Annotated in this window: 51 protein-coding genes (1 of these 51 running past the window's edge); 15 read left to right on the forward strand and 36 right to left on the reverse strand. The window is 70.3% G+C overall.

Annotation, left to right across the window (positions count from 1 at the left end; genetic code table 11):
- Positions 1–238: 238 nt before the first annotated feature.
- The 3 genes from FB561_RS34100 to FB561_RS34110 form a co-directional block, all read right to left on the reverse strand.
- Positions 239–691: an SRPBCC family protein gene (locus FB561_RS34100; RefSeq protein ID WP_145814212.1), complete on the reverse strand. Its 453-nt coding sequence runs from the start codon at positions 689–691 to the stop codon at positions 239–241.
- A gap of 182 nt (positions 692–873) precedes the next feature.
- Positions 874–1,341, reverse strand: a complete 468-nt coding sequence (locus tag FB561_RS34105; protein ID WP_145814213.1) for a CinA family protein — start codon at positions 1,339–1,341, stop codon at positions 874–876.
- Positions 1,342–1,397: 56 nt separating this feature from the next.
- Entirely contained in the window at positions 1,398–1,955 is a 558-nt protein-coding gene (locus FB561_RS34110) for a hemerythrin domain-containing protein (protein ID WP_145814214.1), read from the reverse strand.
- Positions 1,956–2,139: 184 nt separating this feature from the next.
- On the opposite strand from FB561_RS34110, the gene FB561_RS34115 reads away from it, so the two are divergent.
- Together FB561_RS34115 and FB561_RS34120 are read left to right on the forward strand one after the other, a co-directional pair.
- Positions 2,140–2,784: a hypothetical protein gene (locus FB561_RS34115; RefSeq protein ID WP_145814215.1), complete on the forward strand. Its 645-nt coding sequence runs from the start codon at positions 2,140–2,142 to the stop codon at positions 2,782–2,784.
- Complete coding sequence (locus tag FB561_RS34120) at positions 2,781–3,038, forward strand: hypothetical protein (RefSeq protein WP_145814216.1); 258 nt, start codon at positions 2,781–2,783, stop codon at positions 3,036–3,038. Before FB561_RS34115 ends, FB561_RS34120 begins: the two co-directional genes overlap by 4 nt.
- 75 nt (positions 3,039–3,113) lie before the next feature.
- Here FB561_RS34120 and FB561_RS34125 read toward each other — a convergent pair whose 3' ends face one another.
- The 4 genes from FB561_RS34125 to FB561_RS34140 all read right to left on the reverse strand — a co-directional run bounded on the left by FB561_RS34125 (position 3,114) and on the right by FB561_RS34140 (position 7,062).
- Entirely contained in the window at positions 3,114–3,359 is a 246-nt protein-coding gene (locus tag FB561_RS34125; protein WP_145814217.1) for a DUF8129 domain-containing protein, read from the reverse strand.
- A gap of 142 nt (positions 3,360–3,501) precedes the next feature.
- Positions 3,502–3,831, reverse strand: a complete 330-nt coding sequence (locus tag FB561_RS34130; protein ID WP_170284928.1) for an STAS domain-containing protein — start codon at positions 3,829–3,831, stop codon at positions 3,502–3,504.
- Entirely contained in the window at positions 3,828–5,777 is a 1,950-nt protein-coding gene (locus FB561_RS34135; protein WP_145814219.1) for an ATP-binding SpoIIE family protein phosphatase, read from the reverse strand. The genes FB561_RS34130 and FB561_RS34135 overlap by 4 nt, the downstream gene beginning before the upstream one ends.
- A gap of 334 nt (positions 5,778–6,111) precedes the next feature.
- Positions 6,112–7,062, reverse strand: a complete 951-nt coding sequence (locus FB561_RS34140) for an AraC family transcriptional regulator (RefSeq protein ID WP_145814220.1) — start codon at positions 7,060–7,062, stop codon at positions 6,112–6,114.
- A 119-nt stretch (positions 7,063–7,181) separates the two neighbouring features.
- On the opposite strand from FB561_RS34140, the gene FB561_RS34145 reads away from it, so the two are divergent.
- Complete coding sequence (locus FB561_RS34145; RefSeq protein WP_145814221.1) at positions 7,182–7,934, forward strand: SDR family NAD(P)-dependent oxidoreductase; 753 nt, start codon at positions 7,182–7,184, stop codon at positions 7,932–7,934.
- A gap of 4 nt (positions 7,935–7,938) precedes the next feature.
- On the opposite strand, the gene FB561_RS34150 is transcribed toward FB561_RS34145, so the two are convergent.
- The 4 genes from FB561_RS34150 to FB561_RS34165 all read right to left on the reverse strand — a co-directional run bounded on the left by FB561_RS34150 (position 7,939) and on the right by FB561_RS34165 (position 12,005).
- Complete coding sequence (locus tag FB561_RS34150) at positions 7,939–8,676, reverse strand: carbohydrate ABC transporter permease (protein WP_170284929.1); 738 nt, start codon at positions 8,674–8,676, stop codon at positions 7,939–7,941.
- A 101-nt stretch (positions 8,677–8,777) separates the two neighbouring features.
- Entirely contained in the window at positions 8,778–9,626 is an 849-nt protein-coding gene (locus FB561_RS34155) for a carbohydrate ABC transporter permease (RefSeq protein WP_170284930.1), read from the reverse strand.
- A gap of 101 nt (positions 9,627–9,727) precedes the next feature.
- Positions 9,728–11,068, reverse strand: a complete 1,341-nt coding sequence (locus FB561_RS34160) for an ABC transporter substrate-binding protein (RefSeq protein WP_145814224.1) — start codon at positions 11,066–11,068, stop codon at positions 9,728–9,730.
- 133 nt (positions 11,069–11,201) lie between these two features.
- Positions 11,202–12,005 carry a helix-turn-helix transcriptional regulator gene (locus tag FB561_RS34165; protein WP_145814225.1) on the reverse strand — a complete coding sequence of 268 codons (804 nt, stop codon included), beginning with the start codon at positions 12,003–12,005 and terminating at the stop codon, positions 11,202–11,204.
- A gap of 56 nt (positions 12,006–12,061) precedes the next feature.
- Here FB561_RS34165 and FB561_RS34170 point away from each other — a divergent pair, with 56 nt between their 5' ends.
- Complete coding sequence (locus FB561_RS34170) at positions 12,062–13,687, forward strand: FAD-dependent oxidoreductase (protein WP_145814226.1); 1,626 nt, start codon at positions 12,062–12,064, stop codon at positions 13,685–13,687.
- Here FB561_RS34170 and FB561_RS34175 read toward each other — a convergent pair.
- On the reverse strand, positions 13,681–16,440 hold the full coding sequence (locus tag FB561_RS34175; RefSeq protein WP_145814227.1) for an ATP-binding protein: 2,760 nt from the start codon (positions 16,438–16,440) through the stop codon (positions 13,681–13,683). The genes FB561_RS34170 and FB561_RS34175 overlap by 7 nt on opposite strands.
- A 171-nt stretch (positions 16,441–16,611) precedes the next feature.
- Between FB561_RS34175 and FB561_RS34180 the strand changes: the two genes are divergently transcribed.
- From FB561_RS34180 to FB561_RS34190, 3 genes are all read left to right on the forward strand, one after another.
- Positions 16,612–16,968, forward strand: a complete 357-nt coding sequence (locus FB561_RS34180; protein WP_145814228.1) for a VOC family protein — start codon at positions 16,612–16,614, stop codon at positions 16,966–16,968.
- 63 nt (positions 16,969–17,031) lie between these two features.
- Positions 17,032–17,631 carry a VOC family protein gene (locus FB561_RS34185; RefSeq protein ID WP_145814229.1) on the forward strand — a complete coding sequence of 200 codons (600 nt, stop codon included), beginning with the start codon at positions 17,032–17,034 and terminating at the stop codon, positions 17,629–17,631.
- 46 nt (positions 17,632–17,677) lie between these two features.
- Positions 17,678–18,121, forward strand: a complete 444-nt coding sequence (locus FB561_RS34190; RefSeq protein ID WP_145814230.1) for an iron chaperone — start codon at positions 17,678–17,680, stop codon at positions 18,119–18,121.
- A gap of 173 nt (positions 18,122–18,294) precedes the next feature.
- Here the strand turns inward: FB561_RS34190 and FB561_RS34195 are convergent, their stop codons facing one another.
- The 5 genes from FB561_RS34195 to FB561_RS34210 all read right to left on the reverse strand — a co-directional run bounded on the left by FB561_RS34195 (position 18,295) and on the right by FB561_RS34210 (position 21,580).
- Complete coding sequence (locus tag FB561_RS34195; protein WP_145814231.1) at positions 18,295–18,702, reverse strand: hypothetical protein; 408 nt, start codon at positions 18,700–18,702, stop codon at positions 18,295–18,297.
- Positions 18,703–18,805: 103 nt separating this feature from the next.
- On the reverse strand, positions 18,806–18,931 hold the full coding sequence (locus FB561_RS39070; protein WP_272952592.1) for a hypothetical protein: 126 nt from the start codon (positions 18,929–18,931) through the stop codon (positions 18,806–18,808).
- Positions 18,932–18,948: 17 nt separating this feature from the next.
- Positions 18,949–19,575 carry a vitamin K epoxide reductase family protein gene (locus tag FB561_RS34200; RefSeq protein WP_145814232.1) on the reverse strand — a complete coding sequence of 209 codons (627 nt, stop codon included), beginning with the start codon at positions 19,573–19,575 and terminating at the stop codon, positions 18,949–18,951.
- Entirely contained in the window at positions 19,559–20,224 is a 666-nt protein-coding gene (locus tag FB561_RS34205; RefSeq protein WP_145814233.1) for a DsbA family protein, read from the reverse strand. Before FB561_RS34205 ends, FB561_RS34200 begins: the two co-directional genes overlap by 17 nt.
- A gap of 24 nt (positions 20,225–20,248) precedes the next feature.
- The gene (locus FB561_RS34210) at positions 20,249–21,580 is read right to left on the reverse strand and encodes a hypothetical protein (RefSeq protein WP_337692338.1); all 1,332 of its coding nucleotides are present in this window, start codon (positions 21,578–21,580) and stop codon (positions 20,249–20,251) included.
- Between the two features lie 266 nt (positions 21,581–21,846).
- Here FB561_RS34210 and FB561_RS34215 point away from each other — a divergent pair, with 266 nt between their 5' ends.
- Positions 21,847–23,100, forward strand: a complete 1,254-nt coding sequence (locus tag FB561_RS34215; RefSeq protein WP_145801888.1) for an IS110 family RNA-guided transposase — start codon at positions 21,847–21,849, stop codon at positions 23,098–23,100.
- 11 nt (positions 23,101–23,111) lie between these two features.
- On the opposite strand, the gene FB561_RS34220 is transcribed toward FB561_RS34215, so the two are convergent.
- Both FB561_RS34220 and FB561_RS34225 read right to left on the reverse strand, forming a co-directional pair.
- A complete protein-coding gene (locus FB561_RS34220; protein WP_145814234.1) occupies positions 23,112–23,582 on the reverse strand; it encodes a cupredoxin domain-containing protein in 471 nt (156 codons plus the stop codon).
- 129 nt (positions 23,583–23,711) lie between these two features.
- Positions 23,712–24,152, reverse strand: a complete 441-nt coding sequence (locus tag FB561_RS34225) for a hypothetical protein (RefSeq protein ID WP_145814235.1) — start codon at positions 24,150–24,152, stop codon at positions 23,712–23,714.
- A gap of 196 nt (positions 24,153–24,348) precedes the next feature.
- On the opposite strand from FB561_RS34225, the gene FB561_RS34230 reads away from it, so the two are divergent.
- Positions 24,349–24,684 carry a hypothetical protein gene (locus FB561_RS34230; protein WP_145814236.1) on the forward strand — a complete coding sequence of 112 codons (336 nt, stop codon included), beginning with the start codon at positions 24,349–24,351 and terminating at the stop codon, positions 24,682–24,684.
- A 198-nt stretch (positions 24,685–24,882) separates the two neighbouring features.
- Here FB561_RS34230 and FB561_RS34235 read toward each other — a convergent pair whose 3' ends face one another.
- The 4 genes from FB561_RS34235 to FB561_RS38880 all read right to left on the reverse strand — a co-directional run bounded on the left by FB561_RS34235 (position 24,883) and on the right by FB561_RS38880 (position 31,337).
- A complete protein-coding gene (locus FB561_RS34235; protein WP_145814237.1) occupies positions 24,883–27,003 on the reverse strand; it encodes a heavy metal translocating P-type ATPase in 2,121 nt (706 codons plus the stop codon).
- Positions 26,996–27,442, reverse strand: a complete 447-nt coding sequence (locus FB561_RS34240) for an ArsR/SmtB family transcription factor (protein WP_272952593.1) — start codon at positions 27,440–27,442, stop codon at positions 26,996–26,998. The genes FB561_RS34235 and FB561_RS34240 overlap by 8 nt, the downstream gene beginning before the upstream one ends.
- Positions 27,443–27,576: 134 nt before the next feature.
- Positions 27,577–29,637 (reverse strand): S8 family serine peptidase, encoded by a 2,061-nt coding sequence (locus FB561_RS34245; protein ID WP_420371366.1) that lies wholly within the window; start codon positions 29,635–29,637, stop codon positions 27,577–27,579.
- Entirely contained in the window at positions 29,550–31,337 is a 1,788-nt protein-coding gene (locus FB561_RS38880; RefSeq protein WP_145814239.1) for a S8 family serine peptidase, read from the reverse strand. Before FB561_RS38880 ends, FB561_RS34245 begins: the two co-directional genes overlap by 88 nt.
- Before the next feature lie 138 nt (positions 31,338–31,475).
- Here FB561_RS38880 and FB561_RS34255 point away from each other — a divergent pair, with 138 nt between their 5' ends.
- Positions 31,476–34,322, forward strand: a complete 2,847-nt coding sequence (locus FB561_RS34255) for an ATP-binding protein (RefSeq protein ID WP_145814240.1) — start codon at positions 31,476–31,478, stop codon at positions 34,320–34,322.
- Between the two features lie 4 nt (positions 34,323–34,326).
- Here the strand turns inward: FB561_RS34255 and FB561_RS34260 are convergent, their stop codons facing one another.
- The 3 genes from FB561_RS34260 to FB561_RS34270 all read right to left on the reverse strand — a co-directional run bounded on the left by FB561_RS34260 (position 34,327) and on the right by FB561_RS34270 (position 39,783).
- Entirely contained in the window at positions 34,327–35,541 is a 1,215-nt protein-coding gene (locus tag FB561_RS34260) for an acyl-CoA dehydrogenase family protein (RefSeq protein WP_145814241.1), read from the reverse strand.
- On the reverse strand, positions 35,541–36,860 hold the full coding sequence (locus tag FB561_RS34265; protein WP_145814242.1) for an acyl-CoA dehydrogenase family protein: 1,320 nt from the start codon (positions 36,858–36,860) through the stop codon (positions 35,541–35,543). Before FB561_RS34265 ends, FB561_RS34260 begins: the two co-directional genes overlap by 1 nt.
- A gap of 61 nt (positions 36,861–36,921) precedes the next feature.
- On the reverse strand, positions 36,922–39,783 hold the full coding sequence (locus tag FB561_RS34270; protein ID WP_145814243.1) for a helix-turn-helix transcriptional regulator: 2,862 nt from the start codon (positions 39,781–39,783) through the stop codon (positions 36,922–36,924).
- A 142-nt stretch (positions 39,784–39,925) separates the two neighbouring features.
- On the opposite strand from FB561_RS34270, the gene FB561_RS34275 reads away from it, so the two are divergent.
- Positions 39,926–40,252 carry a YciI family protein gene (locus FB561_RS34275; RefSeq protein WP_145814244.1) on the forward strand — a complete coding sequence of 109 codons (327 nt, stop codon included), beginning with the start codon at positions 39,926–39,928 and terminating at the stop codon, positions 40,250–40,252.
- A gap of 39 nt (positions 40,253–40,291) precedes the next feature.
- On the forward strand, positions 40,292–41,833 hold the full coding sequence (locus tag FB561_RS34280; RefSeq protein ID WP_145814245.1) for an MFS transporter: 1,542 nt from the start codon (positions 40,292–40,294) through the stop codon (positions 41,831–41,833).
- Between the two features lie 6 nt (positions 41,834–41,839).
- Here the strand turns inward: FB561_RS34280 and FB561_RS34285 are convergent, their stop codons facing one another.
- Together FB561_RS34285 and FB561_RS34290 are read right to left on the reverse strand one after the other, a co-directional pair.
- A complete protein-coding gene (locus tag FB561_RS34285; RefSeq protein ID WP_145814246.1) occupies positions 41,840–43,096 on the reverse strand; it encodes an RNA polymerase sigma factor in 1,257 nt (418 codons plus the stop codon).
- 70 nt (positions 43,097–43,166) lie between these two features.
- A complete protein-coding gene (locus tag FB561_RS34290; protein ID WP_145814247.1) occupies positions 43,167–43,763 on the reverse strand; it encodes a TetR/AcrR family transcriptional regulator in 597 nt (198 codons plus the stop codon).
- A 105-nt stretch (positions 43,764–43,868) separates the two neighbouring features.
- On the opposite strand from FB561_RS34290, the gene FB561_RS34295 reads away from it, so the two are divergent.
- Positions 43,869–45,629, forward strand: coding sequence for an ABC transporter ATP-binding protein (locus FB561_RS34295; protein WP_145814248.1), 1,761 nt, complete (start codon positions 43,869–43,871; stop codon positions 45,627–45,629).
- 16 nt (positions 45,630–45,645) lie between these two features.
- Here the strand turns inward: FB561_RS34295 and FB561_RS34300 are convergent, their stop codons facing one another.
- The 6 genes from FB561_RS34300 to FB561_RS34325 are packed head-to-tail and all read right to left on the reverse strand — an operon-like array spanning position 45,646 to position 53,519.
- A complete protein-coding gene (locus tag FB561_RS34300; RefSeq protein ID WP_145814249.1) occupies positions 45,646–47,232 on the reverse strand; it encodes a phytoene desaturase family protein in 1,587 nt (528 codons plus the stop codon).
- Between the two features lie 51 nt (positions 47,233–47,283).
- Complete coding sequence (locus tag FB561_RS34305; RefSeq protein WP_145814250.1) at positions 47,284–48,132, reverse strand: HpcH/HpaI aldolase/citrate lyase family protein; 849 nt, start codon at positions 48,130–48,132, stop codon at positions 47,284–47,286.
- The gene (locus FB561_RS34310) at positions 48,133–49,350 is read right to left on the reverse strand and encodes a CaiB/BaiF CoA transferase family protein (protein ID WP_145814251.1); all 1,218 of its coding nucleotides are present in this window, start codon (positions 49,348–49,350) and stop codon (positions 48,133–48,135) included.
- On the reverse strand, positions 49,347–51,338 hold the full coding sequence (locus FB561_RS34315; RefSeq protein WP_145814252.1) for an SUMF1/EgtB/PvdO family nonheme iron enzyme: 1,992 nt from the start codon (positions 51,336–51,338) through the stop codon (positions 49,347–49,349). The genes FB561_RS34310 and FB561_RS34315 overlap by 4 nt, the downstream gene beginning before the upstream one ends.
- Positions 51,335–52,231, reverse strand: coding sequence for a ribokinase (locus tag FB561_RS34320; RefSeq protein WP_145814253.1), 897 nt, complete (start codon positions 52,229–52,231; stop codon positions 51,335–51,337). The genes FB561_RS34315 and FB561_RS34320 overlap by 4 nt, the downstream gene beginning before the upstream one ends.
- Positions 52,224–53,519 carry an ADP-ribosylglycohydrolase family protein gene (locus FB561_RS34325; protein ID WP_145814254.1) on the reverse strand — a complete coding sequence of 432 codons (1,296 nt, stop codon included), beginning with the start codon at positions 53,517–53,519 and terminating at the stop codon, positions 52,224–52,226. The genes FB561_RS34320 and FB561_RS34325 overlap by 8 nt, the downstream gene beginning before the upstream one ends.
- Positions 53,520–53,596: 77 nt before the next feature.
- On the opposite strand from FB561_RS34325, the gene FB561_RS34330 reads away from it, so the two are divergent.
- Together FB561_RS34330 and FB561_RS34335 are read left to right on the forward strand one after the other, a co-directional pair.
- On the forward strand, positions 53,597–55,189 hold the full coding sequence (locus FB561_RS34330; RefSeq protein WP_145814255.1) for an alkaline phosphatase D family protein: 1,593 nt from the start codon (positions 53,597–53,599) through the stop codon (positions 55,187–55,189).
- Positions 55,190–55,204: 15 nt separating this feature from the next.
- Entirely contained in the window at positions 55,205–56,035 is an 831-nt protein-coding gene (locus tag FB561_RS34335) for a hypothetical protein (protein ID WP_145814256.1), read from the forward strand.
- Positions 56,036–56,056: 21 nt separating this feature from the next.
- Here the strand turns inward: FB561_RS34335 and FB561_RS34340 are convergent, their stop codons facing one another.
- Both FB561_RS34340 and FB561_RS34345 read right to left on the reverse strand, forming a co-directional pair.
- Positions 56,057–57,205: an ADP-ribosylglycohydrolase family protein gene (locus FB561_RS34340; RefSeq protein ID WP_145814257.1), complete on the reverse strand. Its 1,149-nt coding sequence runs from the start codon at positions 57,203–57,205 to the stop codon at positions 56,057–56,059.
- Positions 57,205–57,671, reverse strand: partial view of an ABC transporter substrate-binding protein gene (locus FB561_RS34345; RefSeq protein ID WP_145814258.1) — the 3' end only. 814 nt of this gene lie beyond the right edge of the window; only the last 467 of its 1,281 coding nucleotides appear in the window; the start codon falls outside the window, past its right edge — the gene reads right to left on this strand; it ends in the stop codon at positions 57,205–57,207. Before FB561_RS34345 ends, FB561_RS34340 begins: the two co-directional genes overlap by 1 nt.

Genomic DNA, 57,671 nt, shown 5'->3' on the forward strand with positions numbered 1-57,671 from the left:
GCTGGTCGACTGGTGGCGCAGCGACCAACCAGCAACCCTTCCCGAACTCACCAACCACCTGGCGCTGTCGTCCACCGACCAACTCACCCCACTGGTACACCGCCTCGCCGCCTTCCGAGCCTTCCGGCGCCCGTCAGACGAGCAGTAGCACCGCGTAGCAGGGGTGAAGCTCGTCGCGCGGTGGCGTCCTCTGCCTTTACAGCAAGGATCCGGACGCGCAAACTGCCTGACAGCTAGGTCAGCGGGGTACGTCGCCGCGCCAGCCGCCGGTCTCGGCGCCGCGGCTCTCGATGAACGCCTTGAACCGCTCCAGGTCGCCCTTCACGCGGCCTTCGACCACGCCGAGCTTGTCACCGACCTTCTCCAGGAAACCGTCGGGATCGATGTCCATCTGCGCGGTCACCCGGCTGCTGCTGTCGGTCAACTTGTGGAACGTCACGACGCCGGCGTGCTGCGGCCCCGAGTCCGACTTCCACGCGATCCGCTCGTCCGGGTGCTGCTCGGTCACCGTCGCGTCGAACTCCCGGGTCGCGCCGCCGACCTTCACCACCCAGTGGTTGTGCGTGGAGTCCAGCTGCCGGATCTCCTCCACCCCTTCCATGAAGTGCGGGAACGACTCGAACTGCGTCCACTGGTTGTACGCCGTCGTCACCGGCACCTCGACATCGATCGACTGCGTGATCGTGCTCATATCAACCTCCATGGATCTCCAGGTAGCACCGGACGGAGGCTCGACGGCCCCCAGCCGCGATGGCGGACACAGGACCGTGCCCGCGCTGTTCAACCACCCGGCCGGTACCCCGACCAAAACCGTTCATCGATCCCGCGATCGGGTACCGGCCTGAGGGCCCGCGTCCCCGAGGTCAACAGAACTCAGAGCTTCTCGGCAACGGCGAGCAGCATCTCCAACGCGGCGGTCGTCGCCCGCGCGACAACCTCGGACGGCTCGCCGTCGAACCTGTGCTGGTCCACCACCTCACCAACCGCCGAGCTGACGGCTACGTAGACCGTCCCCGGCGGATGGCCCTCGTCGGGTTCAGGGCCGCCGACCCCGGTCACCGCGACCGCAAGGTCCACGTCCAACAACTGCACGCACCCCTTCGCCATCTGCACGGCGCAGCGCGCGTTCGCCACTGGACCGGGATCGACCTTCAGCACCCGGAACTTGGCCTCCGCCGCGTAGGCGACGACTCCTCCGGCGAACCAATCGCTCGACTTCGCCGCCGCCCCGAGTCGCGAGGCGATCACCCCGCTCGTCAGCGACTCGGCGACGGCGATCCGCAGCCCCTTCCCGAGCGCTGCGGCACCGACCCGCTCCCCGAGCTCGAACGCGTCAGCCACCCTCTGCTCGCTCAACCGCTATCGACCCAGAGCCTCGAGTGTGGCCCGCACCCGACTCAGAGCTCGCCTTCGCTCTCGACCTTCTTCTTGAGCTCGTCCTTGCTGAGCCCCGAAGTGCCGGAGATGTCCGCGTTGGCCGCCTGCTGCGCCAGCTGGTCGCGGGTCATGTCACCGGGCTGGTCACCCAGGTGCTCCTTGCGGCTGGCAACGAACGCTTCGCCGAGCTCGGTCCGCCGCTCGTCGGGCAGGTTCGCCCGCATCCCCGGAAGGACCTTCGTCTCTTCCTCTTCGACATGATGCGACACGGCGTCGACGAGGTTCTGCAGGACCTTGTCGAAGTCCGCCGAACTCGGATCCGTCGCGGCCAGCTTGGCGAGCAGCTGATCGGCTTCGATGTGCTCCTGCTGGCTGTGCGAGACCTCCTCCTTCTCGCCGGCCTCTTCCGCGGCCACCGGGTAGACCTCGGCCTCCTCGGCGCGGCTGTGAGCGGTCAGCAGCGTGGTGAGCACCGGCAACAGTGTCGGCCGCTTCTCCGGGTTGTCCTTCAACTCGTCGAACAGCCGCTCGACCTCACGGTGGTCCTGCATGATCAGGTCGACCACATCCGCACTCATCCCACTGTCCTTTCCGATCGATTCGCTTCCCCTAGCGGTACCCGCCTTTGATGCGTGAACTCGACGCTGTGGTGCCGAGTCACAGGATCTTGTAGCATGTCATCGGAACGTTGACAAATAGGCAAGTCAGCACATCATTGACATCACATCGAAACAGCGCACAGCTGGTGCCGAGAGGTGAAGCGTGGATTCAGGAGAGTCGGAGGTCACGCCTCTGAGCGGCCTCGAGTTGCTCGAGGACCCAGCCCTGCTGCAGGACGCCGACGCACCCCAGCTGCTGGCCGCGCTGGCGGCCATGCACCGGATCCGCGCGTATTTCGACCGGTGCGAGCCGAGGCTGATCGACGAGGCCCGGGACCGGGGCGCGACCTGGGCCCAGATCGCACCCGCCCTCGGCCTCGCCAGCCGTCAGGCGGCCGAGCGGCGGTACCTGCGCCTCAAGCCACTAGCCGCCGACGCCCCCGAAACGACCCGCGAGCACCGGGTGCGGGCCACCCGCAACCAGCGTTCGGCCGACCGTGCGGTGGCCGGTTGGGCCCGGGACAACGCCGCCGCGCTCCGGCAGCTCGCCGGACAGATCACCGCACTGCCGTCCGACGCCTCCAACCCGTCCTCGGCCGAGGCAGGACCCAGCATCGCCAGGCTCCGGGACGCCCTGGGCGGCAACGACGCGGCCGAACTCGTCCAGCCGCTCGCAGCCGCGGCCGCGAGCTTGCGCACCAGCCATCCCGGGCTGGCCGACCAGATCACCGAGCTCACCGAGACCACCGACACGATCCGCACCGCCGACACTGCCCGTCGCTCTTCACCTGGAGGTTCCGAGACGTGACCACCGCGCCGATTCTTCAGCAGCCCGACGCAGCCCGGACCGACGAGTTCACCCACGACCTCGAGCAGTTCATCGAGACCTATTGCGCCGACGGACGGTGGTACTCCCGCCGCCACGACAGCGAAGTACCGTTCGCCGGAAACGACAACGAGCTGGACCAGATCGCCCTCGGTTCCCAGGTCGCACGATGGAACCGCCTGCCGCATGTCGTCCGGACGCCGACCGGCACCATCGCCGAAATTCTCACCACCTGAACCGCGGCATGCGGCTGCGCCAGGTCCAGTCCGATCCCGCCGGCCGCACCCGTGACGACCGCGGGCGGCCGGGGTTCAGGCATCGCACCCATCCCCCGCGTCGTGGACGTCGATCTCGACGGAGCTGTCCTCGTCCGTCCGGATCTGGTCACGTCGCCGCGTCAGCAGGGTGAGCACCGGCGACCGCTCGCCGTGATTGCGCTCGTACCCGATGAGCTGGTCCACCTGCTCGATGTCGAGCTCCTTGATCCGCGACGGCAACGCTTCGGCGGGTACCAGGTCGAAGTCCGGCACCGGCAGCGAGCCTTTCTGGCGCGCCATAGAAACCTCCTTCGCTTTCGTCCTGCGGTGCCCGTGCGTCAGTCGAGCAAACCCGAAGGCCCGGCATCGACCTCAGGCTCATGCATCCGTTCCCACTGCTGTTGTTGGCGCGGGCCTTCATCTTGGTGCGGGTCGTCGGACGTCATTCGAGGGTGGGGAGGACCGGGATGGTTCGGGGCAGGTTCGTCAGTTCGAGGGCGGCCCGCAGCGGCGAGTCCGGTGGGACGACGACTCGGAGCTCCTGGCGGCGTTCGCCGGCACGTTCGGCGAGGCGGAAGAGCATCGCGATCCCGGAGCTGTCGAGATAGCCGGTCTCGCTGAGGTCCACGACGATCACGGTCACATCGGCCGATGCGACGCGACTGATGGCATCTCTCACCTCGACGGCGTTGGTGAGGTCGACTTCGCCGTAGATCCTCACCACCTGGACGTCGTTGCTCGTTCGGGCATCCACTCTTGCGGACTCGGTCACGTCTCGTCCTCCACCAGCACTTTGCGGCGCATCAGGATCGTCGTCCCCTGCGGACCGCTGTCGATGTCCACCGAGTCGGTGAGTCCCCGGATCAAGGTCAAACCCCAGCCTCCGCCGCGGTCGGCCGGATTCCGCCACCGTCCGTGGTCGCGCACAGTCAGCTCGACCGAGCCCTCCACAAGTCGCGCCTCGACCCGCAGGTCGCCTGGGGAGGTGGCGTACGCGTGGCGTACGACGTTGCTGCAAGCCTCCCCGCAGGCGATCGTGATCTCGCCGGCGTCCCGGGCATCGACCCCCGACTCGCGGAGCCAGCGACGGACCGTGTGCCGGACCTGCAAGAGGATCTGCGCATCGGCGGGCACCTCGAGCGACAGCGGCGTTCCGGCCAGCACCGATGGCCGGAGCGCGATCAATGCGATGTCGTCCGCGACCTTGCCGTTCTCCGCGAGGGCTGACAGGAGGTGGTCACACAGCGCGTCGAGGTCGCCCTGCCTGGCGCCCGACGCTTCGGCCAGCAGCCGATCGAAGCCGTTCTGAATCGACAGCCCGCGCTTCTCGACCAACCCGTCGGTGTAGAGCAGCAGGGTCGCTCCGGGCCGCAGTTGCTGCGTGGCCTCGGCGCGGTCCCAGTGCGCGAGTACGCCAAGCGGCGGGGCCAGTCCGCCCTCGAGGTACCACGTGGCCCCGTCGTCGATCAGGAGGGCAGGCGGATGTCCGGCGTTCGTGAACCGTACGGTGCCGGTGTCCGCGTCGTAGAGGACGTACAGCATCGTCACCATCTCGGCCAGCGGCAGCCCGCGGGCCAGGTCGTGCAGACCGTCCATCACCGCTACCGGCGAGGGATCGCGCACGGCGTACGCCCGGACCGCCATCCGCAGCTGTGTCATGGCTGCCGCGGCCTGTAGACCGTGCCCGGCGACATCACCGATCACGAGAGCTATCAGGCCGCCGCGCAACTGGATCACGTCGTACCAGTCACCGCCGACATGCAGGTCCGCGGTCGCCGGGACGTAGCGAGCGGCGACGGCGACGCCGGGGATGTCGGGCATCCGGTCGGGCAGCAGGCTGCGTTGCAACGTCTCCGCGATCTGGTGTTCCCGCCGCGTCCGCGCCTCCTCCAGGCTCAGCTGCTGTTGGGTCTCGTGCCGGTGGTGGATCTCGCGCCGCAGCCGGTCACTCGTCAGGGAGAGTTCCGCCGTTCGATTCTTCACGCGCCCCTCCAGGTCCGCCGCCGCGGAGATCAGCGCGCGGGCGATCTGCATTCGTTCGGTCACCAGTGCGGCGAGGAAGAACGAGGTGAGCGCGACAGTGGCGTTGAACGCCTGCAGGGTCAGCATCTGCCCCAACAGCGACACCCCCGCGAACGGGCCGAGCCCGTGAATCGCCGACCAGGTCGCGATCAGCGAGGCGATCAGCGCAGCAGGTGCGGCTCCGCGCAGCTGCAGACGCCACGAGGCCCATCCCAGCAAAGGCAACACCAGGAACAACACCGGCAGATCGGTGTACGCGGTCCAGGACACAAGCCCTGTGGTCAGCACCAGGATCACCGCGGCTTCGAGCCAGCTCGCGAACGACCATCGCTCGAGTTCCCAGAACAGCGGGATGCACAGCAGGAACGGGGCGACGGCGAGTACGCCCATCGCGTCGCCGGTCCACCACACCGCCCACGCACCGGCCAGCTCACCACTGTCGATCGCTCCTGAAGACAACAGCGTGACGGCGCCGATGGTCGCGCTGATCGTCATGCTGGCCAGCGCACCCAGGAACACGATCGCCAGCGCATCCCGCTGGCGATCCAGCTGCCGCCGGAACCCGACGCGCTCGAGTACAATCGCCGCCACCAGCGGTGCGACGGTGTCGCCCAGGGCGGTGAGCAGCGCGGGCACCGGACCGGTGCTGATCGGCAGATTGACCGCCAGCGCCGCAAGCGCGACGCCCGGCCACATCGACCTCCCCAGAACCCAGGAATGCCGCCAATGCGATACCACTGGGTGGCCACAGGGGCGTGACGTTCCGCTCCACCAGCGACAGGCTCAGGCCCAGCCGGGCACCGAGGTAATAGGCCGCACCGACCAGCACGACCGCCACGGCGCTACGCCCCAGCTCCGCCGGTGGACGCAGCCTGAGGATCGCCGAGGCCCTCGAAGCTCCCGCACGTCCACCCATGGTGTCACTCTCCGGCCGGGGCGGGCGCCTCATCGTCTTAGCTCATACGACGCCGGAAACCGGGCTACGTCAAGCAACTCCTTCCACCCTCGGCCAGGTGCACCAGCCACCCCCTCAATGTCCGTTCGCGGTCGAGCGCGATGATTGCCGTGCCTGGTGCCGGAATTGTGCGGGCGATGAGCCGACGACGCGGCGGAACGCGGTACTGAACGCACTCTCGGACCGGTACCCCGTGGCCCGTGCCAGCTCGGGGATCGACAGAATGTCGCGGGCCAGCGCGTCGCGCGCGAGGCTCATCCGCCAGTGGATCAGGTACTCCAGAGGCGGGACGCCCACGTGGCTCTTGAATGCCTCGGCGAACGCGGACCGCGACATGTGGCTGATCTCGGCGAGCTCCTTGAGGGTCCAGGAGTGCGCCAGGTCCGCATGCACGGCACGCAAGGCGGCGCCGATGCCGTCCTCGTTCAGGGCACCCAGCCAGCCGGTGGGCCGGTGGGTCTGAGCGGCGTGAGCACGCAACATGTGCACGAGCAGGATCTGCGCGAGGTGGTTCTGCACCAGCGGGCCACCGGCGGCGACGACCCCGACCTCGGTGGCCAGCAGATCGATCAGCTGCCCGAGCCGCCCGCCCTGAGGATCAGCCGCGCGGACGATCACCAGCGGCGGCAGAAGGTCGGTCAGCAGGGTCGCGTTCCTGTCGTCGAACGCGATGTGCCCGACGCAGAGGTACAGGTCCTCCACGGCCTCGGGGCCGATCCGCACGAACCCGTCTTCGGCACCCGCCCACACCGGCGCCGCAGGGCGCGGGCTCGTGTCGAGCGTGCTGGCCAGGACGTAAGGCGGCGGGTTGCCGAGCATGAAGGTGTCACCCTCCTGCAGGAGCACCGGCTCCTGTCCTTCGAGGATCAACCAGCACGTGCCGCGGACAAGGCCCCCGACCCGCACGTGCAGGAACGGGTCGAAGCGCAGCGCCCACTCCCCCGAGGCCCGGAGGTTGGGACCGATCACCGTGCGGGGCCTGAGCAGGCCGATCGCGTCCGCGACGGGATCCCGAAACCCGAGCACCAAGCACTCCTCCTGGACGATGTGTAAAGAAATCCGGACTCTGCATCATGGATCGTACGCCCTCGCCCCTGCAGGATCGATGGTGAACGGATCAATCACCAGTGATGGAGGCACCCAAGATGGGGCAGTTGGACGGCAAGACGTCGGTGGTCACCGGAGGCAGCAGCGGGATCGGTCTGGCCACCGCCGTCCGGCTGGCGGACGAGGGCGCGTACGTGTTCGTCACCGGCCGGCGCGAGGCCGAACTGGAGGCCGCCGTCAAGACCATCGGAGCGGACCGGGCCACCGCGGTCGTCGGCGACATCGCCAAGCCGGCGGACCTGGACCGGCTCTACGACGCGGTCCGGGCCCGAGGCAACGGTCTGGACGTCCTCGTGGCGAACGCGGCCGTCGGTTCGTTCGTGACGCTGGCGGAGACCACCGAGGACCACTTCGACCAGACCTTCGCGGTCAATGTCCGAGGCACCCTGTTCACCGTGCAGAAGGCGTTGCCGCTGCTCAACCACGGAGCCTCGATCGTCCTCGTCGGTTCGACTGCCGGCGACCGTGGAGTCGAGGCGTTCGGCGCCTACGCGGCGTCGAAGGCGGCCGTCCGGTCCTTCGCGCGGACCTGGTCCAACGAGCTCAAGGACCGTGGCATCCGGGTCAACGTGGTCTCGCCGGCCTGGATCGAGACCCCCGGCGGTACCGCCGCTTTCGGCGACGAGGAGACCGCCCGGGCCGTCAAGGAGAACGTCGCCGCGACCGTGGCCGCGGGCCGCATGGGTCAGCCCGAAGAAGCCGCCGCGGTCGTCGCCTTCCTCGCTTCCGATCAGAGCAGCTATGTCGTCGGCACCAACCTCTATGTCGACGGAGGCACCAACCAGATCTGACCCCTCATTTGGTGGCGCCGGCGGTGAGGCCCGCGATGACCTGTCGTTGCAGGATCAGGAAGAGGACGACCGGGACGATCATGACCAGGGTCGCGCCGGCCAGGGAGCCGGTCACGTTGCTGCCGAACTGGGACTTGAAGCCGGCCAGTGCGAGTTGGACGTTCTGGTTCCGCTGGGAGACGGTGAGCAGGTTGGCGAAGAAGAACTCGTTCCAGATCAGGACGAACGAGACGACGGCGACGGTCGCCAGGGCCGGTCGGGACAGCGGCAGCACGATGGTCCGCAGGATGGCGAAGTAGCCGGCGCCGTCGATGTGGGCCGCTTCCTCCAGTTCCGGTGGCAGACCGGCCAGGAACGATCGGAGCACCACGAACGACAAGGGGAACATCAGCGCCGCGTAGAAGATCACCATGCCGGGCCGGGAGTTGAACAGGCCGAGCTCGCGCATGATGAAGAACTCGGGAGTGGCCAGACCGACCAACGGGACAGCGAGAGCGAGGCTGAACGCGGCAGTGATACTCCCGCTGCCCCGGAACCGGTAGCGAGCCAGCGGATAGGCGGCCAGCAGAGCGATGGTGAGCGCGCCGGCGGTCCCACCCACCGCGTACAGCAAGGTGTTGGCGACGTACTCGTGCAGGCGTACCTGCGTGAAGGCGTCGAGGTAGCCGGACAAGGTGAAGGGACTCGGCCAGAAGCCGGACCCGGAATTGAACTGGTCCGCTGTCTTGAAGGACGACAACACGACCCACAGGGTGGGACCGAGCGACAGCAGACAAGCGAGGATCAGGACGAGATAAAGGCCCGCGACGACAGGTCTCGAGCTGTGGCGGAACGGTGAGCCGATCACAATGCCCTCTCTCCGATGCGGAAGGCCCGGCGGACGGTCACGATGAGGATCAGCCCGATGACCAGGATGGTGGTGCCGACGGCGTTGGCGTAGCCCCAAGCGCCGTCGAGGTAGGCGCGGTAGGCGTAGAGCGCGAGGGTGACGGTGGAGTCGTTCGGGCCGCCGGAGGTGAGGATGAACACGACGTCGAACATGCCGATGTCACCGAGCAACCGGACCAGGACGCAGGTGCCGATCACGTTGCGGAGCAGCGGCAGGGTGATCCGCAGATGCTGTTGCAGCAGGCTCGCGCCGTCGGTCTCGGCCGCCTCGTACAGCTCGCGCGGGATGGAGGCGATCTCGGCCATCACCAGGATGACCGTGAAGCCGATGATGAACGCGAACGTCGCGGCGACCGCCGACCGCGCGGTACCGGTGTCGTAGAGCCAGTCCTTGCCGTCGGCACCGACCAGGGCCAGTGCCTGGTTGAGCAGTCCGTAGCGGGAGTTGTAGAAGGCGGCATAGACCAAGGCGTAGGCCGCACCGGAGATCACGAAAGGTACGAAGATCACGGTGCGGAAGGTGCGCCAGCCGGGCAGCTTCTGGCTGAGGATGATGCCGATGACGACGCCGAACGGCACCTGGACGACGATGCTCACCGCGCTGTAGAACAGCGTGTTGCGGACGGCCTTCCAGAAGACCGGGTCCTGGATCATCGTGCGGTAGTTGTCCCACCCGGTGAAGGTGAAGTCGACGCCGCCCCAGCTGGCGAAAGAGCTCCCGATCAGTACGGCGAACGGCGCCAGGAAGAAGATCGTGAAAAGGATGGCGCCGGGCGCGATCGACAGGGCGACCGGTCTGGCCATACCGCGCGGGACGCGGGACGCGACCGCTGCCGGGGCGCGGCGCGAACGGGCCCGGCGTCGGGGGACGGCGTGGGTCACCTGGGGTCGGGAGGCGGCCTGAGTCACTTGGCGCCGGCCCGCTTGGTGGCGTCGGCACCAAGGCGACCGAGGAATTCAGGGGTGTCGATCTCACCCTTCGCGTAGGCGGGCCACAGGTTCTTCCAGGCGTTGCCGAAGCCGGCCGGGCCGTACACGCGGACGTGCGGATAGGTGTACCTGGTGGTGGTGGCCGCCTTGGCCAGCCCGGTGGACAGCGGCTCGAGTCCGGCGCCGGCGATGGCCGCGGGTTCGACCTTCACGGGTGGGTTCGCACCGGTGGCCTGGCCTTGTTTCAGCGACTCCTCCGGACTCGAGACGAACTTGGCGAACTCGGTCACCGCCTCGGCCTTGTCGTCGTCGCCCTGGGTTCCACTCACCCAGCCCGCACCGGTGACGACGATGGCTCCCCGCTCGCCGTCGGCCCATCCGGGCGCCGTGGTGTAGGCGGTGTCGCGGTAGAGCCCGGCCGGCGCCGTCTTGGACTTGAGGGACGTCTTCACGAACCAGGGGCCGTTGGCAACGGATGCCGCCGACTGCGAGAGGTACGCCGCGGCCGCGTCCTGGAAGTCGCCGGAGAAGGAGTCCGAGTTGACCCAGCCCTTGCTGTGCCAACCGCGCAGTGTCTCGCTGGCCTTGACCGCTTGGGCGTTGCCCGAGTAGTCACCGGAGCCGAGTCCGCCGGTCAGGAAGTCCTTGCCGCCCGGCTGAGTACCGATCAGGTTGACCCACATCAGCATGGTCGCCCAGTCGCCGTCGGCGGCCAGTGCGGTCTTGCCCCGGGCTTTGAGCTTCGCGGCGGCCTGCTCGAAGGCGGCCCAGGTGGCGGGGAACTCGGCGTACCCCACGGAGGCGAAGAGCTTCTTGTTGTAGAACATGCCGAGGGCGTCGCGCTGCTGCGGAATGGCCCAGATCTGCCCGTCACTCCCGCCGAGTGCGTCGAAGACCGACGGGAGGAAGCTGCCCTTCCAGCCCGAGTCGGCGTCGAGATCGCCGGCGAAGTCCCGGAGCTTGTTCGTCGTCTGGAGCGACTTGATCTCGCCGCTGTTGAGCTGGAACAGATCGGGAAGGTCGTCGGCCAGGGCGAGCCGCTGGTAGTACTGCAGCCGGTCCGGGCTGGAGCCCGCGTTCTGGTTCTGCTGCACCTCGATCCGATACCTGCCGGCGAACTTCTGGTTGAAGCGCTGCGCCGCCTCGTAGTTGTACTGGAGGAAGGGATCGGTGGGGCTTTGCTGGCACGCCGAGCAGGTGATGGTGACTTCGCCGCCGCTCGCGGTGTCGTTGCCGCAGGCAGCGAGTGGAAGCCCCAGCCCGCCCAGCGCGAGCAGGGCGATTGCCTTGCTTGAGAGTGATCTGGTGCCTGTCATCGCGACGCTCCGTCTCCATCGGTGCTGGCGTGTCCAGCATTCACCTGTCAGCACATGCTCGGCCTCCGCGAGCCAGCGGCACCATGGCCAGCGTGCGCACACCTGTGTCCGAAAGTGATCACCCCGGCGCGAGCTACGGCTGCCAGGTCGCGGCCCGCAGCTCTGTCGGTGATTGACCTGTCGCCTCCCGGATGCGACGGGCGAAGTGGAAGCTGGTCTTGAACCCGCTGCGGCTGGCCACGGTCGCCACGGTGAGACCGGTGCTGGTGAGTAGTTCGATGCCCAAGGTGATGCGCCGGTCCCACAGGTAGCGGACGGGAGTCGTGTCCATGTGTTCGCGGAACAACCGGATGAGGTGCGCGGGGGTGACGGCCGCCGCCTCCGCGATGTCGGTCAGGTCGATCGGTTCGCTGACGTGGGTGTGGATGAACAGCCGGGCGGCCTCGATCGCGCCGGGCAGTGCGGCGGGGTAGTTCTCGAACTCGGCGATGAACCGCCACAGCAAGGCGGTGGCCAACGCGTCGAGGAGCGCCCCCTCGGCGGTGAGCCTGGTCTGTTCGGTGACGACCGCCTCGCGGGCCAGATAGGTCATCGCCGACGACAGCCGCCGGGTCGGGCGGACCGATTCGAGCCAGTCGTGCATCTGCGGGGTGAGATCGTCCAGTCTTCCACGGACGAGCGTCTGGCGGACCTCGCTGTCGGGGCCCATCCGGATCGTTTCGGTGTGACCGGGCAGCAGCACACCGATCTCCCCCGCGACAACGGTGAAGGCCGGCTTGTCGTCGACCTGGACGTGCATCGTCCCGGAATGCATCAGCAGCAGCTGGATCCCCCGCTGCACCCGCGGCCCGATCACCGATCCCGCGGGATGCGGCACCTCCCGTGCGACGGCGTCGACGACTCTGAGCCGGCGGGAGACGGAATCAACGTGAGACACGGATTGGATCACCCGAGCCATACTAGGGCGGCAAAGTGCGTCGTTAGCCTGCGAGCATGAGCGAATTACGGACACAGATGCTGGTGGTCGGTGGAGGGTTCGGCGGCGTCGCGGCCGCCCTGGCCGCGGTCCGCCGAGGAGTGAACGTCGTCATCACCGAGCCGACTCGCTGGCTGGGTGGCGTTCTGACCAGTCAGGCCGTACCACCGGACGAGCACGTCTGGATCGAACAGTTCGGATCGACCGCCACCTACCGCGACTTCCGGGAACGGATCCGGGCCTACTACCGGGCGCACTATCCGCTGACCGCGCGAGCCCACGCCAATCGTGCGCTGAATCCAGGAGCGGCCAGGGTCAGCCACCTGTGCCACGAACCCCGCGTCGCCCTCGCCGTGCTCGAGTCGCTTCTCGCACCGCACCGCGCCTCCGGACGGCTCCGGGTCCTGCTGCAGCACGAGCCGATCTCGGCGTCCACGACCGGAGACCGGGTGGAGGCAGTGACCTTTCGCGACGGCACCACCGGCCGGCAGGTCACCGTCACGGCGCCCTGGTTCGTCGACGCCACCGAGACGGGCGACCTGCTGCCGATGGCCGGCGTCGAACATGTCACCGGCTCGGAATCCCAGGCCCAGACCGGTGAACCGCACGCTCCGGCCGAGGCTCGACCGCTGAACATGCAGCCGGTGTCGGTGTGCTTCGCCCTAGACCATCTGCCCGGCGCCGACCTGACGATCGACAAGCCACCCGGGTACGCCGACGTCGCCGCGGCCCGACCCCTCGACTGGCCGGACGGGAAGCTCTCCTTCGTCACCCCGCACCCGAAGACCCGGCAACCACTGCACTACCGGTTCAAGCCCAACCCGGACGACAACCCCGACGAGATCGGACCCGACTACGACGACCGCCGGGCCAAGACCATCGACCGGAATCTCTGGACGTTCCGCCGGATCGCGGCCCGTAACAACTTCGTCCCCGGCAGCTTCGCCTCCGACCTCACCCTGGTGAACTGGCCCCAGATGGACTACTGGGGAGGCCCTCTCTTCGGCGGGTCCGACGAAGAAGCCAGTGAGCACCTGCAGGGCGCCCGCAACCTCAGCCTGAGCCTGCTCTACTGGTTGCAGACCGAAGCGCCACGCCCCGACGGAGGGACCGGCTGGCCAGGTTTGCGACTGCGCGGTGACGTCGTCGGCGACACTCCCGACGGGCTCGCGATGGCGCCCTACATCCGCGAATCGCGCCGCATCGCCGCCGAACACACCATCGTCGAGCAGGACATCGCACTCGACGTCCGCGGTCAGCACGGTGCCGTCCAACACCCCGACAGTGTCGGTATCGGCCTCTACCGCATCGACCTGCATCCCTCGACCGGAGGCGATCCCTACATCGACATCGGCTGCTGCCCCTACCAGCTACCGCTCGGCGCGCTCCTGCCGGTCCGGGTCGAGAACCTGTTGCCGGCCGCAAAGAACATCGGCACCACCCACATCACCAACGGTGCCTACCGGATGCCACTGGTCGAATGGAACATCGGCGAGGTCGTCGGCCACCTGGTCGCCTTCTGCACCGAGAACGCTGTCTCCCCACGCGCCGTCCGCCAGACAGAGGACCTCTTCGCCCAGTTCTCGACCGACCTCGACAACGCCGGAGTAGAACGAGCATGGCCGGCCGTCAAGGGCTACTGATCGGTGCGGCGTAGCCGGCCTTCAGCGAGGAGCTTCGTGCGGGCGGCCTGGTAGTGGCAGCCCGCGGCCCCGAACGCCTCCGCTGTGGTGAGGAGCGCCTCGTGGTTTCCGTCGAGGAGGGCAGCAGCTCGATCCACCATGGTGGTCGCGATCGGGTTCCCTGCCACGATGCCGCGTGCCTCGGCCACGAGGTCCGGGGCATCGGCCCTTCCGGCCAGAACGGCGGCCTCGGCGCGCAGGGCGACGTACCAGTGGTGCCAGATCCAGGTGACCCACTTCCAGACCTCCTGAGGCTCGGGCGAGATGCGCTCCATCGCCTCGGACACCTGGTCGTTGTGCAGCAGGAGCATGGTGTCGAAGACCGCCCCGTAGCCGTACGTCACCTCCGGGAGGGTCCCGAGTTGGTCCAGGACCTTCTGCCACTCCGCCCTCGCGTCCTGGTCGCCGCGGAGGCCGTGGACCATCGCCACGGCCGCGACCGCTGGGCCGAGGGAGCCGATGGGGACATCAGTACGCCACGTGTCGAGGAAGCGCACGCTGCTCGAGAGCACCTCGTCGAAGCTGCCTGCCAAGGCATCGGCGACCAGGAGCCAACTGGTGGCGCGATGACCGACCTCGGCCAGCAACGGATGATCGGCAAGCTGCTTCGCCCACCGGCACGCGGCCACCAGGTCGCCGGTGCCGATACTTCCTTCGGCGGCCTCGGCAAGGGCCTCGACCAGCTCGTGACTGGCCGACGGCGTCGCCGGTACGGACGACAGCACGACGACCCGGCGCTGGGTGGTCTCGGCGGCCGCGAAGGTCTCACCGGCCCAGCTCAACGCGCCGGTCAGGACGTCCAAGGCGACCGATTCCTCGAGTGGATCGCCGCGGCGCCGGGTGAGTTCGACTGCTCGTTCGGCGAGCGCGACCGGTGCGGCGACCGTGGTGCCCGGATAGCCCTGGACGGTGGTGACCGCGGCGTGGAGTGCTCGCCCGGCGTCGGCCACCGCGATCGTCGCCTGCGCCGCCGGATCCTCGCCGGCCAGCTCCCGGGCCTGGGCGAGGAGCGCGTCCGTTTCCTCCGTCGGAAGCTTGCGCGTGAACATGTTCGCGAACCGGTACGCCGTGATGGCGATGGTCGCCAGATCACGTGCGGCGCTCGCGGGATCCTCGGCACGGAGCGCGGCGTCCGCGGCCGCGCTCCGGAGACGGTACGCGTCGTCGCCGCGCATCCGGCAGCCGGCCACCGCGGCGGCGTCCCGGAACGCCGTCGCAGCTGACCCCGGGTCCTCGGCGAGAGCGGCCGCCTGCTCGTACCGCTGCTGTGACTCGCTGATCAAGGTCCGCGTGAAGGTCAGCTCCGCCAACTGCTCGGCCAGGCGGTAAGCGTTCGTACGCTGCCCTGGTTCGTGGGCCGCCCAGGCCAGCGCGGAGCGCAGATCGTCGGCGACCGCGTCGAATCCGGCCCGCCAGTCCGGACGCGCAACCGCCAGCTCGGCAGCCTGGGCGAGGCACCACCGAAGATGCCGCGACCTGACGTCGACCAGCTCACCGGCCTCGGCGAGGCGTTCCGTCGCATACTGACGGATGGTTTCCAGGGCTCGGTACGCCGTGCCCACGGGCGAGGCTGTCACCACCAACAGGCTCTGCTCGGCCAGCCGAGCGAGCCCGTCGGCGACAAGGAACTCGTCGAGCCCGATGACCTGTGCCGCCGCCGCAGCGGTGAAGGGTGCCGCGAAGACCGACACCTGACGTAACAGCGCCCGATCGTCCGGTTCCAGCAGGGCATGGCTCCAGTCCAACGCCGCCCGGACCGAACGATGCCGCTCGTCCGCACGTGACCCGCCGGTGAGCATCCGGAGTGGATGAGACAACGCGGCCGTGATCCCGTCCAGCCCGAGCGTCTGGTACCTGGCAGCGGCCAGCTCGATGGCCAGCGACATCCCCTCCAGACGCTCACAGATGGAGACGATCTGATCGCGGTCCGAAGTATTCAACGCCGAACCACCGGCCGCTGCCCGCTCCTCGAACAACAGCACCGCATCCGCTGCGCCGTCGACACCCAGCGACATCGGCGGAACCGAGTACACCCGCTCCAGCGGAACCATCAGCCGGGCCCGGCTGGTCGCCAGCACCGTCACGCGCGGACACGTCGCCAACAGCCGCTCGACGAACAACGCCACCCCGTCGGCCACCTGCTCACAGTTGTCCAGGATCAACAGGACCTGCCGGTCGGTCAGCGTCGCGATCACCGACTGCGTGATGTCCCGGCCCGGCTGCTCACCGAGGCCCAGCGTCCCGGCGACCGCGGCGGCGACCAGCTCCGGTTCGTCGACCGGAACCAGGTCGACGAACCACACACCGTCGGCGTAGTCGGCGGCCAGCTGGGCGCCCACCGCCAAGGCGAGCCGCGTCTTGCCGACTCCGCCAGGGCCGATCGCGGTCACCTCGCGATGGCTCTTGACCAGTGCGCTCAGCGTCGCCTGCTCGCTGACCCGGCCGACGAACGAGGTCAGCGGCGCCGGCAGCACCGGTGCGGCCTGCGCCGAGCCACCGCCGGTCGGCTCGGGCGCCCGCTGAGCGAGCGCGCGCCGATCCGGCACGTTCAGCTTGCGCAGCAGCGAGGAGACATGACTCTCGACCGTACGCACCGAGATGTGCAGCTTCGCCGCGATCTCGGCGTTGCTGAGATGGGCGCCGACCAGTCCCAGCACCTCGGCTTCCCGAAGTGAGATCTCCACCGTTGCTGTCACCGGCACATCATCGCTCATGACGCCGAGCGGCCCGCCTCGCCGGCGGTACGAGGACCTCCGTGGTGCCGGCACGGACCGGGCTCAGTGGTGCGGTTCCGTGGTCACCACGGATGTGGGCCAGGTGCCCGAAGCGCAAAGCTGAGACCACACCGCAGCGGGCCGAGGAGCCCGCCGACACCAGGAGTGATCATGACGGACAAGTCGACCCACGGGGTCAAGACCCTGCTCCACCCGGTCTCCGATCTGGCGAAGGCGAAGGCCGTGTACTCCGCGCTGCTCGGCATGCCGCCGCAGACCGACACCGCCTACTACGTCGGTTTCGAGACCGAGGGCCAGCACATCGGGCTGGTGCCGGGCGGTGGACCGCAGGGCATGACCTCACCGGTGGCGTACTGGCACGTGGCGGACCTCGAGGCGAAGCTGGCCGAGGTCACGGCCGCGGGAGCCGTCGTCGAGGAGGCCGCTCACGAGGTCGGTGGTGGCCGACGGGTGGCCACGGTCATCGATCCCGACGGCAACGTTCTCGGACTCCTGCAGGACCGCTGAGCACGGCCCCACCGGCGCCGAACGCAGCAAGCACCCCTTCATCGCAAAGGACAGGTCATCACCATGCTGAACATCACCCTCGAAGTTTCCGATCTCGAGTCGGCGGAAGCCTTCTACCGAGCCTGCGACCTGGACACGTACGTGAGCCTGCGCAGTTCCACCGCTCCGACGACGGGTTTCCGCGGCTTCGCGCTGTCGCTCGTGGTGGCCCAACCGGGCAACGTCGACGCCATCATCGACGCTGCCGTCGCCGCCGGCGCCACCACGCTGAAGCCGGCCACCAAGAGCTTCTGGGGCTACGGCGGCATCGTTCAGACGCCGGACGGGACCATCCTGAAGGTCGCGACCTCGAAGAAGAAGGACACCGCCCCCGCCACCCGGACCATCGACCAGGTCGCGCTCCTGCTCGGAGTCACGGACGTCAAGGCGAGCAAGCAGTTCTACGTCGCCAACGGCCTGACGGTGAGCAAGAGCTTCGGCGGCAAGTACGTCGAGTTCGACACCGCGTCGTCGCCCGTCACGCTTGCCCTCTACCCTCGCCACGCCCTGGCCAAGGACACCGGCCTCTCCCAGGAGGGAACCGGCTCCCACCGCATCGCCCTCGGCAGCAAGGTCGCCCTCACCGACCCCGACGGCTTCGTCTGGGAGATCCCGGCCGCCTGACCGGCGCTTCGCCACCTCATTGACCCGCACAGACAAGGAGACAACGATGAGCAGCACCACGTACGAGGGATTCACCGCCGAGGAGCGGGCCGCGATGAAGGACCACGCGCTGGACCAGAAGCGCGCGCTCCGCCGTACCTCGGCGGCGGAGAAGGCCGCCGAAGCGGCGCGCGACGTGATCGCGAAGATCGCCGAGATGGAGGCATCGGATCGGATCCTGGCCGAGCGGGTGCACGAGGTCGTCACGACCAGCGCGCCAGAGCTTGCGCCGAAGCTCTGGTACGGAATGCCCGCCTACGCGCTGGACGGCAAGATCGTCTGCTTCTTCCAGAGCGCGGAGAAGTTCAAGGCCCGCTACGCGACGCTCGGTTTCAGTGACCGCGCGGCCCTGGACGACGGCACCCTGTGGCCGACGACCTTCGCCCTGACCAAGATGACCCCCGAGGCAGAAGCCCGCATCAGCGCCCTGGTCGAACAAGCAGTCAGCTGACGCGCGGTCGGGGTCGGGGTTGGGCCGGTCGCCGGGCCCGGCGTCGCTGGAGCAGTTGACTGTCTGGTCGCGTTCGGATTCGGCTTCGGCGTTGCCTCGATCGGCAGACCCACGACTCTGCTCGACCGTTACGGCGGGCGGATCAGGGTTCGGGGACGACGGTAAATCCGCGGTCACGGATCGCGGTGAAGCAGGGTCGACATGTTCGCCAGGCATCGAGGATGCTCACCAGCGGGCAGGAAGGCGTACTGCCGTGGCGCCACGGCGTCGTACTTTCTCTGCGCCCGCTCTGGAGACAGGCCTTCCTCGGCGGCGGCGCGATCCAGAACGCTGCGTGCCTCGGCGATAGAAAGCAGCTTCATCGCTCGCAGTATTTCCGTGGTTCGGCTGGAGTAGCGCACCCGGCCGTCGGCCTGGGTCACCAGCGAGACGGGGATCATGCCGCGCCGGAACGTCGCCGCCTGCAGTCCCCAGAACCAGGTGTTCGCAACCACGGCGAAGAGGTCCGAGTCCCGCAGGCCCAGCGCGAACTCCGCGGCCGACCGGTACGGCGTCCGGTCCGCCAGGTAGGCGTGCTGCACCGCAGTGTCCAACGTTCAGGACGCCCTCGCTGTCGTGCCACATCACCTTGTGCGTCGCACTCGTCACCAGCTCCGGTGGACACGGCCGCATCCGGTTCTCGACTTACTCCCGCTGGACTGTGGTCAGGCCGGTCGCCCCGGCCGGACCCATCGGTACCACCGTCGGCACCACGCGGCGCGGAGCCCCGAGGAAGTCGTCCAGAGCACGGCCCGACAACTGAGTACTCACGGCGAGATCGCGGCGTGTCAGCCGAGGGTTCGCCAGTACGACCAGAACTGCTCGCCCACCAGGGTCACGATGGCGAGGTACCAGACGGTCAGGACGACGCCGTGGTACCTGGTCAGCACCTTCCCGACCGGCAGCCGGGCGAGGTTGTGGAGTGTGACGTACCAAGAGATCGGAATCGTCACGGTCCACACCACCATGCAGTAAGGGCAAAGGGCACCGATGCGGTAAAGGCTCTGGAAGATGAGCCAGTGGACGAACACCACGCCGAACGTGAGCCCGGCCTGCAGGCCCAGCCAGAACCAGCGGCGGAAGGCCGCCCCAGCCAGCAATGCGGCGCCGACCGCGGCCACCATCGCGAAGCCGGCGATGCCGAGCAACGGGTTCGGGAAGCCGAACGCCTCCGCCTGCGGCTCGGTCATCACCGAGCCGCAGGACAGGACCGGGTTGATGCTGCAGGACGGAACGTGGTTCGGGTCCCGCAGCATCGCGATCTTCTCGACCGTCAAGGCCCCGGCCGCCAGCAGACCGACCGTGCCGCCGACCAACAGCAGCCAGGGCAGGAGGCGAGGGAACGCCTCGGCGGGAGGCGCCGCCTCACCTCGCTCCGTGCTCAGGTCCGGCGCGGTGTCACTCGAGAGCGGCATCGATGCTCGCCTTCAAGTCCTCGAAGGACTCCGGCTGGATCTTCTGCCCGTTCAGGAAGAACGTCGGCGTTCCGCTGACCCCGAGCGCCTCACCGTCGGCGACGTCCCGCTTGATCCGCGCCAGCGTCGCCGGGTCGTTGTACACCTTGTCGAACTCCGCCAGGTTCAGGCCGAGGTCCTTCGCGAACCCGCGGAACCGCTCGTCGGCCGGGACCCGCTGCTCGCCCCACTCGGCCTGCGTCTCGTACATCCGCTGGTACATCTGCTCGAACTTGCCCTGCTTCGACGCGGCCTCCACCGCCCGGGCCGCGCGCTCGGCGTTGAAGTGCGAGGGGATCGGGAAGTAGCGGACCACGAACGTCACCTTGCCGGCATAGTCCTTGCGCAGCTGCTCGACCGCGGGGAACGCGGCCCGGCACGACTCGCACTCGAAGTCCAGGAACTCGACGAACGTCACCTTGTTGTCGGGGGCAACGTCCAGCTTGTGACTGTCCGGGCGGACCAGCCGTTCGTGCCGGTCGGTGTCGGTCGCGGCCGACACCTGGTCCGGTGCGTCGTCCGAGCCAGAGTTGCTGACGACCAGCAGGACAGCCACCACCACAGCGAAGGCGGCCGCGATACCGATGGAGATACGGGCGTTCAGACTCATGGGTAAGTCTCCGTTCAGGAAGATTCAGGACGAGAAGAGGAGCAGCAGACCGCCGACGGTGTAGGCGACCATCACGACGAGCAGCGGCACCTGCCCGGCCAGGGCCCGGGCTCGCGGGAACGACGCGACCGCGCGATCGTGGGCGGAGACGACGCCGAGCAGGTGGCCGACAACCACGGCCCCGACCTGGATCGTCGCGATCGCGGCGGAGTGACTGGCGATCGAGGTGTTGACGCCGAGCAGCCCGGTCCCGAACACGTTCGCGCCGTTGCTGAGCGGATCACTCAGCAGGATCAGCGTGCGTTGCCCTTCCAGGACGAGCAGGGTGAAGTAGTGCGCGATCACATAGCCGAGCACGATCGGTACGACGGAGTGCGCGAACAGTCCCGGCAACAACCCCCGAGAGCTGTCTGACAACCGACCGGCCAGGAAGGTGGCACCGGAGTACGTGATGAGGACGAACAGTACGAACGTGGCGAGGGCGAGCGTGCCGAGCAACGTCATCGAGTACCCGGAGTTCTGCGCCCAGCCGATCCATACGGTCGAGTTCGAGAACCCGTCGTATGCCGTGGTGCCGAGCAGCACCGCGACCACGGCGACCAGACCTGGGCGCGGACGCAAGCTGTCCAGGTTCTCCAGGGGACGGCGGACGACGATCGCGCCGTTCTTGCGGCCCCACGGGGACAACTTCGCCATCAGCGTGGCGTAGACCTCGAACGGATCAGCCGCCGCGAACCACCGGTCCCCGAACAACACCGCTCCGAAGAGCGTGCCCACCACGTACAACGCCAGCCACCCCTGCAGGACCGGCAAGGTCGCCCGATCGGGCGCGACCAGTTCCAGCCAGGCGAAGGCGAACAGCCAGACCGCTCCCGGCCACAGACCGGCCCGTGACGACAAGGTGAACAGCCCCCGGCCCGGATCCGCCCGCAGCAATCGGCTGGCCAGCAGGTGCAGGGTGCGGAGTGGATTGAGCGTGCGCCAGACCGGCCCGAACACCAACGACACCGGGACGAGTCCGACCCAGACCAGGATGTAGACGACCCCGAAAATCGGGTTGGTCAACCGGTCCGCGCCGAACAGCAGCGCGACCCCGGCATAGCCGAACGCGGCCAAACCGGACAGGCGGACGATCCAGCGGAACCAGCCGGCGTCGACAGTGGCCGTCACCACCGGCGGGAGCGCTCGGCCGGCGGCAGCACCCCGGTACTTCGGTGATCGCCATGCGAAGCCCAGGATCACGAACGACAGCGCGATGGCGACGCCGGCACCGGTCAGCATGAAGCCGAACGGCACCGGCAGATCCTGTCGCCCGCCGATCCCGTGCAGTGGCAGCACGGCGGCAATCCCGCTCACTGGTGCACCATCCTTTGGTCAGTAACTGTGGATTGGTTGCTGATGCACCCGAGGTGCCGTCTGGTCACTGCCCTGCTCGCTTGACGTCTTGGACGTCCGTCATGAGATCTGCAGGGCCTGGCGGTTACCCGGGGCGTGCCGACCGTCGACAGGGCTGAGCGCCAGGGCTGTGTGCTGCGAGCGCCGATCAGTGAGCGAACCGGCAGCAGCGTCCCGGCACCACATAAGGGTGCCTCCCCACTGGGTCTAGCAGCGAGGAGGCTGACGTGAAGTCTGCCAGAAACACCCTGCCCGAAGAACCTCTCAACGCCGTCACAGCCGGCCTGGACTGGGCCCGCGACGACCACGCCGTATCGGTCGTCAACGCCCGCGGCCAAGAAGTCGACCGGTGCACCGTCGAACACACCGCCGCCGGCCTGCGCGACCTGATCGCCGTGCTGGGACGCAACGGTGTCGGCGAGGTCGCGATCGAACGACCCGACGGCCCGGTCGTCGATGCCCTTCTGCAAGCCGGTGTCACAGTGGTCGTGATCAGCCCGAACCAGGTCAAGAACCTCAGGAGCCGCTACGGATCGGCCGGCAACAAAGACGACCGATTCGACGCCTACGTCCTGGCCGACACCCTGCGCACCGATCGGGCCCGGCTCGCACCGCTCACCCCGGACAGCCCCGAAACCGTCGTACTGCGCCGCGCCTGCCGGACCCGCAAAGACCTCGTCGCTCACCGGGTCGCGGTCGCGAACCAGCTCCGCGCCCACCTGCGGAACGCTTTCCCCGGGGCAGTCGGGTTGTTCGCCGAGATCGATTCTCCGATCAGCCTGCAGTTCCTGACCCGCTTCGACACCCAAGACCGCGCCGACTGGCTCTCGCCGAAACGCCTCGGCGCCTGGCTGGCATCGGTCGGCTACTCCGGCAAGAAAGACCCTGCCGCGCTGCACACCTACCTGCTCGCCGCACCCCGCGGTGCGACCGGCCACGACGCCACCTTGAACGCCCAGATCACCCACGCCCTGGTCGCACTGCTCACCACGCTGGTCGACCAGATCAAAACCCTCACCGGCCAGATCAGCGACCAGCTCACCACGCACACCGATCAGCACATCTTCACCAGCCTGCCCCGCTCCGGCCGCGTCCGCGCCGCCCGGCTCCTGGCCGAGATCGGCGACTGCCGCGCCCGCTTCCCCACCCCCGAAGCCCTCGCCTGCCTGGCCGGAGCCGCACCCTCGACCCGGCAATCGGGCAAACTCCGCACGGTCAGCTTCCGCTGGGCCTGCGACAAACAACTCCGCGACGCCGTCACCGACTTCGCCGGCGACTCCCGACGAGCCAACCCCTGGGCAGCCGACCTCTACGACCGAGCCCGATCCCGAGGCCACGACCACCCCCACGCCGTCCGCATCCTCGCCCGCGCCTGGCTGTTCGTCATCTGGCACTGCTGGCAAAACAACACCGCCTACAACCCCACCAAACACAACGCTCTGCAACACATCCTCAACCCCACCCAGCAGGAGGCGGGTTGACACAGGGCTTCTCATGACACCTGCAGCTTGAAGGCGAGCTTGCCGCTCTCGTGGGTCTCCACCTCGAACAGACCCTTCTGGTCGGTCGTGATGGTCAACGCCGCCGGCTTGCCCGGCTTGAGCTCCAGCGTGTTGTCGTAGCCGTGCACGTGCAGCGATTCGGGGACGTCACTGGTCGCCTTGATCAACACCTTCTGCCCCGCCTTCGCCTTCACGACGGCCTGGCTGGCGGAGACCTTGGTCCCCGCGATCGTGACCTCGACCGTCACGTCGGCCGTCGCGGCAGGCGGGCTGCCGGGAGTCTGCGAGGGCGGCGTGGCCGGCGGAGTACTGGTCGTCGGCGACGAGGAGGTCGGGGCGGCCGACGGCGCGGTCGGCGACGAGCTGGGCGTGGCGGTGGGGGTGTCGCTGCCGCAGCCGGCCAGGGTGGCCAGGGCGAGTGCGGCGGTCAGGCAAAGCCCGGCGATCCGGGATGAAGACATGATGCGAGTACCTCTCGATGGTCAGACAAGATGCGCCCGGGCGCACGGCGACGCGTCGAAACGCCGACGGCGCGGGCGACGGGGAAGGTCAGGTCGTCAGGTCGGCAGGACCGACCGGCACGGATCGGCTCAGGTCCGCAGCACGCAGAGCTTCGCCGGCGATGGCACCAGCCATTGACCGAGGTCGTGCACCGCCGGCACGGCCATCGCGGCCCGGCCATGCGCGGGCCACCACCTGCTGATCAGTACCGGCCGGGCGAACCACCCGAGCAACATCAGCGATACCGAGAGGAACGCGACACAGGCCACACCGCAGTGCTCGACACCCGAGACCGGCGAGGCGAACGGAATCTCGGCCGCGTCGTAGTGCCACGGCCCGACGACGTCGTCCACCGACAAAGGCGCGTACGTCGTAGCGGCAGGCAACTGCACGACGACTGGCCCGCTGAGCGCGGGAACGACCGGTTCGTGCTCGACCGTCAGGCTGTGAAAGGCGACCACGCCGATCACCGCCAGGGCGAACAGGACGCGGCTGAGCGTATTGCTCATCACCGCCCGGCCAGTCTTCATCGCAGACAGAATAACCAGGAGGAGCCAATCTCCACCCACAGCTCTGGTTGCGCAGGTCGGCGGTGAGGTTCGCCGAGTAACGACCGGGCACGGCCGACAAGGCGCCGGTCGGTAGGCTGTGCCGCGTGATCAGCGGAGGAACCGAGCGCGCGGCGCGTCAGCGACGCCTGCGGTTCCTGGGCTGCTACTCCTCGCGGTGGCCGCCGTCCTCGCCCCGCACTGCGCCGACGCTGGTGACCTGCCGGCCGGCGGCCCGCCTGTCACCGTCGCCGAACAGGCCCCCGGGATCTCCGTGCCTGTCTTCGCCTTGGCCCCGCAAGTCTCGGCCGGCGGCGATCACGCCCCGATGCCCGGCGACGAGCTGCTCGGGATGTGCGTGGCGCTGCTCCTCAGCACCATGGCGGTCGCGTTCGTCCACGGGCCGACCCTCCGCCGGCTGCGGCCCGATCGGTTGCCCGGTCGGCTGCCGACTCCTGCGCCGGTGGCGCCCCGCGGCCTGACACTGCCCGAGTTGGGCATCTCCCGGACCTGATCCGGTCGCGGTCCCTGCCCTGTACTCCGCCGGCGCGGCGGCCAGGGGTCGATCCCGACCGCTGACTGCTGTCCGATCGGCCGACGCTGCGTGCGGACCCCTGGTCCCGCGCCGCTCCTCAGCTTTCCTGACACCCGTGTGCTCAGCCGTGAGCTCACTCGACCAACGGACCGTCATGACCCACGTCCACCGAAACCGTCACCGGGCGCCCCCGTGATCGCAGGTGCAGGGACCGTCGCAGCATCCGGACGACGCCGCGACACCCGACCCCCGGGGCGGTTCTCCGGCTGCGCCCGGCGCGGCGCCGAGGGCCAGCAACGTGCGGCCCGCCGGCACGACGGGCGACGCTTCCGCGACGAGCGGCTTCGCGATCGGCACTGTCCTGGCCGCTTGGGCCGCGCGCAGCGCCCGGTGGATGGGGAGGTGCTTCTTCCGGCCGGCGCGGATGCCGTTGCCGATCACCAGGACCTCGGCCAGTTCGTGCGCGGCGACGACCGTCGCCAAACCGAGGACACCGGTGGCCGCCAGAGGGACCAACGCGACCAGGATCCCGCCCGACATCACCAGGTTCTGAGTGAAGACTCGCCGGGCCGCGCGGGTATGGGCGATCGCATCCGGAAGCCGGCGCAGATCCTCGCCCATCAACGCGACGTCGGCAGCCTCGATCGCCACGTCGCTGCCCATCACGCCCATCGCCACGCCCGCGGTCGCGGTCGCCAGCGCCGGGGCGTCGTTGATGCCGTCGCCGACCATGGCCACCGGACCGCGCTGCTGCAACTCGGTCACGATGCGGGCCTTGTCCTCCGGCAGCAACTCGGCGCGCACGTCGGCGATCCCCGCTTCGGCGGCGATCGCCGCCGCGGTCCGAGCGTTGTCGCCGGTGAGCATGACGACCTCGACTCCCTGCCGCCGCAGCATCGCCACCGCCTCGGCGGCCTCCAGCCGTATCTCGTCGCGGACCGCGACGGCTCCGATCAAGGCGCCGTCGTGTTCGACCAGGACCACGGTCGCGCCGGCGTCCTGCAGGCGTTCCACATTGGGCACCAGCGAGTCCGCATCGATGAAGCCGGGTTTGCCGAGCCGGGCCGGGCGACCGTCGACGATCCCCCGCAACCCGTGGCCCGGGACTGCCTCGACCTCCGCACCAGGCGTCAAGGTCGTCGGATCAGCGGCGGCCAGAATCGCGGCGGCGAGCGGGTGCTCGCTGCGAGCTTCCAGGGCGGCTGCGACGGACAGCACTTCGGCCTGGTCAGTCTCCGGCATCGCGACGATCTCGATCACGGTGGGCTCGTTGCGGGTCAGCGTCCCGGTCTTGTCGAGAGCGACGACCTTGACCTCGCCGAGCGCCTCGACCGCGGCTCCGCCCTTGAGCAGTACGCCCGCCTTCGAGGCCGCGCCGATCGCCGCTACCACGGCGACCGGGACAGACAACGCGAAGGCACACGGCGCCGCCGCGACGAGAACGACCAGGGAACGTTCGATCCAGACGCCGGGGTCACCCAGCAGACTGCCGAGACCGGCGACCAGAGCGGCCAGCACGAGGACGCCCGGGACCAGCGGACGCGCGAGCTTCTCGGCCAGCCGCTGACTGGACCCCTTGCGCTCCTGGGCCTCGTGCACAATGTGGACTAGACGAGCCAGCGAGTTGTCCTCGGCCGTCGCGGTCACGGTGATCTCGAGAACGCCGGCCCCGTTGACCGTCCCGGCGAACACCTCGGCTCCCGGCCCGACCTCGACCGGCACCGATTCACCGGTGACCACCGAGGTGTCCAGCGAGCTCCGCCCCGACGACACCACGCCGTCGGTGGCGATCCGCTCTCCCGGCTTCACCAGCAGTACGTCACCGACTCGCAGCTCATCCGGCGCCAACTCCACCTCGGCGCCACCTCGCAGGACGGTCGCGGTCGGTGGGACCAGGCTCAGCAGTGCCCGCAGACCGTGCTGGGTGCGCGCCACGGCGTACCCCTCGAGGCCCTCGGCGATGGAGAACAGGAAGGCCAGCATGGCCGCTTCGCCGTAGTTGCCCAAAGCAACGGCGCCGATCGCGGCCATCGTCATCAGCAGCCCGACGCCGAGCCGGCCGCGCAGCAACGCCCTGATCGTGCCCGGAACGAACGTCGCGGCACCGATCACCAGCGCTGCCAGCTCGGCGATCTTCGCCCAGTCGTTGGGGAGGAACAGGGCAGCCAGCAGCAGCACGCCGGCCACCGCGGCGGCCTGAAGCTCCCGCACCTGCCAAACCGCGGCCGGAGGAGCGGCCGACTCCTCGCCTTCGGCTGTCGCGGCCGGCGCGTCCGTAGCGCAGCAGGCGTCAGCCATGGTTCACCTCGTCCGGCGGGCAGTCGTAGTCCTCCGGACCACAGACCTCGTCACTGACGTCCTCGTGGTCCACCAGCAGCACGAGCGTCGCCAGCTCCGCGAGCGCGTGCGCCAGCCGAGGGTCGGCGAGCTCGTACCGCACCCGACGCCCAACCGGCACAGTCCGCACCAGACCACACCCCCGCAAACAAGCCAAGTGGTTGGACACGTTGCCCCGGGTCATCTCCAGCCGATCGGCGAGATCCGAGGGGAAAGCCGGCTCTTCCAGCAGAGCGAGCAGCAACCGCCGCCGATTCTCATCCGCCAGCGCAGTGCCGACCCGCGCCAACGCAGCGGCATCAACCGCGACACCAAGTCCGTCAGTCATGCCACCAGACGATACAGCCGATACTGAATTAAGCCAATCCTGTACCAATTGCGGCCCTGTGATCTCCAGCATCCACCTTTCCTTCGCTTCCTACGAAGCCTGGAGAGGAGCGCCCCGCCGACCACGCGGCGGCAGGCGAACGGCCTCGGGCAGCGAACAGGCGCGGCCGTTCCCGGATCCGGGAACGGCCGCGTCGGAGTGCGTGGTTACCGCTGCAGCCACGGGGCGAAGTAGGCCACGGTCGCCACGTCGACCTCGACGCCGGTGTCGAAGCTCCCGGCCGTCGTGCTCTGTCCGGTCACGAACATCCGGACCCCCTCCTTGGTGGCGTCGACGGCGATCGCATGACCGCGGTCGGAGGCGCCTACCAGGCCGTCGTACCTGCCGAGCCAGACCTGGTTCCCGCTGGCGGCGTCGTAGGCGATCGTGACGTAGTCACTGCCGGCATCGACGTCGGTACTCGTGCCGGTCACGACCACCTTTTCGCCGTCCGGCGTGACCGCGACGCCCCAGGAGGTGTCGTCGTAGTGCTTCGCGCCGTCGAACCGCTGGACCCAGAGCCGTTCGCCGGTGGCCTCGTCGTACGCGATCGTCGACAGGTCGAACTGCGTGCCGCTGCCCACCGTGTTGCCGGTGACGTAGACCTTGCCGCCGGCCACCGTGATCGCGTACGGGTTGTCGGTGGAGTGCCCCGGGCCGTCGTAGCTGTCCTTCCACAGCGCCTTCCCGGTGGTGACGTCGTACGCGATCGTGGTCAGGTCGACCGAAGTCTTGCCCTCGGTACTGGCACCGGTCACGATCACCGACCTGCCGTCCCCGGACATCGCGATCGCCGACGGCATGTCGTATCCGTGGGTCGGACTGTCGTAGCGGCTCACCCACTTCCGCGTGCCGCTCGCGGCGTCGTAGGCGACGGTGCCCCAGTCGTAGCCGGTCGCCGCGGTCCCCGGGCTCTGGCCGCTGACGATCACCGTCTTGCCATCCTGGCTCAGTGCCATCATCCGGGCGTCGTCGGTCTGGCCACCCTCGCCGTCGTACCTGGTCACCCAGCTCTGCGCGCCGGTCACCGCGTCGTAGGACGCGGTGAAGTAGTCGTCGACGCCACCTTCAGCGAGCGTCGTCATGCCGGTGATGTAGACGTGCTTGCTGTCCGGACCGACCTGGATCGCGTTGGACCAGGCGGTGAAGGCCGCCGGGCCGTTGTACGTCGTCGCCCACTTCTGGGCCCCCGTCGCCGCGTCGTAGGCGATGACGACCGCGTCGGTGCCGGTCTCCTGGCCGGTGGTGGCTCCGGTGACGAAGAGGGTCCGCCCGTCCGGGCTGACCTTCGTGTCCATCGGCTCGGCGTAGGTTCCGGCCGGGCCGGCGTACCGGGAGGTCCACAGCTCGGCACCGGTCTTCGAGTCGTGGGCGACGGTGACGATGCTCATGGAGTACTGACCCGGCACCAAGCCGTAGTTGACGCCGGTGACGTAGGTTCGCTTGCCGGCCGGGTCCAGCACGACCTGTTCGCCGGAATCCTGGACCCCCGCGACACCGTTGACCGCGGTCCAGGCTTCCGCGACCGGTCGCACCACCATCGGGATCCGCACCCGGTGGGTCCCGTCAGCCCAGGTGAGCGCACCGGTGACATAGCTGTTCATCGCTGCCGTCGTCCTGGTGAACGTCATCTTGAACGAGGCGCTCTCGCCACTACCTAGGGTCATGCTGCGCGGCGTCACCTTGACGTCCACCCCGGGCAGCCCGGTGACCGCAGGCCGGTAGGTCGCGCGCGTCTGTCCGACGTTCGTGACGGTCCGCGTCACCGTCTGGGTGCCGGCGAGCCGGGCGATGGCGACCGACGGAGTGTTCAGATCGCTCGGGTCCAGCGACCTCCGCAGGCGCTTCTGCTCGTCGCACACCTCCTGCCTGACACCCTTGGTGGAGCCGCACAGGAACGCCATCCAGTCGCCGACGCCGCTGTCGTAGACCAGCCCGGGGTCGACCGCGCTGTTGGGTACGACGTGTCCGGCGCCCTGTGCGAAAGCTACCTCGGGCTTGCTCGCCGGTCCGTCGAGAAGGTCGGTGCCGGTCGTCATCAGCGCCGACTTGATCGCCATCGGCGACCAGTCGGGATGCCGCTGCTTGAGCAGGGCCGCGAGTCCCGCGACGTGCGGCGCCGCCATCGACGTACCGCTCATCAGGTTGAAGTCGAGGCCGCCCTGCCCAGGCGGCGCGACCGCGGCGAGGATGTCCTGGCCGGGCGCCGCCAGATCGGGCTTGAGCAGGTCGCCGCCGGCCGCGGTGGTCGGCCCGCGCGAGGAGAACGAGGAGATGTACGGCGCGGGTGTGTCGTACGAGACCTTGGCCGCGGAGATGGTGGCGGTGGCGCCGGCGGTGGCGGCGTAGGCCTGGATCGCGGCCCGGTTCGCGGCCGACAGGTGCACCGACGGAACGGAATGGAATGGAGGTCGGCGACGACGTCGTCGGCGGCCGCGCTGGTGTTGACCAGGACCATCCCGAGGCCGCCGGCCTCCTTGACCGCGCGGCTCTTGTTGACGCGCGCGTTGTTGCCCCGCTCGCAGACCACGATCTTGCCCGCCACCTTCGCGGGGTCGAGCACCGGCTTGCCGCCGTTGTCGACGGCGGGGTAGCACAGCTTGGTGAGGAAGTCGCTGGCGTTCGGCAGCCCGATCGTCGCCGCACCGGCGTAGACCAGTGGTGCCGGTCCGGCCGAGGTGGTCGCCAGCGAGGCCCCGGTGTACTTCGCTCCGGTGCCGAGGGTGAGCGTACCGGCGGTGGAGCGGTTGTGGGTGTCCGCCGCGACCGTGGTGATCCACGGCGCCGGGTGGGCGACTGTGGTGGCTGCGGGGCCGCTGTTGCCGGCGGACGCCGAGACGAAGATCCCGGCCTCGGCCGCGGCCAGGAACGCCACCTCGGTGGGGTCGAGCAGGTCGCTGGTCGTCCCGGAAACGGAGAAGTTGATGACGTCCACCCCGTCGGCGACCGCCTGGTCGACAGCGGCGACGACGTCCGAGTTGGCGCCCGACGCGGTGGAGCCGTCCTTGGCCGACCAGAGCGCCTTGTAGGCCGCGATCCGGGCCCGCGGCGCCATGCCGGTGATCGCGCCGAACACCGACGTCGCTCCGGTGGCGGACACCCCGTGGTTACCACCCGCCGTCGAGGCCGTGTGCGTGCCGTGGCCGTTGTAGTCACGGGCGGAGAGGAACTCCCACGGCATCGCCTGCTTGATACCGGCGTCACCGCCCCAGGCCGCGTCGAAGTGCCGTGCGGCGACGATCTTGCCGTTGCAGTCGTCGCTGGTCCACGAGTCGTCGCCCGCTCCGTCGCAGGTCCCCGTGAAACCGGTGAGTGGCGCGTAGGCCTTACCGGCCGGGTCCGGGGTGGCGAAGCTCTTGCTGTCCGGCCAGATCCCGGAGTCGATCACGCCGATGACCAGGCCCTCGCCGGCGTCGCCCGGGCCCTTGAGCTGGTCCCAGAGCCCACCCGGCTTGTCGAGTCCCAGGAATGTCGCGGTCGATGACGTCTGCGTCGTCACCTTCGCGTCCTTGGTCACCGCGACCACATCGGGCATGGCGCGCAGTTGCGCCACCTGCGAGTCGTTCAGCTCCGCCGCGAAGCCGTCGAACGAGTACACGTAGTCGTAGAGCTTCTTCGCGCCGACCGTCCGCAGAGCGCTGTCCTGCCGGTTCCGGAGATGGCCCGCATACCGCTCGACCGCGGCCGACTTCGCGTTGAGCCTCTTGCCTCGCGAAGGCTTGGTCGCGGCGAGCCCGGGGACGTCGCCCTGGTAGGTGGCCACCGGGTCGAGGGCCAGCTGGACGATGTACTTCTGTGCCTGGCCGGCGTCAGCGGCGGGGGGTGCGGCCGCCGACGCGGACGGGACGGCGGCTGCGACCGCGAGCGCGGTCAGCGCCACCGCGACCGGCACCCCTCGCCACAGCTGAGGGGATGTGGACCGTTTCATCGCTCACCTTCCTGTTAGGGCGAATGCCCGGCGACAGTACGGCGGTGTCCACATCCGGGCCATCCGTAGGTCACACGGATTTTTGCCCGTACAGTTGCCGCGACGAGGTGGGTACCGGTGCGAGCAGGAGGACGGAACATGCCTTCTGGATGCCCGGACCGGAGCGGGCTGGTCGGCCGGCACTCCGAGCTCGAACTCCTGCAGGCAACCGTCCGGGACACACCGTCCCTGGCGCTGGTCGAGGGTGAGGCCGGGGTCGGCAAGAGCCGCCTGGTCCGCGAGCTGACCAGCCGCCTGACCGAGGTCCGCACCCTGGTCGGCCAGTGCGAGCAGCTCCAGGAGCCGCTGCCGCTCTCGCCGCTGCTCGACGCCTTCCGCCAGACCGGGGACCGGATCGGTGGTACCAGGACACTCAATCCCGTGATCGGCGCGTTGGCGCCGCTGCTCCCGGAGATCGCGGACCTGCTCCCGGCCCCTCCCCCCGTGCTGACCGATCTGGGCGCCGACCGGCACCGCGTGTTCCGGGCGGCCGTCGCCCTGCTCGAGCACTTCGGCCCGCTGGTGCTCGTCCTCGAGGACCTGCACTGGGCCGACACCGTGACCCTCGACTTCCTGGCCTTCCTCTCCGCGCACCTGCCGCCCCGCCTCGCGGTGATCCTGACCGGGCGCATCGAGACGGAGCGACTACCGATCCGGGAGGCGCTGGCGCGCGCATCGTCGGGTGCGGCCCGCATCGTCCGGCTCAGCCCGTTGAACCGGACCGAGGTGGCCGAGCTCGCCGGCGGAATTCTCACGACCGAGCCCGCGCCGGACTTCACCGATCGGCTGTACGACTGGACCGGCGGCATCCCGTTCGTGGTGGAGGAGGTTCTCCGCACCTTCATGGAGAGTGCGGGGACCGAGCTTCCCGGTGGGCCGGAGACGCTGGACGACCTCGCCGCCCCGACCGTACTGCGGGACGTGGTCGTGCAGCGGTTGCTGTCCCTCGACGAAGAGGCCCGCGAGGTCCTGCACGCCGCTGCCGTCATCGGGCTGGTCGCTGACGACCGGCTGCTCGCCGCGGTGACCGGGCGCGACGCGGCCGGGATCGCGCGTGCCCTTGCCCGCGCCCAGGCACTCGGACTGCTGCACGAAGAGGACGGAACCAGTCGCTTCCGCCACGCGCTCGCCCGGCAGGTGGTGTACGAGTCGACGCCTGCGCCGGAACGCCGATGGCTGCATCTGCGCACCGCCCAGGCCCTGGAGTCGGAGTCGCCCCCGGCCGCCCGGCTCGCGCACCACTACCGGCAGGCGGGACGCCGTACCGAGTTCGTGGCCTGGGCGGAGGTGGCCGCTGACACGGCCCTTGCCCATGGCAACGACGCGGCGGCCGCGCGCTTCCTGGTGATGGCGCTCGGCGCGGACGGTCTCGCCGCCGACGTCAGGGTCCGGCTCGCGGTCGCGCTGGGCCGGGCCGCGGTCGACGGGCTCGCCCACACCGAGGCGCAACCGATCGTCGCTCGGCTCCTGGAGACCGAGCAGCTACCTGCCGCCGTACGCGGCGAGCTGCGCTTCGCGTACGGCCGCCTGCTGCGGCAGTCCGGCGACGCCCGGGCGGGATACCTGGAGATCGAGAAAGCGGTCGGGGACCTTGCCGATGAGCCCGCGCTCCTCGGCCGCGCACTCGCTGTCCTGGCCGCCCCGGAGACTGTGACGGACCGGCACCTGCGTGACCACGAGGCCCGCTGCGACGAAGCGGCGGTGGCTGCTCGACGCAGTGGCGATCGCGGCGTCGACATCGCCGTCCGCATCACGAGAGCGGGACTGCTGCTCGAGCAGGGGCAGCCGGAGAGTTGGCCGCTGATCGAGGACCTCCTCGGCGGCGATCTTCCGGCGTCGTACCGGGAGCACGCGCGAGCCTGCCTGAACTGGGCCCAGGCCGCCTTGCACATCGGTCGCCTGGACCGTGCGGAGGCACTGCTGACCGAAGGACGCCAGGTCGCCGACCGCGCGGAGTACCTGCGCCTCGCGGACGTCGCCGACCTGGTGACCGCCGCGGTCGAGCACGCGGCCGGACGCTGGGACGGCTTGATCGATCGGGTCCGCCGGCTGGGCGGTGCCGACGCCACCTTCGGTGCGGCGTCCCTGGACTCGCACCTGCTGCACGGCTGCCTGCTCGCCGCGATCGGGCCGGCCGAGGAGGCGGCCGACCGGTTCACCGAGGTCATCGCGGTCGCCGATCGGGTCGGCGCCGTCTGGCCGCTGATCTCGGCGCGGACCGCGATGTCGCGGTTGCTGCTGACGCTCGACGACCCCCTGGGCGCCGCCGAGCATGCCTACGCGGCCGTCGCCGACGCCCGCGCCAAGGGCAACTGGGCGTGGGGCGCGGCGCCCGTGCTGAGTCTGGCGGACGCACTGAACGCGCAGGGCCGCGCCGCGGAGGTCGCCGAACTCGTGGACGAACTTGCCGTCGGCCTGGACGGAACCGACGCACCGCGCGCGGAGACCGCCCTGCTCATCGCACGGGCCGTGCTCGCCTCGAATCATGATGCTGAGATCGCCGACGCTCTGCTCGAAACCGCCCGGGCTGCAGCGGCCAGTGCCGGACTGCGGTACGACGAGGCGCAGGCGGCGGAGCGCCTCGGCCTGGGGCGCTGCGAACGGGGCGATGCCCGGGGCGGCGCCGACCTCGAGGCCGCATTGCGGCTGTACGGCGCGCTGCCGGCAGCCCGTGACGTCGCCCGAGTCTGCCGCAGCATGAGGCAGCACGGCGTACCGATCCCCTATCCCTGGCGAGGTGGCCGGCCGGCGCTCGGTGGGACGCTCTCCGCGCGCGAGTACCGCGTGGCCGCCCTGGCGGCTGCGGGCCGAACCAATCAGGAGATCGCCACTGAACTGTTCCTGTCCCGCCGCACGGTCGAGAGCCACGTCTCCAGCGCGCTGCGCAAACTCGGCTGCGCAACGCGGAAGAACCTAGCCACGTTGCTCCTCGACGACAGCGCTTAGCCGCCTATTTCAGCTCGGCGGAGGTCTTTCCCAGCAGCTTGCGGGCGACGATGAGTTGCTGGATCTGCTGGGTGCCTTCGAAGATGTCGAGGATCTTGGAGTCGCGGGCCCACTTCTCCAGCAAGTGGTGTTCGGAGTAGCCGAGGCTGCCGGCGAGTTCTACGCAGCGGAGGGTCACGTCGTTGGCGGTGCGGCCGGCTTTGGCTTTGGCGATGGAGGCTTGGAGGCTGTTCGGACGACGGTTGTCGGCCATCCACGCGGCCTGCAGCGTGAGGAGGTACGCGGCCTCCCAGTCGGCTTCCAGTTGGAGGTACGTGGCGGCGGCCGCCGGTTGGTGGTGGGTCGGTCGGTCGTAGTCGAGGACGACACCCGCTTCGGCCAGGAGATCGCGGGTGACTTCGAGGGCCGCTCGGGCGCAACCGACCGCCATCGCCGCGACCAGGGGACGGGTGTTGTCGAAGGTCTGCATGACGCCCGCGAACCCTTTGTCCCGGTCGATCTCGGGTGAGCCGAGCAGGTTCTCGGCCGGGACGCGGCAGTTCTCGAAGCGCAGCGTGGCGGTGTCCGACGAGCGGATGCCGAGCTTGTGTTCGAGCCGCTCCACCGTGAGACCCGGGGTGTCCTTGGGGACCACGAACGACTTGATCGCGGCCCGGCCGAGCGACTTGTCCAGCGTCGCCCACACCACCACGGCATCGCAGCGGCCGCCCGCGGTGACGAAGATCTTCTCCCCGTCCAGGACGTAGTGGTCGCCGTCGAGCCGCGCGGTGGTCCGGATGTTCGCCGAGTCCGAACCACAGCCCGGCTCGGTGATCGCCATCGCGGCCCACACCCCGTCGAACCGGGCCAGCTGCTCGTCCGAGGCGACCGACGCGATCGCCGAGTTCCCCAGACCCTGCCGCGGCATCGACAGCAACAACCCGACGTCGCCCCAGCACATCTCCAGGATCGACAGCACCGAGGACAGGTTGGACCCGTTCTTCACCTTGCCGTCGCCGGTCTCGCCCTCGGCCCGGCGTACCCCGCTCGCGCCGGCTCCCGAACCCGTACCGCTCGCGCCGAGTCCGTCGACCAGCGCGGCCAGCAGGTCGAGTTCCTTGGGGTACTCGTGTTCGGCCTGGTCGTAGTGCCGCGAGTTCGGCCGGAGCATCTCGGCGGCGACCTGGTGGGCCTGGTGCACGAACGCGCGGAACTTTCGCGGTACCTCGAGGTTGATCATCAGACCAGCACCCCGCCTTCCATCACGCCGATCGCCCGCAGATCGCGGTACCACCGTTCCACCGGGTGCTCCTTGACGAACCCGTGCCCGCCGAGCAACTGCACCCCGTCGGTCCCGATCCGCATCCCCTTGTCCGTGCACAACCGACGCGCGAGCGCGACCTCCCGGGCGTACGGGAGCCCTTGTTCCGCACGGGATCCGGCTCGGTACGTCACCAGCCGCATCCCCTCCAGCTCGATCCCGATATCGGCCACCATGAACGCCACCGACTGCCGGTGACTGATCGGCTCACCGAACGCGGTCCGCTCGTTCACGTACGGCGTGACGTAGTCGAGCACCGCCTTCGCCGTACCGAGGCTCAGCGCGCACCAGCCGAGCCGGGACAGCCGGACGCACTCGGCGTAGTCGTCGAAACTGCCGAGCTGGGTCGCGGGGACGTCGTCGAGGTGGACCCGGCTCAACCCGGCCGCGCGCAATCCCATCGACGGCTCGGCCTCGATCGTCACTCCGGGGTGGTCCGACTCGATCAGGAACAACGCCGGACCCTGGTCCTCAAGCTGGGCAGCGATCACGAACACCTCGGCCTCGGCGCCTCGTGGTACCAGCGACTTCACGCCGTTGAGCAGGTGACCGGTTCGTTGCCTCGTCGCCCTGGTTCTCAGCGTGAACGGGTCGAACAGCGGCCGGGGTTCGACGATCGCGAGCGCGGCGGCCGGGACGTGCTCACCGGTGAACGCGGGCAGGTACGTCGCCTGCTGGGTCTCGTCACCCCACAACGACAACGCCGTACTCACCGCGGCCGGGGCCAGACACGCGACCGCCTGGCCCATGTCGCCGTACGCCATCGCCTCCGCGACCAGGACGCCGGTCACCGCAGATCGCTCGGTGACGATGCCGCCGAGGTCCTCGGGCACCTCGATCAGGCTGAGGCCGAGCTCGGCCGACTGGCTGAGCACCTTCGGATCGGTGGTCCCGGCGGTGTCCGCGTCGGCGGCCACGGGGCGCAGCACGTCGGCGGCGAACTCGCGGACCACGCCGACGACCATCTCCTGGTCCTCGGTCGGGGTCAGGTCGAACTTCCCGCGCGCGGCCGCGACCGGCAACCGGGCCGGCTGGGCCAACCGGCTCGCCGCGGTGAATCCCCGGGTCACGGCGCCCGCGGTCCGGAACCCGGTCCGGGTCGCCTCGAACACCACCCGCTCGGCCGGCTTCCGCCACCCGAGCCGGTCCAGCGCCCGGGACTTCGCCACCCGGTTCAGCAGCGCGACGCCGACCCCGATCACGTCCCGCCGATTTCTCGTCCGCGGCTGCACAGTCATGACGGCAACTGTAAACCGAGGTTACAACTCAAGTCACGTGAGCCACCTCACGAGGGGCGATTCAGGAGTCCAGCAGCCCGCTGCGATGCGCCAGCGCGGTGGCCTCGGCCCGCGAGTTCACCGCGAGCTTGGCGAAGATGCTCTTCACGTGGTGCGCCACCGTGTTCGGCGACACGAAGAGTTCGGCGGCGATCTCCCGGTTCGATCGGCCCTGCGCCAGGACGCGCAGAACCACGAGTTCACGCGCAGTCAACCCATGGCCGGGCCGCTGGGCGCGTTCCGTCCCCGGGGAAAGGCGTGCCCGCGCGCCCAGTTCCTCGATCCTGGTCAGCAGCGGCGCCGCTCCCAGGCGTTCGGCCAGTTCCTGCGCCTGCCTGAGCCGGGTCGCGGCTCCGCTGCGGTTGCTCGACCGCAGTGCGACCTCGGCAGCGGTCACCAGGGTGACAGCGATCTGCTGGACGTCGCCGATAGCCCGCCAGCCCTCGACGGCGGCGTCCCAGTCGGCCAGCTGCCCCGGGCCGGTCTCCGCCGCGATCGCGAGGCGGTACGCCGCTTCCATCGGACCCCGCCCCGGCCACCGCTCGAGCATCGCCAGCACCCGCTGCCGGCGGTAGGCCGTCCGAACGGCCACTGCCTGGTTCCGCGGGGCAGCTCCCCGGGCGGCCCGCAGCGCCCGCAACCCGCTGAGGACCAGCAGCGGCACAGCCGGGGTCTCCCGGCGGTACTCGTCGTCGGCGGCGAGCAGCCGGTCGATCAGCCGGCCGGCCTCGTCGAAGTCCGCGGCCGCGACAGCCAGGTCCAGGCCGACCGCGTACGCCGCGCTCTGCATCTTGAACGCGGGCCAGCCGGTCGCGGCGATCGCGTAAAGCTCCGGGAGGCTCGTCCGCGGGACAGCCCACTCGCCGCGGGCGACCAGGATCCATGCCTGGTAGAACTGCAGGGACGCACGGAACAGCGGCGGCGGGCTGTCGGCCAGCGCCTCCTCGAGGAGATCGAGCGCTTCGTCCCACCGGCCCAGCCGGAGCAGGGGGTCGCAGGCGACCACGGTCAGCATCGACCCTCGCGACCGCCGCAGCCCGGTCGCCTCCGCGTGCTCGGCCGCCTCGGCAAGCACGCCCAGTGCCTCGTGGTCGCGACCCTGCCAGCTCAGCTCGATGGACAGGTACTGCCAGGCCGTCAGCAACGCGGGGTCGTCACCGGCCAGCCGAGCCAGCCGGACCGCCTCACCGTAGTTCTCCTCGGCGGTGCCGGCGGACCGCAGCTCGGGCCGGTACGCCCGCGCGATGTGGGCTCGGGCCAGCAGGAGATGATCTGCCCTGGCCTCGCCGAGGACCTGGGATTCCGCGCAGACCGCGGCCAGTCGGACGAGGTCGTCGTCGAGCACGAGGACCATCAGCGCGTCACCGAGCAGCCTGGCGCGCACGGCGTCGTCCTGCCCCGCCGGCACGAGGGCCAGCGCCTCGGTGATCGACTCCGCGCCGCCGGCGTTCGCGCGGCTCTCCAGCCGAGCCCGCCGTCCGAGCAGCAGCGCGTACCGCCGCGGCTCTCGCCCCGGGTCGAGAGCCGCCAGCGCTGCATGGACGTGCCGCAGTCCGGCGTCGTTGTCCCCGGCCTCGAAGGCGGCCGCTCCCGCCAGTTCCAGGACCTCGCCCCGATCGCGGCCGATCAGCCCGCCGGGATCCGCCACCTTCGACCAGAGCGACAGGACGACCTCCAACTGCCGCAACGCTTCGTCGAAGGCGGTCCTGTCCCGAGCGAGGAGCGCCGTCTGCCAGGCCGCGGTCAGGGCCTGCTCGGGCTCGTCCGCGATCGACCAGTGCCGGGCCAGCTCCGCGACCAGGTCCAGGTCGCCCGGGTCGCGGGTCCGGGCGAGTGTCTCGGCGTACCGGCGGTGCAGCCGGCGCCGTTCCCCTGGGAGCAGATCGCCGTAGACCGCCTCCCGGATCAGATCGTGGCGGAAGCGATAGCCGTTGCCGCCGACAACGTCCAGCTGGCCGCGGTCCACCAGTACCCGCACCGCGCCGGCCAGGTCGTCCGGGGAGAGGTCCACGACGGTCGCGAGCACCGTGTCGCTGACGCGCGAACCGGCCACCGCGATCGCCCCCAGGACCTCTCGGGCAGCATCTGGCAGGCGCGCGACGCGCTCCAGCAGCAAGGCCGGCAGACCGCCGGCCGATCCGTCGGAGTCGGAGAGGGCCTCGACGAACAGCGGGTTGCCACCACTGCGCCGATGGATCGCGGCCGCGACCGCCGGGGAGACGGCACCGTTGCCTCGGGCCGCCACCAGGTCACCTACCTCGCGGCGTGACAGCGGCCCGAGGTCAACGGTCGTCACCTCCGCGCGCCGGCCGAGCTCGCCCAGAAGTTGCCGCAGCGGATGCCTGACGACCAGCTCGCCGGTCCGGACCGTGCCGATCAGCAGGAGCCCGGCTCGGCCGAGGTTGCGGGCGAGGTGGACGAACAGGTCCCGGCTGGCCTCGTCCGCCCAGTGCAGATCCTCGATCAGCAGCACCGTGGGACGCTCGGTGGCCAAGCGCTCGACCAAGGCGACCAGTTCGCGCAACAACCGGCCGCGATCACCGATCGCGTCGGTGTCGCCGCCCTCCAGCCAGCTCGTCAGCCGATCCCCCAGCACCGACCGCGCTCCCATCGGCCCCGCCTGCCGCAGGAGGCTGCGCAGGACGCCGGCGATCGGCCCGAACGGCAGGCCCGTCGTACCGAACTCGAGGCAACCGCCCGTCAGAACGAGCGGCTCGCCGGGCAACTCCTGGAGCACCGAGCCGACCAGGCGGGACTTGCCGATCCCAGCCTCGCCGGACACCAGAACGGTCGTCGCCTGAGCGCGTGATCTCCGGTAGGCGTCCCGTAGCACCGTTCGCTCCGATTCGCGCCCGACCAGCAGCGGACCGACGTCGCCGCTCACTCCAACCGTCCCCTTCCTCCACCAGCCCGGACACCCCTCCTACCCGTTCAGGTGATGTGTACCGATCCGAGCCGGGCGATGGTCGTCCCGATCATCCCAAACGCCGCGGATCAGCCGCGGCTCCGGCCCAAGGAGAACGACCATGCCGCAGTACGCCGTCCTGCTCTACAGCCCCGCTCCCGCCGACGTCGCCGAGATGCCGCCGGAGGAGCTGGCCGCCCACGAAGCCCACGGCGCCGAGATCGAGCGACTCGGTGCGACCGTGCTGTCCGGCTACGCGCTGGACAGCAGCCGGCACGCCCGGTTCGTCCGCGGGTCCACGGTGTCCGGCCCGGCGGAGGCCGGCACCGGCGACGTCCTGGCCGGGTTCATGGTCATCGAGGCTCGAGACACCGACCACGCCGTGCAGGTCGCCAAGCGCAATCCGGCGCGCGTGCGGGGTGCGGTCGAGGTACGCCCGCTGCTCTGACGCGATCCACCCACAACCTCCGAAAGGAAACGACGATCGATGACTGACATCACGACCACCAAGGCGACCAGGAGGGAGTGGATCGGGCTCTTTGTGCTCGCGCTGCCAACGCTGTTGCTGTCGCTGGATGTGAGTGTGCTCTACCTTGCGTTGCCCAAGCTGACCGCCGACCTCGGCGCGGACAGTACGCAGCAGCTGTGGATCCTGGACATCTACTCCTTCCTGCTGGCCGGGTTCCTCGTCACGATGGGGACCCTCGGCGACCGGATCGGCCGGCGCAAGCTGTTGCTGATCGGCGCGGCAGTCTTCGGCGCGGCGTCCGTGCTGGCGGCCTACGCGAGCAGCCCGGAGCTGCTGATCGCCTGCCGGGCCCTGCTCGGTCTCGCCGGGGCGACGCTGATGCCGTCGACCTTGGCACTGATCCGCAACATGTTCCACGACCCGGTCCAGCTGGGACAGGCGATCGGTGTCTGGTTCGGCTGCTTCATGGTGGGAATGCTGATCGGCCCGGTGGTCGGCGGGCTCCTGCTGGAGCAGTTCTGGTGGGGCTCGGCGTTCCTGCTCGGCGTCCCGGTCATGCTGTTGCTGCTGATCCTCGGTCCGGCGCTGTTGCCGGAGTACCGCGATCCCGCCGCCGGGCGACTCGATCCGGCCAGCGTCGGGTTGTCGCTGGTCGCGATCCTGCCGACGATCTGGGGACTCAAGGCACTCGCTCGCGACGGCTGGTCGGTGCTCGGCCTGGTCGCGATCATGGCCGGAATCGCGGCGGGCACCGGATTCGTCCGCCGGCAGCGCCGGCTCGACTATCCGCTGCTCGACGTGGACCTGTTCCGCGCCGGCCGGTTCACGGCGGCGCTGACGGTCTCGCTGGCCGCGGGCGTCGTGATGGCCGGAGTCTCCCTGCAGGCCGCGCTGTACCTGCAGGTCGTCGAGGAACTGTCGCCGCTGCGGGCCGGGCTGTGGCTGATTCCGCAGACCGTGGCGATGATCGCCGGGCTCAACCTGGCGCCGCACGTCGCGCGGAGATTCGGGACTTCGAGCACGGTGGCCGGCGGTCTGGTCGTCGCGGCGGCGGGTCTGCTCGTCCTCGGTCTGGGCAGCCTCGAAACCCTGATCGCCGGGCTGGTGGTCTCCGCCTTCGGCCTCAGCCTGCCGATGGCGCTGACGATGAACCTGATGCTCAGCGCGGCACCGCCAGAGCGCGCCGGGTCGGTCGCCTCGCTGTCCGAGACCAGCGGCGAGGGTGGTATCGCGCTCGGCGTCGCCCTTCTCGGAACGCTGGGCACCATCGTCTACCGGGATCGGCTCGACCTCCCCGAAGGTGTCCCCGCGGGCATCGCCGAACGCGCCCGGAGCGGGGTCAGCGAGGCGGTCGTGGTGGCGGACTCGGTGGGCGGATCGCTCGGCGGCGCGATCGAGCACGCGGCCAAGGCCGCGTTCGGCACCGGATTGACAGTGGTCGCCGTCGCCGGCGCTGCAGCGTTCCTCGCCTGTGGTCTGCTGGCCGCGCTGGCCCTGCGGGAGCGAGCCGCGGCGGAAGCGGATCTTGTCGAACAGGAGAAGGTCGCGGAAGCGGCCTGAAGCGTCTCAGCCGCCGGTGATCGCCTGGGCGATATCGGCGGCTTTGGCGCTCAGATACTGCTGCTCCGGCAGGCTGGTCGTGCGCTGGGCGGCCGCGAGGAAGTGCTCGCGCGCCGCCGGGAGCTGGCCGGCTCGTTCGAGCAGGTGCCCCCGAACGGCATCGAGCCGGTGGTTGCCGGTCATCCGCTGGTCGTCGTCGAGTGTCGCGAGCAGGTCGAGCCCGGCTTCCGGGCCTTCCACCTGAGCCAACGCGATCGCGCGGTTCAGTGTGACCATCGGGTTCGGCGACAGCTTCTCCAGCAGCTGGTACAGCGCGAGGATCTGCGGCCAGTCCGTCTCGTCCGCGCTCGGCGCCTCCGCATGGATCGCGGCGATCGCGGCCTGCAACTGGTACGGCCCGACCTCGCCGTGCGCGAGGGTCCGCAGGACCAGCGCGGCGCCTTCGTCGATGCGCTCGCGGTTCCACAGCGTGCGGTCCTGCTCGTCGATCGGCACCAGCCGCCCGTCCGGCGTACTGCGGGCCGCGCGGCGGGCGTCGGTGAGCAGCATCAGCGCGAGCAGGCCGGCCACCTCCCCGTCGCCGGGCAGCAGGTCGGACAGCATCCGGGTCAGCCGGATCGCCTCCGCGGTCAGCTCGACGCGCTGCAGTTCGGGACCGGAGCTGGCGGTGTAGCCCTCGTTGAAGATCAGGTAGAGCACCTGCAGCACCACCCGCAACCGGTCGGCGCGCTCCTCCTCGGGCGGCAGCACGAACCGGCTGCCGGCCGCCTTGATGCTCTTCTTCGCCCGGCTGATCCGCGGCGCCATCGTTGCCTCCGGCACCATGAAGGCCCGGGCGATCTCCGCCGTGGTGAGACCGCCGACCGCGCGCAGCGTCAACGCGACCTGGGACGCCGGCGTGACCGCGGGGTGACAGCAGAGGAACAGCAAGGTGAGCGTGTCGTCCGAGGCCGACGCCTCCTCGTGGTCCGCGGCCGGCGACACCAGCTCCTCGGTCCCACCCATCGCGGCGACCGAGTCCTCCCGGCGGCGGCGTGCGCTCTCGCTCCGGAACTGGTCGGTGAGCCGCCGGGTCGCGACGGTGATCAGCCAGCCGCGCGGGTTCGCCGGTACGCCGTCCGTCGGCCACTGGGTCGCCGCGGCCAGCAACGCCTCCTGGGTGGCGTCCTCGCACAGGTCGAACTGGCCGTGCCGCCGGGCCAGGAATCCCAGCACCTGCGGCGCGAGCTCCCGCAGCAACCCTTCGACCCGCGCCTCGCCCACCCGAACCCCCTCGCCACCGAACCTGTGCTCCGCAGCGTACTGCGCGGGCCGGAGCGATCTCAGACCCAGCTCAGCGAGACGGCGGGGTGAGGATGCCGGTCTCGATGGTCTGCAGCATCGTGGCCGGCGCCGACAACCGGGACAGCGCCTTCTCCTCGACCGCCTCCCAGCCGATGTAGACCATCCAGAGCAGCAGCCGCATGATCCAGTCGACGGTCAGGTTCGGCGCGATCACACCGGCCTCCTGCCCCCGCACGATCAGCGCCTCGACCGGCCGGGTCACCTCGTCCAGCTTCCCGAAGAACTGCTCCACCTCGGTGCCCGGCTCCGGGGTGTTGAAGCTCGGCTCGTTGAACAGGAAGTAGATCTGCTCGGCCAGCTCGAAGTACCCGGTGAGCAGCCGCTGCAACGCCGCCCGCGGCGGACCCTCCTCCAGTTGCGCGTCCGCGATCACCCGCCCGAAAGTCACCAGCAGGTCGTCGGCGACCGCCTGGACCAGCTCGGCCCGGTCGGCGAAGTACCGGTGCAACGTACTGCGGGCCACGTTCGCCTCGGCGGCGATGTCGGCCAGCGACGGGTTCCGGCGTTGCGCGGAGACCCGGACCGCGGCGTCCAGGATCGCGCGCCGGGTGCGACTGCGGCTGCCGGACTCGGCGGTGTCACTCATGGGCACCGACCCTACTCCTCTCGGGCACTGGAGGTTAAAAATCGGACACTGTTGTCCCATTCTGATACTCTGGAGATTCACGAGCTCGACCAGGGAGGGGTCCCCGTGAGTGAAACCAAGCGCTGGCAGAACCTGCGCCTGCTGTGGTCCTTCGTCCGGCCGCACCGCCGGACGCTGGCCCTCGGCCTGCTGCTCGGCCTGGGCGCGACCGGGGCGTCACTGGCCACACCGTTGGTGACCAAGTCGATCCTGGACGGGCTCGCGTCCTCGGCGTCGATCGGTCCGGCGGTGACGCTGCTGGTGATCCTGTTGGTGGCCGGATCGCTGGTCGGGATGGTGCAGTGGATCCTGCTCGGCCGGCTGGGCGAGCGGGTCGTGCTCGACGCGCGCAGCTCGATGGTGCGGCGGTTGTTCCGCGTCCGCGTCGGCGAGCTTGCCCACCGGACGCCGGGCGAGCTGGTCACCCGGGTCACCTCCGACACGGTGCTGCTGCGGGAGGCGGCGGCGTCCAGCCTGGTCGAGCTGGTGAACGGGTCGATCGGCCTCATCGGTGCCCTGGTGTTGATGGCGATGCTCGACGGTGTCCTGCTGGCGACCACCCTCGTCGCTCTCGCGATCGTCGGGGTGGCGGTCGCGGTCCTGATGCCGCCGATGGCGAAAGCGCAGGAGCAGGCCCAGGGCGCGGTCGGCCGGCTCGGTGGTGTCCTCGAAGGCGCCCTGCGCGCGATCCGGACGGTCAAGGCGAGCCGGGCCGAGGCGCGGGAGAGCAGCCGGGTCATCGTCGAGGCGGAGGAGTCCGCGCGCCAGGCGATCCGCGCGGTCCGGTACGAGGCGGGCGCCTACACCGCCGCCGGGTTCGGGATCGGGCTGGCGATCATGCTGATCCTCGGCGTCGGCGCCTGGCGCGTCGGCGAGGACCTGCTGACCGTCTCGGCGCTGGTCGCCTTCCTGCTGTACGCGTTCCAGCTGATGGAGCCGGTGACCACGCTCGCGACGACGGTGAGCGGGCTACAGGCCGGGATCGCGGCCGCGGCGCGGATCCGCGAGGTCGACGCGCTCGAGGTGGAGCCCACCGACGACAGCCACCCGCGGGCGCTGACGAGCCGGCGGCCGATCGGCGAGCTGAGTACGTCGGCCCTCTCCTTCGAGAGCGTGACCGCCCGGTACGCCCCGGGCTCGGCGCCTGCGATCCAGGACGTGAGCCTGGAGATCCCACGGGTCGGGCACACCGCGATCGTGGGTCCGTCCGGCGCGGGCAAGACGACGATCTTCTCACTGCTGCTCCGCTTCCTGAACCCGGACACCGGCCGGCTGATCCTCGACGGAACCCCCTTGCCGGACTGGTCCCTCACCGACCTGCGCCGCCGCATCGTGTACGTCGAGCAGGACACTCCCCTGGTCCCCGGCACGCTGCGGGAGAACCTGCTCTACACCCACGAGGACGCCGACGAGGAAGCGATCTGGGACGCGCTCCGGGCGGTCCGCCTGGAGGAGCGGGTCAAGTCACTCCCTGACGGGCTGGACACGAAGCTGTCCACGGCCGTCATCTCCGGCGGCGAACGGCAGCGCATCGCCCTGGCCCGTGCCCTCGTCGGCGACCCGGAGATCCTGTTGCTCGACGAGGCCACGGCTCAGCTGGACGGGCTGACCGAGGCCGCCGTGCACGAGGTGATCGCCCGGATCGCCCGTACCGGCGCGGTGCTCACGATCGCGCACCGCCTGAGTACGGTGATCGACGCGCACCAGATCATCGTGCTCGAAGCCGGCCAGGTCCGGGCTCGTGGGACGCACCAGCACCTGCTGGCCACCGACGCCCTCTACCAGGACCTGGTCGCCGCCCTCCGCATCGCCGCCCAGCCCGCCTGAAACCAGGCCGAGGAGGTCAGCGCTGGAGCCGACGGAGTGCGGCGGTGGGGAGGATCCTGGTGACGGGCCCGATCACGCTGGCGTCGCGGAGCGCGGTCCGGGCGGCGAGGTGGCCGCAGGCTCCGTGGACTCCGGGACCTGGGTGGATCGCCGAGCTGCCCAGGTAGAGACCGGCCACGTACGTCCGCGAGCTGCCGAGACCGATGGTCGGGCGGAACACGAGCTGCTGGTGGAGCTGGGTGGTCCCGCCGCCCAGCGCCCCCAGTCCGAGCGAGGCGTTGGCGGCCTCCATGTCGCTGGGCCGCTGCAGGTCACGGTCGAGGATCAGCGCGGAGAAGCCGGGCGCGAACCGCTCGATCAGCCGGTCCATCCGATCGCCCAGCTTCTCGGCCGAGGCGTCGTCGGCGATCCCGCGGGGCAGGTGCGAGTACGCCCAGACCGCCTCGGTCCCGGCCGGTGACCGGGTCGGATCCGCCTTGCTGGTCTGGCCGATCAGCAAGAACGGTGCCGCCGGCAACCGCCCGGTGTCGAGGTCGGCCGAGGTGTGCACCAGCTCGTCCGCGGTGCCGCCGAGATGGACCACGCCGGCCTGCTGCGCGTCCGCGGCCCGCCACGGGATCGGCCCGCTCAGCCGGTAGTTCACCTTGACCGTCGGGTAGTCCCACTCGAACCGGTCCAGGTCGGCCCGGAGCCCCGCCGGCACGGTTGCTTCCGGCAACAGGTCGCGGTACAGCGACGGCGCGGACACGTCGGCGATTACGGCCCGGCCGACCGCGATCCGCTCGCCGGACGCGGTCCGTACCCCGGTCACCCGGCCGGCCGAGATCTCGATCCCGGCAACCGGCATCCCGGTGACCAGCAGGGCGCCCGCACGTTCGGCCCGGCGGGCCAGCGCACCCGACAACGCGCTCGATCCGCCCTCGGCCACCGGGTACCCGACGTCCTGCGCGAGCATCGCCAGCAGCCAGCCCATCGTCCCGCTGACACTGCCGCTCAACGGGGCGTCGGCGTGGAACGAGTTGCCGGCCAGCAGCGCCCGGCCCCGGGGACCGGCGAACAGCTCCTGGCTCATCCGGTGCATCGGCATCGCCATGAACCGCGCGAACCGGAGCAACTCCCCCATCGACCCGAGCCGGCGGACCAGCTGGACCCCCGGCACCACCGGCGGCCAGGTGGTCAGCAACGACCGCAGCAACGGCTCCCGGATCTTCACGTAGTCGGAGTACAACCGCAGCCACGCGTCGCCGTCCGCCGGGTGGTCGACGCCGATCGACGCGGCCGTGTCGTTCGGGTCCTCGTGGATCGACACCGCCGTGTCCGGGTCGAGCAGATGCGACAGAGCGGACGGCGCGTGCGTCCACTTCAGCCCGTGCTTCTCCAGCTCGAGCGCCCGCAACACCGGTGAGGCGACGCCGAGCGGGTAGTTCGAGCTGTACCGGTCGCTGATCCAGCCGTCGTCGGCCGTCGATCGGACCGCGCCGCCGAGGTGGTCCGAAGCCTCCAGGACCACCACGTCCCAGCCGGCGTCGGCCAGCTCGGCCGCACTCACCAGCCCGTTCGGCCCGGACCCCACGATCACCGCGTCCACCTTGCGAGGAAGCATGGGTCCGACACTACCGCCGTGCTGAGGTGAGGCCACCCAGGTGTGACGCAGTCAGCCCTGGCGGGACTCGATGTGCCGCATCAGGGCGGTCAGTTCGCGGGCGCGGCCGAGCATCGCCGGGTCGACCATCCGGCCGTCCGGGAGGACGATCACGCCGCCGTCGGCCACCCCGGTCCGCTCGACCGCGGCCAGCAGCGCGTCCGCGTCGGCCAACTGGACAGCGGACGGCGTGAACGACTCGACGATCGGGCCGAGCTGGCGCGGGTGGATCGCGGTCCGGCCGACGAAGCCGAGCGCCCGTCCCTCCAGGCAGGTCCGCCGTAGCCCGTCCTCGTCCTTGAGGTGCGGGAAGACCGACAGCATCGGCGCACCGAGCCCGGCCGCTCGTGACGCCGAGACCAGCCGGCTCCGGGCCCAGCCGAGTCCGTCCGGACCGTCGACCCCGAGGGAACTGGCCAGGTCCGCCTCGCCGAGCGCGACCGCGACCACCCGCGGGTCGGCCGAGGCGATCTCGAACGCGTGCTCCAGCCCGAGCGGGGTCTCGATCAGCGCCGTGATCCTTGCCGTCGGCACCTGGTCGAGCACAGCCCGGACGTCGTCGGCGCTCTCCACCTTCGGCACCCGGATCCGGGCCGCCGGGACCGCGGCCAGCGCGCCCAGGTCGTCGGCCTGCCAGGGCGTACCAGGTGCGTTCACCCGGATCTCGAACGCCGCGGACCCGGCCGGCCGGTTCGACGAGCGGGCCGCGACCCAGGCGACCGCCCAGCCCCGGGCCTCCGCCTTGTCGTCGACCGGTACCGCGTCCTCCAGGTCGAACACCACCAGATCAGGGCCCGCGGCAACAGCTTTGGCGAAGCGGTCCGGCCGGTTCGCCGGGACGTACAGGGCGGTCAGGAACATCTACACGACACCGGATTCCCGCAGGGCGGCCAGCTGCTCCGGGGTCACGCCGATCTCGGCCAGGACGGCCTCGGTGTCGGCACCGTGTTCGCGGCCGGCCCACTTGATCGCGCCCGGGGTCTCGGACAGCCGGAACAGCACGTTCTGCATCTGCACCGGTCCACCGAGCTCCTCGTCGTCCACCGCGACGATCGTGCCGAGGGCGGCGTACTGCGGGTCGGCCATGATGCCGCGGATGTCGTGCACCGGGCCGACCGCGGCCTCCGCCTTCTCGAACGCGAGCATCACCTCGTCCAGCGAGCGCTCGCCGATCCACGACCCGACCGCCGCATCCAGCTCGTCGGCGTGCTCGGCCCGCTCCCGGCCGGTACCGAACCACGGCTGCTCGACCAGGTCCGGCCGCCCGACCAGGGTGACCACGCGTTCGGCGATGCTCTGCGAGCTGGTCGACACCGCGACCCAGCGGCCGTCCGCGGTCCGGTACACGTTGCGCGGGGCGTTGTTCGACGAGCGGTTGCCGAGCCGGGGCTGGACGTACCCGGTCTGCTGGTACGCCGTGATCTGGCCGCCGAGCATCATCAGGATCGGCTCGATGATCGCCAGGTCGATCACCTGACCCTGGCCGGACCGATCCCGCTCGCGCAACGCCACCAGCACGGCGTACGCGGTGGCCAGCGCCGTGATCCCGTCGGCGAGGCCGAACGGCGGCAGGGTCGGCGGCCCGTCGGGCTCACCGGTGACCGCGGCGAACCCGCTCATCGCCTCGGCCAGCGAGCCGAACCCGGGCCGGCTGGACCACGGGCCGACCTGGCCGAACGCGGTCACCCGGGCGATCACCAGCCGCGGGTTCGCCGCGAGCAGGACGTCCGGGCCGAGCCCCCAGCGCTCCAAGGTGCCGGGGCGGAAGTTCTCCACCAGCACGTCGGTGTCGCGGATCAGGTCCAGGAACACCTCACGACCGCGGGACAGGTCCAGGGTCGCGAGTCGCTTGTTCCGGCCGAGGGTCTTGAACCACAGCCCGACCCCGTCCTTCGAGGCGCCGTGCGTGCGCGCCGCGTCCGGCCGGGCCGGGTGCTCGATCTTCGTCACGTCCGCGCCGAAGTCGCCGAGGAACGTGGCCGCCAGCGGCCCGGCGAACAAGGTCGCCGCCTCGACCACCTTCACCCCGGCGAGCGGAGCCGGCCTGGCTCCGGGGTCGCCGTGCTCGCCGGTCCTCATCGGGCGCACCGGAAGCCGATGGTCTCCGAGCGGTCCAGGCCACCCCCGGTGAGGACCAGCTTGAAGCTCACGTCGGGCTCCTGCGGGCCGCCGTCGGCGTACCAGTCGGAGCCCTCGGCGCGGTACCAGGACCCGCCCTTGAGGATGCAGAAGCGGCTCCGTCCGTCGCGGTGCTCGCTCTCGGTCCAGTTCCACACCAGCGGCTCGGCCCGGGTGAAGCCGGCCAACTCCGCCGCGACCTGCCACTCGTCCTCGGTCGGCAGCCGGCCGCCCCGCCAGGCCGCGTACGCGCGCGCGTCGGCCAGGTCGACGTACGTCACCGGCCGGTCCTCGGTCCCCGGAGCCGGGGCACCGTCCACCCAGTGCGCGAGGAACCTGTTCGCCACCAACGGCTCGTACCCGGTCGCGGCGACGAACTCGGCGTACTCCGCGTTGGTCACCTCGCGGATCGCCACCGAGACGTCGGCGAGCTCGACCTCACGGGTCACCGTCTGCTCGTCGTGCAACCGTGGCGGCAGCGGCTTCCACTCCTCCACGTACGGCGCCTGGTCGTACAGGCCCGTCTCGCGGCGGCGATGCCGCACCACCAAGGTGCGCCCACCGGCTTCCACGGACACGACCGGCCCGAACGACGCCTCGCCCGTCGGTGTGGGGACCGCGATCCGTTGTGCCGGGGCCATCGGGAACGCCGAGTCGCGCAGATGCGGACGCGCCATCGTGCCCAGCCGGCGCGCGGTGGCCCGGCAGCTCGTACCGGCGGTCGCGCCGACCCGGACGATGCCGCTCACGCCCCGGCCCGGCACGATCAGGTGGACCCCTTCGTCGTCCGCCGTGATCGGCACCCCGGACGTCACGTCGTACCAGTCGCCGACCTGGTCCTCCGAGCGCAGCACGATGCCCTCGAAGTCCTCGTCGTCACGGTTGATCAGCGTCCAGAAGGTGATGTCGGCCAGCTCGAACCGGGACCCGTAGACGCCGTGCTCGCGGGCCTTGTCCGGGATCTCCGGGGTGAGCGGGATCCAGTCGCCCTTGATCAGCACGTCCGAGAACGCCCGCTGGGCCGCGACCATCCGGCGCAGCGTGGCCCGGTCCCGTGCGTTCCACCCGACCCACGCGGAGAACACGCTCTCCCAGACCAGCATGCCGACGCCGTTGACCCAGGCGGACTGCAGCTCGTCGCTGTGGTCGCGGTTCCACCGGCGGGTGTGGTGCATCATGTGCCGGCGCTCGAACAGGTGCGCCCGCAGCACGCCGGGCGCGTGCGTGTCGGCGAACCACTGCGCCCAGGACAGCGCGTGGTCGGAAATCCTTGCCAGCGGCAACCGTGACTCGCCCTCGAAGGCGATCGCCGGGTTCGCCTTCCGCAGCGCCCGGGTGAACGCCGGGTCGCCCTCCTTCAGCGTGTCCAGGAACGCGCCGTCGGCCCCGAAGTCGGCGACCAGCGCGGCGAACTCCTCCGCGTCGGACCGGGCCGCCCGCCGGGTGCCGACGTCCCACGGGTTGTAGTCGAAGAAGACCTTCAGCCCGAGCCGGTGCAGGTCGGCCACCAGTTCGGCCAGGCCGGGCACGTCGCGGTAGAAGTCGAACTGGTTGCGCGCGTCGATCCCGATCACCGGGTACGCGTGCCAGAGCACGATCGCGTCGTAGCCACCGAAGTCCTCGACGCCGTGCCGGACGAACTTCTCCGGCGTGAACCGGCCGGTGCCGACGTCGTACAGCTGGTCGTCCCAGAGCCAGACCAGCGCCACCGAGTACGCCGTCTGGGTCCACTCCCGGCCGGGCTCCTCGTAGTGCGAGCCGCCGTCGTACCCGGTCCGGCCGTACGCGCCCATCAGCCACTCGGCGAGCTTGCCGCGCCAGCGGGGCAGGTCGGCCGGGTCGTCCGGCGCGCCGATGATCTTGGCGTCGTCCAGCGACGCCAGATCCGACCGCAGGCCCAGATCGGCCGTCGCCGGCAGATCGATCGGCCTCGGCTCCAACGGGTTCACAGGCACACCTCCGCAGCGCGCGCGTCGATTGCATCCCCGTGAGGTACCGAAGGGATCGCCCCCGCGGCCTGAACACTCAATGAAGCAGCAACGTTAGCGCGTCGGACCGCGTTCGTCAGGTCGCTTTCTGTAGTTGACGTGGAAGCCAAAGTCGCCGCCAGTACCCCGCAGAAAGTATCCCCCGCCGCGGTCGTGTCCACGACCTCCACCGGGACGCCCGGGACCCGCACCTCGCCGGCCGTCCTGGTCAGCACCACCGCCCCCGCGGCGCCCAGCGTCACCACCGCCGCCGGGACTCGATCGAGCAACGACGCCAGCTTCGCCCCAGCAACCGCCTCGGCCTCCGTCTCGTTCACGACCAGCAGGTCGACGTGTGCCAGCAACTCGTCGGACAACTCGGCCGCCGGTGCCGCGTTCAGGATGAAGTACCCGCTCGCCCCGGCCGCCGCCTGCACCGTACCGAACGGGATCTCCAATTGGGAAAGCACGATTTTCGCCGTACCGATCGCGGCCACCGCGTCGGCCGACAACGTCAACCCGGCGTTCGCCGACGGGGCGACCGTGATCGCGTTCTCGCCGCTCTCGTCGACCGTGATGATCGCCGTCCCGGTGGGTGCGTCAGAAGTCGTCACCAGGGACAGATCGACCCCCGATTCGCCTAGGGCGGACCGCAACAACGCCCCGTCGTCGTCGTCCCCGAGCGCAGCCACGAAGGCGGTCCGCGCTCCGGCTCTCGCCGCGGCCACCGCCTGGTTCGCCCCCTTGCCGCCCGGCCCGCGGGTCAGGCCGCTCGCGAGCACGGTCTCACCGGGTCGCGGAATCCGCCGGACCGGCAGCACCAGGTCCACGTTCGCGCTGCCGACCACCACCACCTCAGCGCCGACCTCAGGCACGCCGGGCCACCTCCACCGTTCGGGTCGCCAGCTCGTCGATCGCGACCTGGTTCATCCCGGGCAGGCTCGTCGCCAGCCGGTTGTCCAGGGGTCCGGTCCACTCTGCCGGAACCCCGAGGACAGCGCCAAGCACCGCCCCCACCGTGGCGCCGACCGAGTCGGTGTCCCAGCCGCCCATCACGGCCCGGCCGACCCCGGTGGCGAAGTCGGGCGCCGTCAACGCGTACGCCGTCAGCGCGCTGTTGTTGACCGCGTGCACCCAATGCAGGTGCCCGTACTCCGCATGCAGCGCGTCCAGGGCGTCGTCCAACGGCGCGTCGGCCAGGTCCAGTCCGAAGCGCACCGCTCGCGCGATCGCACCGTCGGCGGCGACCACCTCGAGCCCGGGCTCGGCTACGGCTTGCGGGTCGTCCAGGACGAGGGCGGCGGCTGACATCGCAGCGACCCAGAGCGCGCCGTCGACCCCGGAACCGGTGTGGCTCAGCCTGGCGTCGACCAGGGCGAGCCGGGCGGCCGCGGTCCGGTCACCCGGGTTCGCCCAGCCGTACACGTCGGTCCGGATCTGCGCGCCGATCCACTCGCGGAACGGGTTGCGGACCAGGGCCGCCCGCTCGGGAGCGACACCGTCGAGCAGATTCCGATAGGCGACCCGCTCGGCGGTGAAGACGCGGCCGGCCGGCAGGTCGCTCAACCACGCCTGCGCGACGTCCTCGGTGGTCAGTGCGCGGCCGTGCCGTTCCAGCAGGTGCAGGGCGAGGATCGCGAAGTTGAGGTCGTCGTCCTCGGGCATCCCGTCGATGACCTCGCGCAGGCTGGTCGGCTTCGACCGCCGGTTCCACGGCCAGCGCGCCTGGACGTCGTCCGGGACACCGACCGCGGTGACGTACCGGGTGAGCGGCCACTGCCCCGAGCTCACCAGGATCTCCCGGATGCCCTCGCGCGGGATCTTCTCCACCGGCTTGCCCAGCAGGTTCCCGGCGGCCCGGCCGAGCCATCCGCTCAGTACGCGCTGCTCGACTCCGGCCGGCGCGCCCAGTACCGGCAGGTCCGGGATCACCGGCGGCGTCCAGTCCCCCGCCCGCGTGTCCAGCTCGGCCAGCAACTCCCGGGCCAGGGCGCGCAGCTCGGCGGTGGCCGGCTCGTCCGAAGCACCCGACACCGGAGCCTCGATCGTCCCGCCGGCCGCGCGCCAACGGGCTTCGACATCGGCGACGTCGACGCCCTCCGACCGCGACTGCACCAGCTGGTGGGGCAGCAGATCCTCGGGCTGCACCCAGGTCATCCTCATCCGTTCCGAACCTCTCGTTGCGCCAGGTGAAACGAGCACCTGGTCAGGTTTCCGACGCCCCCGTGATACTCCGTCGCATGCTCTCCGCCGCCCGAGGTCTCGTGGCCGCCAAGGCCACTCGCCGCAGCTTCCTCACCGCCACCGGTACCGCCGCCGCCCTCGCCCTCACCGGCACCCTGCCGGGCGTCGGAGCGAGCGGACCCCGGACCGGTACGGACAACCGCCCGCTGTTCACCCTCGGCGTCGCGTCCGGGGATCCGCTGCCTGACGGCGTCGTGATCTGGACCCGGCTGGCCCCCGGACCGCTGGAACCGTTCGGCGGCATGGACGACCGCGCCGTCCCTGTCGAGTGGCAGGTCGCCGAGGACGAGGGCTTCCGCCGGATCGTCCGCCGCGGCACCGCGCACGCCCGGCCGGAGTACGCGCACTCGGTCCACGTCGACGTCCGCGGCCTGAAGCCGTGGCGGCACTACTTCTACCGCTTCCGCGTCGGCGGGCAGCTCAGCCCGGTCGGCCGGACCCGGACCGCGCCGGCGCCGTCCGACCAGCCCGAGGTGACGCTCGCGGTGGCGTCCTGCCAGGCGTTCTACGACGGCTTCTACACCGCATACGCCGATGTCGCCCGGCGGGACCACGACGTCGTGCTCTTCCTCGGCGACTACATCTACGAGGTCGGCGTCGGCCCGACCGCGGGCGTCCGCGAGCAACCCGTCCCGGCCGACTTCGCCGGCGAGATCTTCACCCTGGACGAGTACCGGGCCCGGTACGCGCTGCACAAGACCGATCCCGACCTGCAGGCCGCGCACGCCGCGTCGACCTGGATCGTCACCCTCGACGACCACGAGGTCGAGGGCAACTGGGCGGACGCCGTGTCCGAGGACGGGCTTCCCGAAGCCGAGTTCCTGGTCCGCCGGGCGAACGGCTTCCGCGCGTACTGGGAGCACATGCCGCTGCGGCTGAACCAGCAGCCCGACGGTCCCACGATCCGGCTGCACCGGCATCTGCGGTACGGCGCGACGGCCGACCTGAGCGTGCTCGACACCCGGCAGTTCCGCGACGACCAGTCCGGTGACGGTGGCTGGATGCCGCCGAACGCCGAGACCCAGGACCCGGCCCGGACCATCACCGGCGCCGACCAGGAACGCTGGCTGCTCGACACCCTCGGCCGTTCCACCAGCCGCTGGAACGTGGTCGCCCAGCAGGTCGCGATGGCCCAGCTCGACCGCAGGACCGGGCCCGACCTCGAACTCCCGATGGACACCTGGAACGGGTACGCCGCTTCCCGCGAGCGCGTCCTGACCGGCATCCGTGATCGCGGGGTCGGCAACCTCGTCGTCCTCACCGGCGACCTGCACCGCAGCGTCGCGTCCGACCTGCGGGTGAACTTCGCCGATCCCGCCTCGCCCGTCGTCGGCAGCGAGTTTGTCACCACGTCCATCTCCTCCGGCAAGGACGGGGTCGACGCCGATGCCACCGGCCGCGCCCTGCTCGCCGAGAACCCGCACGTCAAGTACCAGAACGTCCAGCGCGGCTACCTCAGCTGCCGGCTCGACCGGGATCGCTGGACGTCGGAGTTCCGCATCGTCGACCGCGTCACCACCCCAGGCGGTACGCCGTCCACCCGCGCCACCCTGGTCGTCGAGAACGGCCGCCCCGGAATCCAGGCCTGAACGGAAGCGCTCCTGATGAAACCCGCCGCCCTGCTCGCCGTCCCGCTCACCCTGCTCGCCGCCACCGTCCCCGCAGTGGCCAGTGGCAACAACAAGGTGACGATCAGCGCGTCCCCGCAACCGGTCGAGGTGGTCCCGCTGCCGTGCTTCCCGGCCGGCAAGGTCGCCCTCGGCATGACCAACACCGGCCGCAAGCCCGTCATCGCGGACATGCGGGTCAGCGGGGACACCCAGCTCACGCTCTCCCGGCATCAGTTCTCCAGCTACCTTCCGGTCGATCAACTCGTCACGGCGCCGCTGGAGATCACCGTCCCCCGCGGTACCGCGCCCTCGTCGTACTCGGTGAAACTCCAGGTCGAACGGGACGAGCTGCGCGTCCCCGTCAAGGTCCTGCCGGTGCTGCCCAAGGGACCGGACGACAACCTGCTGCTCGGTGAGCAGGCGATCGCCTCGTCCACGCACGGCAACATGCGGCTCTGCGGCGGCGTCGACGGCAACGCCGACTCCGAGCAGTGGGGTGCCAGCGGTTGGCACGACGCCACCAAGGGCGTGTTCCCGGACAGCTACGGCGTCGGCTTCACCGCGCCCACCACCGTCGGCCGGGTCGAGCTGCAGACGCTGGACTCGGCGAAGTACCCGGCGGCCGTGATGGGGATCCGGGACTTCGACGTCCAGGTCCGGTCCGGCGAGACCTGGACGACCGTCGGGACGGTCCGCGGGAACGTCCAGGGCCGGGTCGTGGTGACCTTCGCCCCGGTCGCCGCCGACGCCGTCCAGGTGGTCGTGCACGACTCGAACGACCACGGGTACTCCCGGATCATCGAGCTCGAGGCCTTCGCCTACTGACATTCAGACCAGCGCGTCCATTCAGACCAGCGCGTCCAGGGCCGCGGTCCGCCGGGCCCAGCGCTGGGCGTCCGCGTCCCGCAGGTCCTTGGCGACCGTGGCCATCACCCGTCCGGGCTCGACCAGGTCGGTCTTGCTGGCGGCCGCGATCTCTCGCGCCCAGTCCGCCGGTACGCCGGCCTGCCCGCTGAGCGCACCGGTGACGGCACCCGCCATCGACGCGATCGAGTCGGCGTCGCGGCCGTAGTTCGTCCCGCCGAGCACCGCCTGACGGACGTCGCCGCCGGAGACCAGCACGAACCCGAGTGCCACCGGCAGCTCCTCGATCGCCTTCGTCCGGCTCGGCCGGCGCGCGTCCAGGGACTGGTTGCGGTAGTCCGGGCCGACCGTGTCGAACGGCTCGACCGCCTTGCGCAGCTGCGGGATCGCGGCCTCCCAGTCGGTCAGCCCGTCGGCCGCCTCGGCCACCGCCGCGACCGCGTCCCGGGTCCCGTCCTTGGCCAGCTCGAGCGCCGCCGTGACCGCGTCGGAGGCCGTTGCCCCCGGCACCATCGCGGCGGCGACGGCGGCCGCGAACACGCCGGCCGCCTCCCGCCCGTAGCTGGACTGGTGCGCCCCGGCGACGTCGATCGCCTCGGCGTAGGCCCCGGCGGGATCACCGGCGTTCGCGATCCCGACCGGCGCCACGTACATCGCCGCCCCACAGTTCACGATGTTGCCGACACCGGCCTCGCGCGGGTCGTTGTGCCCGTAGTGCAACCGGGCCACCAGCCACTTCTCCGCCAGGAACACCCGCTGCAGCAGCAACGCGTCCGCCTCGAGCTCCGGGACCCACCGGCGCCCGGCCAGCATCTTCGGGACCAGCGACTCCGCGATCGCGTACGCGTCCAGGTGCGCGCGGCGTTCGTCGTACACCTCGACCAGCGCGTGCGTCATCAACGTGTCGTCGGTGATGTGCCCGTCGCCCTTGTGGTACGGCGCGATCGGGCGCGCGTTGCGCCAGTCGTCGTACCACGGGCCGACGATGCCGGTCACCCAGCCGCCGTGCCGTTCCCGGATCGCCTCCGGGGTCCAGCCCTCGACGGCACCGCCGATCGCGTCACCGACCGCGGAGCCGAGGAGAGCACCCACCGACCTGTCTTCGAGCGCCGTGCTGGAACGTTGCGCCATCAGCTGTTGACCTGACCCCATCCGTCGTTCAGCTTCTGGCCCAGGGTCGCGAGGTCGATCTTGTTCGCCAGGAACTCCTGCAGCGCCGGCGTCGCGATCTGGTCCTTCCACTTCGGGTAGTTCTCCACACTCTGGAACGGCGCCTTGGTCAGCTCCGTCCCGCTCGCCAGCGTCTGCTCCCAGCCGTTCTTGCCGCCGGTCGCCTTCGCGATCGCGTCCCGGGCCGCCTGCGTGGTCGGGATCAGCCAGTCGCCCTGACCGACCGCGGCCAGGTTGTCGGCCTGCATGAAGTAGTCGATGAACTGCGCGGCCTGCTTGATGTGCTTGCCCTCGGCCGGCACCGACAGGGTCTGCGGGTTCGCGGCCTGCGCCTCGGTGCTGCCCTTCAGCGGCGGCAGTACCTCCCACTCGAAGCCCTTCGGCGCCTGCTCCGCCATCTGCTGCGCGGTGTAGTTGCCAGCGACAA

Origin of the sequence: Kribbella amoyensis (genome assembly GCF_007828865.1) — a bacterium.
In the GTDB taxonomy this organism is placed as follows: Bacteria; Actinomycetota; Actinomycetes; order Propionibacteriales; family Kribbellaceae; genus Kribbella; species Kribbella amoyensis.

Coding starts and splice junctions, on each gene's coding strand:
- FB561_RS34100 (WP_145814212.1), bottom strand. CDS start 691: ATGAGCACGATCACGCAGTCGATCGATGTCGAGGTGCCGGTGACGACG.
- FB561_RS34110 (WP_145814214.1), bottom strand. CDS start 1,955: ATGAGTGCGGATGTGGTCGACCTGATCATGCAGGACCACCGTGAGGTC.
- FB561_RS34125 (WP_145814217.1), bottom strand. CDS start 3,359: ATGGCGCGCCAGAAAGGCTCGCTGCCGGTGCCGGACTTCGACCTGGTA.
- FB561_RS34135 (WP_145814219.1), bottom strand. CDS start 5,777: ATGTGGCCGGGCGTCGCGCTTGCGGCGCTGGCGGTCAATCTGCCGATC.
- FB561_RS34145 (WP_145814221.1), top strand. CDS start 7,182: ATGGGGCAGTTGGACGGCAAGACGTCGGTGGTCACCGGAGGCAGCAGC.
- FB561_RS34155 (WP_170284930.1), bottom strand. CDS start 9,626: ATGGCCAGACCGGTCGCCCTGTCGATCGCGCCCGGCGCCATCCTTTTC.
- FB561_RS34160 (WP_145814224.1), bottom strand. CDS start 11,068: ATGACAGGCACCAGATCACTCTCAAGCAAGGCAATCGCCCTGCTCGCG.
- FB561_RS34170 (WP_145814226.1), top strand. CDS start 12,062: ATGAGCGAATTACGGACACAGATGCTGGTGGTCGGTGGAGGGTTCGGC.
- FB561_RS34175 (WP_145814227.1), bottom strand. CDS start 16,440: ATGAGCGATGATGTGCCGGTGACAGCAACGGTGGAGATCTCACTTCGG.
- FB561_RS34180 (WP_145814228.1), top strand. CDS start 16,612: ATGACGGACAAGTCGACCCACGGGGTCAAGACCCTGCTCCACCCGGTC.
- FB561_RS34185 (WP_145814229.1), top strand. CDS start 17,032: ATGCTGAACATCACCCTCGAAGTTTCCGATCTCGAGTCGGCGGAAGCC.
- FB561_RS34190 (WP_145814230.1), top strand. CDS start 17,678: ATGAGCAGCACCACGTACGAGGGATTCACCGCCGAGGAGCGGGCCGCG.
- FB561_RS34200 (WP_145814232.1), bottom strand. CDS start 19,575: ATGCCGCTCTCGAGTGACACCGCGCCGGACCTGAGCACGGAGCGAGGT.
- FB561_RS34205 (WP_145814233.1), bottom strand. CDS start 20,224: ATGAGTCTGAACGCCCGTATCTCCATCGGTATCGCGGCCGCCTTCGCT.
- FB561_RS34220 (WP_145814234.1), bottom strand. CDS start 23,582: ATGTCTTCATCCCGGATCGCCGGGCTTTGCCTGACCGCCGCACTCGCC.
- FB561_RS34225 (WP_145814235.1), bottom strand. CDS start 24,152: ATGAAGACTGGCCGGGCGGTGATGAGCAATACGCTCAGCCGCGTCCTG.
- FB561_RS34235 (WP_145814237.1), bottom strand. CDS start 27,003: ATGGCTGACGCCTGCTGCGCTACGGACGCGCCGGCCGCGACAGCCGAA.
- FB561_RS34240 (WP_272952593.1), bottom strand. CDS start 27,442: ATGCTGGAGATCACAGGGCCGCAATTGGTACAGGATTGGCTTAATTCA.
- FB561_RS38880 (WP_145814239.1), bottom strand. CDS start 31,337: ATGAAACGGTCCACATCCCCTCAGCTGTGGCGAGGGGTGCCGGTCGCG.
- FB561_RS34255 (WP_145814240.1), top strand. CDS start 31,476: ATGCCTTCTGGATGCCCGGACCGGAGCGGGCTGGTCGGCCGGCACTCC.
- FB561_RS34260 (WP_145814241.1), bottom strand. CDS start 35,541: ATGATCAACCTCGAGGTACCGCGAAAGTTCCGCGCGTTCGTGCACCAG.
- FB561_RS34265 (WP_145814242.1), bottom strand. CDS start 36,860: ATGACTGTGCAGCCGCGGACGAGAAATCGGCGGGACGTGATCGGGGTC.
- FB561_RS34275 (WP_145814244.1), top strand. CDS start 39,926: ATGCCGCAGTACGCCGTCCTGCTCTACAGCCCCGCTCCCGCCGACGTC.
- FB561_RS34280 (WP_145814245.1), top strand. CDS start 40,292: ATGACTGACATCACGACCACCAAGGCGACCAGGAGGGAGTGGATCGGG.
- FB561_RS34290 (WP_145814247.1), bottom strand. CDS start 43,763: ATGAGTGACACCGCCGAGTCCGGCAGCCGCAGTCGCACCCGGCGCGCG.
- FB561_RS34300 (WP_145814249.1), bottom strand. CDS start 47,232: ATGCTTCCTCGCAAGGTGGACGCGGTGATCGTGGGGTCCGGGCCGAAC.
- FB561_RS34305 (WP_145814250.1), bottom strand. CDS start 48,132: ATGTTCCTGACCGCCCTGTACGTCCCGGCGAACCGGCCGGACCGCTTC.
- FB561_RS34310 (WP_145814251.1), bottom strand. CDS start 49,350: ATGAGGACCGGCGAGCACGGCGACCCCGGAGCCAGGCCGGCTCCGCTC.
- FB561_RS34325 (WP_145814254.1), bottom strand. CDS start 53,519: ATGAGGATGACCTGGGTGCAGCCCGAGGATCTGCTGCCCCACCAGCTG.
- FB561_RS34330 (WP_145814255.1), top strand. CDS start 53,597: ATGCTCTCCGCCGCCCGAGGTCTCGTGGCCGCCAAGGCCACTCGCCGC.
- FB561_RS34335 (WP_145814256.1), top strand. CDS start 55,205: ATGAAACCCGCCGCCCTGCTCGCCGTCCCGCTCACCCTGCTCGCCGCC.
- FB561_RS34340 (WP_145814257.1), bottom strand. CDS start 57,205: ATGGCGCAACGTTCCAGCACGGCGCTCGAAGACAGGTCGGTGGGTGCT.